Below are 44615 nucleotides of genomic sequence, written 5' to 3' on the forward strand. Positions count from 1 at the left end.
CCACGTTTCCCCCAGACCCCCTTCAAAGACTTTTAATTCCCTGCGGATCATCCCGATTTTGCAGGCAAAATCGGGATGATCCGCAGGGCGTTAAAAGTTTTTGGAGGGAGTCTGAGGGAACCTTTTTACAAAAAGGTTCCCTCAGGGTAATTAATCAGAGTTTCCTTAGCTTTCTTTCAGGGGCGGCCCCGGGGTGACGCGCAGTGTCCGGTATTCCATGGCGGTCACTGTGCCCGGCGGAGCGCCCTTTGGTTTTTTCACCTTTTCCGCCGGTGCGCAAATGACCTCGGCCCCGGCCTGGTCCGGGAGTCTGCTGAAGCGGGCCGCCAGGGAGGCGGCTTCGATGATCGAGCGCTCGATGGTTTCGATGGGGCGGCCCGCGCACTTGAGCACCACGTGCGAGCCCGGCGCGTCCTTTGCGTGGAACCAGAGGTCACCGGCCGAGGCGTGGCGGCGCAGGAGAAGGTCGTTTCCGGCGTCGTCTTTTCCGCAGAGTATGGTGAGGCCTTCGGAGCTTTCGAACCTTCGAAACGGCGCGGCCTGTGTCTGCCGTCCTTGCGGCCCTCTTCCCTTGGGCAGGCGCGGCGCGGCGCTCCGGCCCGCGGCGGCTTCGAGTTCGCGGCGAAGCGCCGGGAGTTCTTCCTCGGAGACGGCGGCGTCGATGCGGCGCAGGAGGCCGTCGAGGCGCTCGATCTCGGCCGCCGTCTCCGGTATGCGGCTTTTCAGCAGTTCGAGGGCCCTTTGGGCCTTGCGGGCCCGCCTGAAGAGGCGCTCCACGTTGGCCTGGGGGGAGAGGGCCGGGTCGAGCGCGACGGTCACGGGGCGGGGCGGCTCCTCGAACCAGTCGGTCACCTCCACCGACGCCGCCCCTTTCCTCAGCAGCCCGTAATTGGCGGCCAGGAGCTCGGCGAGCCTGCGGCAGCGCAGCTCGCTTTCGGCCCTCGTCCTGTCGCCCTCGAGGTTTCGGAGTTTTCTCGCCGCCTTCTTTCTCGCCGCCGCCGCGGCCCTGCGAAGCGCCGCCCTCCCGGCGCGGAAGGCGTCGGCGTCGTCGAGCTCCCCGTAATAGCGCTCGGCGGCCTCGTTCCACGTCCCCTCTCCCCTGTCCAACGGCGGCCCTTCACGCCTGCCGCCCGGGGGAAGCGGCGCGAGCCTCTCGCCCGGCCACACGGCCCGCGGCGACCGGCCGGGCGCGTAGAGGCGCAGGGCGTCCACGACCACACCATCGCCGTCGACGAGTATGATGTTGCTCGACTTGCCGGTGAGCTCGCAGACGAGGCACATGGGCCGCGGCCCTTCTTCGCCGCGCACCGTGAGCCTCAGGCGCGCTATGCGCTCTCCCTCAACGGCCTCGACCCCTTCTATGCGGGCGCCCGTTATCCTGCTGCGCAGAAGGGCGCACAGGCGCAGCGGCGCCGGAGGGCTCGGAGGCCGCCGCGTGGTGAGATACATGGCCGGATGGACCCGGTGGGCCGAGACGAGGAGGCGCTTTTCGCCGCCGCGCGCGAAGACCTTGACTATGATGCGGTGATCGTCGGGCTGGTAGACCTTTGAAACGATCCCGCCCCGCAGGGCCCGGTCGAGCTCCGAAGTTATGGCGGCGAGAAGGATTGGGTCCATGAAGTGAATATACCACGAATCCGGGGGCCTTTTGCAAGAGAGCGCGGGTGTTGACTCGACGGGGCCGGGCGGTTATAGTGTCGGGTGGAGACGCCTTGCGGAGGGCCTGCGCCGGGTCCGCTTGCGCGGCGCGCCTTCGAGCCCCCGGAGGGTTCGGGCCGCAAAGGCGTAACAGTCCCGCCTGGCGCGGCCCGAACCTTCCGGGGGGCTCGAAGGGGGCTGAAGTTCGGCTGCCTTCGGGAAGCTCTGAAGTCTTTAGAAGGGGGGGGGGCGGATGGAGCATAGGGTGCCCTTATGGAAAAAAGAGAGGGATTCATGAAGGACGTGCTCGAGAGGATATTCACCGTCAACCTCGGGGTGAGGCCGCACGAGCGGGCGCTCGTCTTTACGGACCTGCCGGCCGCGGGCGAAACGGCGCGTCCTGGCGGCGAGGGGGCGGATGCGCAGCTTCGCGGGATTGCGAGACTGACGGCCGAGGCGGGCCGGGCCTTATGCAGGGTCGACTACGTGGAGTTCCCTTCCACGGGCGGCCACGGCAAGGAGCCGCCCGAGCCGCTGTGGGAGGCCGCCTTCGGCTCCGAAGTCGTCTCGGAGCTCAGGGAGGCGGGGCTTCTGGGCCGCCTGCTCGCCAAGGAGGCGGATGCGGCCGATCTTGCGCGCGTGGAGGAGGTAGTCAGGGGCTCGGCCGCCGGGGGGCCTGACGCCGTGGTGGCGCTCTCCCGCTACTCGACGAGCCATACGAGGTTCCGGGACCTCCTTACAAGGTGTCTGGGCGCGCGCTACGCCTCAATGCCGCTCTTCGAGAAGTCCATGATATACGGCCCCATGGCGGCCGACTGGCGCGAGGTCGAGGCCAGGACGCTGCGCCTTTGCAGGCTCGCCGACGGCGGGGCGGAGGTCCATATAAAGGCTCCCAACGGCACGGACATACGCTTCTCCATCGAGGGCCGCTCCTTCATCGCCGACACGGGCATACTGACCGAGCCAGGCTCGTTCGGCAACCTGCCGGCCGGAGAGGCCTTCCTCGCCCCCGTGGAGGAGACGGCCGAGGGGGTGCTGGTGCTCGAGTGGGGACCGACCGGCAGGTTCGTCGAGCCCGTCGTCCTGAGGTTCGAGGGCGGTTTCGTTGCGGAGGTCTCCGGCGGCGACCCCTTCGCGGCAGAACTCGGCGGGAAGATAGCGGCCGAGCCGCTTGTCGGCAATCTCGCTGAGCTCGGCATAGGCACCAACGACAGGGCCGCAAGGCCCGACAACATCCTCGAGACCGAGAAGATACTGGGCACGGTACACATGGCCATAGGCGACAACTCTTCGTTCGGCGGGCGCGTGAGCGTGCCCTACCACCAGGACTTCGTCCTCTACCGGCCCACGGTGGTCGTCACGAAGAGGGGAGGCGAAACAGTGAGGCTTTTGATCGATGGAAAACCGGCCTTTTGATTACCCTGAGGGAACCTTTTTGTAAAAGGGTCACAGACCCACGGTTCCCTCAGACTCCCTCCAAAAACTTTAACGCCCTGCGGCCCATCCCGATTTTGCTTGCAAAATCGGGATGAGCCGCAGGGAATTAAAAGTCTTTGAAGGGGGTCTGGGGGAAACTTTCTACAGAAAGTTTCCCCCGGTGAAATAAATCGGAGCTTCATTAAAATACTGTTGCCTGAATCATGGAAGTTTGTTAATGTAAATTCTCTCGACCACCCCGTGGTATGACAAATGTCATGGTATGGCAACAAATCGCATCCGCGGTGGCGGCTTCGGGTGCACGGGGCCGAGGGGATGCGCAACAATAAAAGAGACAGGGGGACTTGAACTATGGAAAACGAGAGGCGAAGACCCGACGAGGCCGCAGCGTTGCGGGAGCTTCGGGAGGCCGTTGCGGCCGAGAGGAAAAAGAACGAGCTCTCGACAAGGCGCTCCATGCTCAAGAGCGCTGCTCTGGGCGCCCTTGCGCTTGTCACCACCGGGACTCTTGCCAAGAAGGTGGCCGACAAGGCGGTCGGCACCGACGCCCAGAGGGCGTACCTGGCCGACATAGTGCCGGGAGACGCCGTCTGGAAGGCGCGCAGGTTCGTCCTCATGACCGACGGCGAGAAGAGGGCCCTGGTCAGGAAGTTCGAGGACGACTACCGCAAAAGGCGCGCCTGAGGGGCCGGGACGTCCCGAGATCCCGCTGCGCGGCAGAGGGCGCTCGCTTCGCAGCGCAGGCGGGACCGCTTCACTCCCTGGTCGTTCATCATGAGAGGGGGCATTCTCGAAGGTTCCCAATAAACATTCCTGGAGGACAGAAGTGGCCGAGGATAAGAATAAAGAAAAAAGATTGGACGGCAGTGTCACGCGCCGGGATTTCATGAAGAAGTCGGCGCAGGTCGGCGCGGCCTCCGTTGCCGGGGCCGCGGCTCTTCTCACGGGGTCGGACGACGCCGAGGCCAAGGCCACATGGGCCGAGTGGTTCCAGACCAACTACAGGCTCATGACCGACGACGAGAAGAAAGAGGCCATAGCGAGGCTCGAAAAACGCTACTCCGAGGAGTACGGCAAGCGCGTAACCGTAGACGGCTCTCCGCCCATGGAGGGCGTGCTCTTCGGCTACGCCCTCAACATACAGAAGTGCATAGGCTGCCGGCGCTGCGTGCACGCCTGCGTGCGCGAGAACAACCAGTCGCGCCACGACCCCGAGATCCAGTGGATAAGGGTCATAAAACTCGAAAAGGGCAACTTCTCCGCCGACGACATGAACAGCGGCTACCCCGAGGGCCACGGCATACAGGTCGGCGGCAACGCCTACAAGAACGCCGGCGTCGTGCTCGAGGGCCAGCACTACTACGAGCCCGAGAAGGTGCCGGAAAAAGATCATTTCTACCTGCCCATCCAGTGCATGCAGTGCGAAAAGCCGCCGTGTGTTAAGGTCTGCCCCGTGCGGACCACCTATCGAGACCCCGACGGCGTGGTCGTCATCGACTACAACTGGTGCATAGGCTGCAGGATGTGCATGGGCGCCTGTCCCTACTGGGCGAGGCGCTTCAACTGGGCCGAGCCCAACCTGCCGCCCGACGAGATGAACCCGAGGACCCACTACCTGGGCAACAGGCCCCGCATGGTCGGCGTCGTCGAGAAGTGCACCTTCTGCCTGCAGCGCTCGCGCAAGGGCCGCTACACGGCCTGCGTCGAGGTCTGCCCCGTGGGGGCGCGCAAGTTCGGCAACCTCCTCGACCCCGAAAGCGAGGTGCGCAAGATACTGGACCGCAAGCGGGTCTTCAGGCTCAGGGCCGACCTCAACACCTATCCGAAGTTCTTCTATTTCATAGATTGATAAGGGGATATCGCCATGGTCAGTTTTGTCTTCGATTACGTAGGGTACATCCTCAAGGGCGGAAAGAAATACTACGCCTGGATGCTCTCGCTCCTGTTCTTCATGTTCATAATGGCCTTCTGCCTCGTCCACCAGTGGACGCACGGCATGATAGTGACGGGCCTCACCGATCAGGTGACCTGGGGCATCTACCTGGCTAACTTCGTCTTCCTCGTCGGCGTGGCCGCCGGAGCCGTGACCGTCGTCTTTCCGTCCTACGTATACCACAACAAGGACCTCAAGAAGGTGGCCGTGCTCGGCGAGATGGTGGCCATCTCGGCCGTCATCATGTGCCTGCTCTTCGTCGTGGCCCACATGGGGCGCCCCGACAGGGCCTGGCACATGATACCGGGCATAGGCATCTACAACTGGCCCAACTCCATGCTGAGCTGGGACGTGCTCGTCCTAAACGGCTACCTGCTGCTGAACCTCATATGCGGCTTCTACTACCTCTACAAGAAGTACAGGGGCGACGAGCTCAACAAGAGCTTCTACATGCCGCTCATCTACATCTCCATCGTCTGGGCCCTGAGCATCCACACGGTGACGGCCTTCCTCATCAACACCATGCCGGCCCGTCCCATGTGGTTCCACGCCATAATGCCCATACGGTTCATCTCCACGGCCTTCGCCGCCGGACCGGCCCTCATCATCGTGGCCTTCATGATAATACGCAAGAACACGAACCTGGAGATCTCGGACAAGGCGATCGAGTTCCTTGCCCAGGTAATCGTCTGGTGTCTCGGCATCGGGCTCTTCCTCACGCTCTCCGAGGTCGTCACCGAGCTCTATCCGAGCACCGAGCACTCCTTCTCGCTCAAGTATCTCATGTTCGGCAAACACGGCCTCTACAAGCTCGTCCCATGGTTCTGGGCTTCGCTCCTCTTCCTCATCGTGCCCTTCGTCATGCTCATGAGCCCCAAGGTGCGCCGTGACCACAAAAAGCTCGTCACGCTCTGCGTCATCGCCTTCCTCGGCGTGTGGATCGAGAAGGGCATGGCGCTCGTGCTGCCCGGCTTCATCCCAAGCCCCATAGGCGAGTTCAGCGAGTACTCTCCGTCGTGGATCGAGATATTCAACTCCATCGGTTTCTGGGCCACGGGATTCTTCGTGCTCACCATCCTGCTCAAGGGCGCGGTGGGCATACTGACCGGCGAGATAAAGTACTCCCACCTGCCCCGCTGATGCGGCCCGGCCCGCGTATGCGCAGGGGCCTGGAGGGATCTTCAAGAAACGCATAAAAGGAGTGTTCCTGTGAAAAAGATCGATATCACCACAGCCGTTTTCGTGGTCCTCTTCACGGCGTCTGCGGCCCTCGCCGCCGAGGAGGGGCACGGCGCCCACGGCCTCGGCACCTCGGGCGAGGACACGACACCGCTCACCGAGTGCTTCGAGAGCAGGGAGAAGTACACCACCGTAGAGATAACGGAGATCGAGCCGGGCTGGCCCAACGTCAAGTGCTCGAGGCGCACGGGAGGGGTGCTATGGTGGGGAGACCCCTTCTACGGCACCGAACCCATGGGGGAGATGCCCATAGAGGCCGACTACAGCCACGAGGAGGCCGTCGTGAGGCCGCGCACCGAGAAGCTCCAGTACTTCATGCCCTGCTCGGTCTGCCACAACGGCGAGACCGTGCCGTTCCCCAAGGACAAGAAGCCCAGGCTGCTGCAGATGCACCAGGATATAGTGCCCAACTCGCTGGAGCTCAAGCACGGACGCGGCGCCATATGGTGCCTCGACTGCCATAACGCCAAGAACCGCGACACCCTCGTCGACCACTTCGGCGGCGAGATAAGCTTCAACCAGCCCCAGCGCCTGTGCGGCAAGTGCCACGGCGAGGTCTACAAGGACTGGCGCGACGGCATACACGGAAAACGCATAGGCATGTGGGTGAAGGGGGGAAAGAAGCGCTGGTGGGTCTGCACCGAGTGTCACAACCCCCATACGGTCCAGACCAGGCGCTTCGACAGGCTCCGCCCCGAGCCGGCACCGGCCCTTCCCAAGGGCATGAAGAACGCCGACCATGAGCGCCACCACGGCGGAGGTCACGGCGGCGGCCATTGACGGGCCGGGGCCGGCTCGGCCTTAACGGCCGCGTCTGCTCCGGGGCCGGCTTCGAGGCTCCAGGCCCGGCACAGCTTCAAGCTGTGCCGGGTTTTTTTCGCCGGAGGACCTTGCCGCCGCCCCGGGGCTTGACATGGGGCGGCGGCGTTCCTACATTAATATTTGGGAAAACTCTGACTGATTACCCTGATGGAACCTTTAACGCCCTGCGGATCATCCCGATTGTGCTTGCACAATCGGGATGATCCGCAGGGAATTAAAAGTCTTTGAAGGGGGGCTGGGGGAAACTTTCTACAGAAAGTTTCCCCCGGAACTGCTTTGGGGGAGACTTTCTGTAGAAGGGCCATAGGCCCGCGTTCCCCCGTACCCTCTCGTATGTTATCCGGATCTTCGGCGGCGGCGGATGCGGGCGGGAGCCCCCCTTCAGACTTGAAAAAGTTTTCCCCGGGGTGATTGATCAGAGCTTATGGCGCGCGGAAGCGTTTGCGAGGCTGCGGATAGGCCGGCTGCGGCGTTGTCTTCGCCGGCCGGTGTTGTATGCCGCAGGGAGGTGCTGTCAAGTCGCGGCGGTGCGGGAGGCGGAGGGTGCCCATCCTGTAAAGCGGTTTGACAAGGCCTGAAAAAAAATATATAGTACAGACTCAAGGAGGCGCAGATGGGCAAGATCATAGGAATAGACCTGGGCACCACCAACTCGGTCGTCGCCGTCATGGAGGCGGGCGAGCCCAAGGTGATAGTGAACGAGGAGGGCCACAGGATAACCCCCTCGGTCGTGGCCTTCACCAAGGACAAGGAGATACTGGTCGGTCAGGTGGCCAAGCGTCAGGCCGTCACCAACCCGGAGAACACCATATTCTCCATCAAGAGGTTCATGGGCCGCACCTACGACGAGGTCACCGAGGAGATGAAGATGGTGCCCTACAAGGTCCGCAAGGACGCCCAGGGCAGGGCCGTCGTACACTCGGACAACATGGGCAGGGACTATCTTCCGCCCGAGATATCGGCCATGATACTGCAGAAGCTCAAGCGCTCGGCCGAGGCCTACCTGGGCGAGTCGGTGACCGAGGCCGTCATAACGGTGCCGGCCTACTTCAACGACAGCCAGCGCCAGGCCACAAAGGACGCTGGCAAGATAGCGGGCCTCGAAGTCAAGCGCATCATAAACGAGCCCACCGCCTCGAGCCTCGCCTACGGGCTGGACAAGAAGAAGGACGAGATCATCGCCGTCTACGACTTCGGCGGCGGCACGTTCGACATATCGATCCTCGAGGTCGGCGAGGGTGTCTTCGAGGTGAAGAGCACCAACGGCGACACCCATCTCGGCGGCGACAACTTCGACCAGAGGATTATCGACTGGCTCGTCTCGGAGTTCAAGAAGGATCAGGGCATCGATCTCTCCAAGGACAGGATGGCGCTGCAGAGGCTCAAGGAGGCGGCCGAGAAGGCGAAGATAGAGCTCTCCAGCGTGGCGGAGACCGAGATAAACCTCCCCTTCATAACGGCCGACTCGACGGGACCCAAGCACCTTGTCATAAGGCTTTCGCGCTCCAAGCTCGAACAGCTCGTAAACGATCTCGTCGAGCGCAGCCGCAAGCCCTGCGAACTCGCGCTCAGCGACGCCGGGCTCAAGGCGTCGGACATAGACGAGGTCGTGCTCGTGGGCGGCATGACGCGGATGCCGCTCATCCAGCAGATGGTCAAGGAGTTCTTCGGCCGCGAGCCCCACAAGGGCGTCAATCCCGACGAGGTCGTCGCCGTCGGCGCGGCCATACAGGGCGGCGTGCTCGCCGGAGACGTGCGTGACGTGGTGCTCCTCGACGTAACGCCGCTTTCGCTGGGCGTGGAGACGCTGGGCGGTGTTATGACGACCCTCATCCCACGCAACACGACCATACCGACCAAGAAGAAGGAGACCTTCACCACGGCGGCCGACAACCAGTCGCAGGTGGAGATACACGTGCTCCAGGGCGAGCGCCCCATGGCGCGCGACAACCGCACGCTCGGAAGGTTCCATCTCATGGGCATACCTCCGGCTCCCCGCGGAGTGCCGCAGATAGAGGTGACCTTCGACATTGACGCCAACGGCATCCTCAACGTCTCGGCCAGGGATACGGCCACGGGCAAGGAGCAGAAGATCACCATCACGGCCTCGAGCGGCCTCGACAAGGAAGAGGTCGAAAAAATGATCAAGGACGCCGAGGGACATGCCGAAGAGGATAGGAAGAGAAAGGAGCTCATCGAGCAGCGAAACCAGCTCGACTCGCTCATCTACTCCACCGAAAAGCTCCTCAAGGAGAACCGTGAAAAACTGCCCGAGGCCGAGCGCACCGAGATGGAGGAGGCCGTAAACTCCGCCAAGTCCACGCTCGAAAAGGAGGACATGGATGAGATAAAGGCGGCCGTGGAGAAGCTCAACTCGGTATCGCACAAGGTGGCCGAGCTCCTCTACAAGCAGGCGGCCGGGACCCCGGGAGCCGGCGCCCAGGCCGAGCAGCCGCGGGAAGAGGAAAAGCCCGCGGACGTGGTGGATGCGGAAGTGGTGGACGACGACAAGAAGGAGTCCGCATAGCGTTGCGCGGCCCGGCCGCCCCGGCGGCGGGGCGGCCGGGCCGACCGCATCGCCCCTTCCTTCCACCCGTCCGCAAGCCCTCCCTGCCCGGCGCAACACCACGAGCCCGGTTGAACAAGAGCCCTTCAAGGAGGAAAGCCGTCCCTTGGGGAGGCCATCTGACAGAGGACCGCATGCCCCCTTTCCCCGTCCTTTCCGGGCCCCTCCGGTGTCGGCCGCGGTGACCCGGAGCTTTCTCTTCTCCCCGCGATCCTCACGGCAAGGGCTGCCTGGATCGACGGTTCGGGGAAACGTTAAAGGGGTGCCTGCCGGCGGACGCCGCACAGGGCAGTGACGTCATGGTTCAGGGCAAGGATTATTACAAGATACTCGGCGTTTCAAAGGACGCGAGCGACGAGACCATAAAGAAGGCCTATCGCAGGCTTGCGCGCAAGTACCACCCCGACCTCCATCCCGGCGACAAGGAGATGGAGAGGAAGTTCAAGGAGATAAACGAGGCCTACGGCGTGCTGGGCAATCCCGACAGGCGCAAGGAGTACGATCTGTCGGGCAAGGTCTCCTTCGAGGGCATGGGGCCGGCCTACAGCGGCTTCGACTTCAAGGACTTCGGCTTCAACTTCGGCGGCTTCGAGGACATATTCAGCGAGGTCTTCGGCGCCAGGGCGCGGCGCAAGGGACCGGTGCGCGGCAAGGACGTGGAGCACGCGCTCCACATCGACTTCGTCGACGCCTGTCTCGGAACGGAGGTCGAGGTCGTCACCCCCAAGAGCGGTTTTCTGCGCGGCGGCGAGAAGGTGAAGGTCAAGATACCTCCGGGGGTGAGGAGCGGCACGAGGGTGCGCGTGGCGGGCCGGGGCGAGCCCGGTGTGATGGGGGGGCAGCCGGGTGACCTCTACCTGCGCATATTCGTCAACCCCCATCCCTACTTCAGGCGGGTCGACAACGACATATACCTCGATGTGCCCATAACCATCGGCGAGGCCATCACGGGCCGCGAGATCAGGGTGCCCACGCTGGACGGCATGGCCACCGTCAAGATACCGCCGGGCACGCAGGGCGGCCAGAAGCTGCGGCTCAAGGGCAAGGGCGTGCCCACCCCGGGCGGCAGGCGCGGCGACCAGTACCTCATCATAAAGGTCGCCATTCCGAAGAACATCGACGCCAAGTCCAGGCGGCTCATAGAGGAGTTCGAGAGTATAAATTCCTATGACCCGCGAAGAGGATTGTGGTAAAATAAATCAAGGCCTTCCACTGCGGACAGGATGCGGCATGTGACCAGGCGGCTTCGGCGGCTGCGAATTTTCCCGAGGGGTTCACTATGACTGAGCTCGAGGCCCTGAAAGAGAAACTCGGTCCCAGGGCCCAGGCGGTCCTGGACAGGGCGATAGAAGAGAGCAAGAACCGCAACCACTTCTACCTCGGTGTGGAGCACATCTTCCTCGCCTTCGCCAGGGTGGAGGAGACCTTCTTCAGCGAGGTCATGGAGGACCTCAATCTCGACGCCTACCACGTGCTCAACTTCCTCAACGAGCACCTCAACGTCTCGCGCCAGTACATAGGCGTGGGGCTCAAGGTCCCGCCCGCCACCAAGAACATCTTCAAGCTCGCCTGGGAAGAGGCCCAGCGCTGGGGCCGCGACGAGCTCGACCCGACGGACCTGCTCATGGCCATCTTCCAGGAGAACCAGAGCCTGCCGGCCAGGATATTCCGAAGCTTCGGGCTCGACCCCGACTACGTGATGCGCAAGATCGCGCTTCGCGTAAGGAGCAAGGAAGAGATGGAAGAGGAGATCAAGAAGAAGTACGAGCTCCCGCCAAACCTCAAGCACTTCGCCGTCAACCTCAACAAGCTGGCAAGGTTCGACAAGATACCGCCCATCATAGGCCGTGACGCCGAGCTCGAGCAGCTCATCGAGGTCCTCTGTCACATCGACCGCAGCAACTCGGTCATGGTCGTCGGCGAGCCCGGCGTGGGCAAGACGGCCGTCGTCGAGGGGCTTGCGCGTCTCATCGAGCTCAACCCCTCGCGCGTGCCCCGCAGGCTGCGCGACAAGCACATCGTGAACCTGCAGATGAACTCCGTCGTGGCCGGCACCATCTTCCGCGGCATGTTCGAGGACAGGGTCGAGAAGATCATAAAGGAACTCAAGGAGCGCAAGAACATCATCCTCTTCGTCGACGAGGCCCACACCCTCATCGGAGCGGGCAGCGCCATGGGCGTGCCCTCCGACGCGGCCAACATCTTCAAGTCCACGCTCACCCGCGGCGAGGTCCAGATAATAGGCGCCACCACGCTCGCCGAGTACAAGGAGTTCATCGCCGAGGACGAGGCCCTGGCGCGCCGCTTCCGCACGGTGCAGATCGAGGAGCCCTCAATCGACGACACCCGCTCCATACTGATGGGCATAAAAGGCAGGCTCGAGAGGAACTACTCGGTCACCATCCTCGACGAAACCATAGAGACGGCCCTTGAGATGAGCTCGCGCTACATGCGCAGCCTCAGGCTTCCCGACAAGGTCATAGGCTGGCTCAACACGGCCTGCGTCAAGGTGGAGATAAACCGGCCCGACGAGCCCGTCCGCCCCGACGACGTCATCGAGGTCATAAGCCAGGAGACGAAGATACCGCGGGACATGATCTTCCGCGACACGACGGCCCGCTTCCGCGACATGGAGAAGGCGCTTTCCAGGAGGCTCGTTGGCCAGCGCGAGGCCATAGACTCCCTTGCAAGGAGGCTGCGCCTCAACAAGGGGCCGCTCAAGGAGAATTTTTCCCGCCCCGACGGCGTGCTCCTCTTCCTCGGCCCCACGGGCGTGGGCAAGACCGAGCTTGCAAGGGCCCTTGCCGAGTTCCTCTTCGGCGACGAGAAGAAGATGATCCGCATCGACATGAGCGAGTACAAGGACTCGGCTGTGTCGGTGGACAAGCTCATCGGCATGCCCCGCGGCATAGTGGGCTCCGAGCGCGGCGGGATACTCACCAACCAGGTCCGCGAGAACCCCTACTCCGTGGTCCTCCTCGACGAGGTGGAGAAGGCCCATCCCTTCGTGCTCAACCTCTTCCTCCAGGTATTCGACGAGGGATGGCTCACCGACGGCCGCGGAAAGCGCGTCTACTTCAGCGACACGGTCATCATCATGACGAGCAACCTCGGCGCCGACGAGTTCAAGAGGTTCGTCAAGCCCCTCGGTTTCATGGGCGAGGACTCGAGTGTGGACAACCTCAAGAAGTCCATAATGAAGGAGGTGGAGAACGCCTTCACGCCCGAGTTCCTCAACCGCATCGACGACATAATCATCTTCTCGCCCCTGACGCGCAAGGAGGTCTCCCGCGTGACCCACATGTACCTGGACAAGATAAAGGAGCACATGGCGAGGCACGGAAAGCACCTCGTCGTCACCGAGGCCGCCGTTGACAGGCTCGTCGAGACGGGCTACAGCGCCAAGTACGGCGCCAGGTTCCTGAAGCGCAACATAGATGACAAGGTAAAGATACCCCTGACCCTCAAGTGGAAAGAGGGCGACGTGTTCCGTGTGGACGCCTCGAGCGGCGACGACGTCGTGACCGTCGAGGTCGAGGAACTGCCCGAACCGGTCCTCGTCTGAAGGGGAGGCCGGGGCGGCGTCCGGGGGCGCGGCGGGCCGGTGTGGAGGGCGCCCCCGCCTGAGGCGACATGTCCCCGCGCCGGGGGCTTTGGGAGAGGCGGGCCCTCCGCACGAAGATGCGGCGGGCCGGGCGGGAGGGCGCCCCGCCTGAGACGAAATATCCCCAGCCCCGGAGGGCCTTGGGGAGAGCGCGGGCCCTCCGCACGAAGATGCGGCGGGAAATCCTACGGAGGTCTTCTCTTGATAAAGAACATACTCGTTGCTCTCGACGGCTCCGACCACTCCACGGCCGCAGCCGACTGGGCCCTGTGGCTCGCCCGTCGCCTGGGGGCCGACCTCTCGGCTCTCCACGTCGTCGACATCGTGGCGCTCGAGGGGCCTTTCTTCCATGACCTCTCCGGTTCGCTGGGGTTCGAGCCCTTCCTCAACTTCTCTTCCAGCATGAAAGAGATAATGGAGTCCAACGGCCGCGAGATACTGGCCTCCTTCAAGGAGAGCTGCGGCGAGGCGGGTGTGGAGGCCCACGACCACATGGCCTACGGCGTTGTGACTACCGAGATATGCGAGCGCGCCACGGTGGCCGACCTCGTCATACTGGGCCGCCGCGGCGTCAACGCCAGGTTCGAGTACGGCATGCTCGGCTCGGTGACCGAGGGGGTCATCCGCAAGTCTCCCAAGCCGGTGCTCGTCGTGCCCGAGAAGTTCAAGCCCCCATGCAGGCCGCTTCTCGCTTACGACGGCGGCCACAGCGCCAGCAAGACCATGCACTCGGCCGCCGAGTTCGCAAAGGCCCTCGACCTCGCCCTCACGGTCGTCGCCGTCGGCGGGGAAGAGGCCGAATCGCTGCTCAGGGACGCCGAACACTACCTCGCCTCCTACGAGGTGGAGGCCGATTTCGTGAAGCTCGAGGGCGACCCTCCGACGGCCATAGCCGAGTATGCGCGAGGCGAGGGGAAGGACCTCCTCTTCATGGGGGCCTCCCACCACGCAAGGCTCGTGGAGATGGTGCTCGGCTCGACGACCGAGTACGTCATGAGGGCCGTGGAGCGGGCCTTCTTCATCGAAAGGTAGGGCGGCGGAGCGGGGAAGGCCCGGCCGACGCCGCCGCGAAGGGCCGGATAGTCCTTGACTTGCCGGGACAAAAGACGTACTATATATATGTAGAAAAGGAGTCTTTAATGGATCTCGAGACGTTTCGCAGGCTTGAGGAGGCTCTTGAGAAGCTGCTGCAAAGTCACGGTGCGTTAAAGGAGGAGAAGAGGTTACTTACTGAAAGGCTTAGGGAGAAGGAATCCGAGATCGAAGGGCTCAAGGAGAGGCTCGAAAAGCTCGATTCGGAGAAGGAGCTTATCAGGGACAAGGTAGACGGACTTCTTAACAAGCTCGAGGGCTTCATCTAAACTTCCGGGGGTCTCGTCTTGGAAGGCGTCGTTGAAGTCAAGATACTGGGCCAGACGCTCATCGTCAAAAGCGATGGAGACGAAACCTATGTGCGCGCCGTCGAGGAGCACTTGAGAGAGCAGATAGAAGAGGTCAAGCGCTATACAAAGGCCGTATCCACACTCGATGTCGTACTGCTTACGGCGCTTAATATCACCGGAGAGCTTGTAAAGACGAAGAAGCAACTGGACAGCTTACTTGCAAGGTCGGAGGAACTTACGCGCCAGATTGAACAGAGGAGATGACGGGCTTCTCCCCTGCGGTGTTCGTGATCGATTGGTGATTTTTAGAACCAACACAAACGGTCAGGGAGCCTGCTCTGTCCGTGGCCGGCGTATCCCCCTGCGGGAAGGCCGAAAGCGGTTACCGGGCGCCCACCTATGAACCACGGGTTCATAAATACTTTCGACACGGCACAGGCGGGGGAGAACTTTATACGGCCCTTCCAAACCCTCCCGACCAGCCCGCAAGTCCCTGCCCGCCTTCCTTCAGGCCGATCCGCCCATGCGGAGCCGCGCCTGTAGATTCCCACACTGCCGGTCCCTGGCCGTCCATCGGCCGTCCTTACCCGAAAGCCGAAGCATACACGGACGGACAGAGGTCTCCACTACCATGGCGGCAGCCGCGGCCAAGAAACGGCTTAGAAGCGAGATGCTCGCAAGGCGTCACGCCCTTGCGCCCCGGTCGGTGAGCTCACTGGGCGAGGCGGTGCGGCTCAGGCTCGCATCGACGCCGGAATACGCGGCCGCCCGTACCGTGGCGCTCTACTGGGCCGTGGACAACGAGGTCCCCACGGCCGCCATAGTGGCCGACGCCCTGGCGGCGGGCAAGTCGGTCTGTCTGCCGAGGGTGAATGGGCGGAGCCTGAGCTTCCACAGGGTTCTCGACACGGCAACACTCCGTCCCGGCAGCTACGGCGTGCCCGAGCCCCCCGACGACGGCCAGCCCCTGCGGGCCTGCGACTTCGACCTCGTCGTCGTGCCCGGCGTGGCCTTCGACATGCGCGGCGCGAGGCTCGGCTACGGCATGGGCTACTACGACCGGTGGCTCGCCGGTGTGAGCGCGCCGGTGGCAGCGCTCGCCTACGACTTCCAGGTGGTGGAAGAGATGGAGACCGACGGTCACGACGTGCCCGTGACCGTCATAGTCACCGACAGGAGAGTACTCAGGCCGCGGCCGCGGGACCGCGGCCATCACATATAGAAAGGGGTGTTGCGGAGATGGGAATATCGATGGCGTTCACCGTCACGGCCGTGGCCGTGCTGGCCATGCTGGCCGGCGTGGCCCTGGGGTACGTATTCAGGAAGAGCTTTCTGGAGAAGAGCCTCGAAGGGGCCAAGAACTCTGCCGAGAACATCATAGCCGATGCCAGGAAAGAGGCCGATAACATACTCAAGGAAGCGAGCCTTCAGGCCAAGGACAGGATATACCAGAGCAAGCTCGACCTCGAGCGGGAACTGAAGGAGAGCCGAAAGGAGATAAGCAACCTCGAAAAGAGGCTCGTGGCCAAGGAGGAGAGCCTCGACAAGAAGTTCGAGTCCCTGGACCGCCGCGACGCCGAGCTCAAAAAGCGCGAGAGGAACCTGGACAACCAGGAGCGCAGGCTCGCCGACAGGGAAAAACAGATCGAGAAGGTGCTTGCCGAGCAGAGGAGCAGGCTTGAGGGCATGGCCGGCATGACGGCCGAAGAGGCCAAGCGCATGCTGCTCGAGTCCATGGAGGAGGAGGCGAAGCTCGATGCCGCCAAGATGCTAAAACGCATCGAGGAGGAGACCCGCGCCGAGGCCGACCGCAGGGCCAAGGACATCATAAGCCTCGCCATCCAGCGCTACGCGGGCGACTACGTCTCCGAGCGCACCGTCTCGGTCCTTGCCCTTCCGAGCGACGAGATGAAGGGCAGGATCATAGGACGCGAGGGCCGGAACATCAGGGCCATCGAGGCCGCAACGGGCATAGACATCATCATCGACGACACCCCGGAGGCCGTCATCCTCTCGGGCCACAACCCCGTGCGCCGCGAGATCGCGCGGCTCGCCATCGAGCGCCTCGTCACCGACGGCAGGATTCACCCGGCCCGCATCGAGGAGATCGTCGGCAAGGTCGAAAAGGAGATCAACCAGGCCATAATGGAGGCCGGCGAGCGCGCCGTCTTCGACGCCGGGCTCCACGGCATACACCCGGAGATCCAGAAGCTCATCGGCCGGCTCAAGTTCAGGACCAGCTACGCCCAGAACGTCTACGCCCACTCCCTGGAAGTCGCCTTCATATGCGGCGTCATGGCCGCCGAGCTGGGCCTCTCGGTCAAGCAGGCCCGCAGGGCCGGCCTGCTTCATGACATAGGCAAGGCCGTCGATCACGAGGTCGAGGGCCCACACGCCGCCATAGGGGCCGATATAGCCAGAAAGTACAACGAGAGCCCCAGGATCGTCGCCGCCATCGCCTCCCATCACGACGACGAGCCGGGCTCGGTGCTCGGCGTGCTCGTCCAGGCGGCCGACACCCTCTCGGCCGCCCGTCCCGGGGCGCGCCGCGAGATGATAGAGACCTACGTGAAGCGTCTTGAAGACCTGGAGAAGATAGCAAAGAGCTTCAAGGGGGTCGAAAAGAGCTACGCCCTCCAGGCGGGCCGCGAGCTGAGGGTCATCGTCGAGAACAAGGCCACGACCGATGAGGGCGCCGTCGTGCTCTCGAAGGACATAGCCAAGAAGATAGAGAAGGAGCTGAGCTACCCCGGCCAGATCAAGGTCACCGTCATAAGGGAGACGAGGGCCGTGAACTACGCCAGGTAAGGGAAAGTCCGATTTGCTTCGCCGGGGGGAACCGCGGGCCCGTGGCCCTTCTTCGGAAGTCTCCCCCGGTTAAAGGGGGCCGGGGCGACGATGGCCGACAAGGTGGGCATACTCTTTTTGGGAGACGTGATAGGGCGTCCCGGCAGAAAGGCCCTCAGGAGCGTTCTGCCGGCGCTGCTTGACCGTTACGACCCCGACGTGCTCGTGGCCAACGGCGAGAACGCCGCCGGAGGCTTCGGCATCACCCCTCAGGTGGCCGAAGAGCTCTTCGGTCTCGGCGTCCACGTCATCACCTCGGGAAACCACATCTGGGACAAGCGCGAGGTGCTCGACTACATCGACGGGTGCGAGCGGCTCATCAGGCCGGCCAACTACCCCGAGGGGACGCCGGGCAGGGGCTCCGCGCTCTACCGCTGCCGCACCGGCGCCCTCGTCGCCGTCGCCAATCTTGCAGGCACGGTCTTCATGGACCCCCTCGAGTGTCCCTTCCGGGTGGGCAAGGCGCTGGTGGAGAGGCTCAGGCGCGCCACACCGGTGGTGGTGGTGGACTGCCACTGCGAGACCACATCCGAGAAGGGGGCGCTGGGATGGCATCTCGACGGGCTTGCAAGCGCCGTCGTGGGCACCCATACCCATGTGCAGACCTCGGACGAGCGCATCCTGCCGGGCGGGACGGCCTACATAACCGACGCCGGCATGACGGGCTCCATGGACTCGGTCATAGGCGTAAAGAAAGAGGCGGCCCTTGCGAGGTTCCTCACCAGGATGCCCTCGAGGTTCGACCCCGCCACAAAAGACCTCGAGGTCCAGGGCCTGTGGATGGAGATCGACGGCGGCAGCGGCCGGGCCCTCTCGGTGGAGAGGGTGAAGGAGAAGGCATGAGCCGCCGGAGAGTCCCCCCCCGGTTCCTCGCCCCATCGTATGTTATTCGGATCTTCGGCTGTACCGGGGAGTTCGGCCCGCGCCAGGCGGGATTTTTACGCCTTTGCGGCCCGAACTCCCCGGCACAGCCCCCCGAGGCAGCCGGCGTGGGCAGGACACCCCCTTCAAAGACTTTCAATACGAGTTGGTTTCCCCCTGTCTTGCGGAGCAAGACAGGGGGAAACCAACTCGCGTTAAAAGTTTTTGGAGGGAGTCTGAGGGAACCGGGGGTCTGTGACCCTTTTACAAAAAGGTTCCCTCAGTGCAATAAATCAGAGTTTCCTTAGCGTCAAAAGACTTTTAACGCTGCGCCGTTTGTGCGATAATCGTGCGCCGATATCACTTTTCGAGGTGGGCGGGAGATGACTGGCGAGGTGAGGAGGCAGCTTGAGCTCATTAAGCGGGGCGCCGAGGGGGTGGTGAGCGATCAAGAGCTCGCCGCAAGGATCGAGGAGTCGGTGAATACGGGCAGACCCCTTCGTGTGAAGGCCGGTTTCGACCCCACGGCGCCGGACCTCCATCTCGGCCACACGGTGCTCATCCAGAAGCTCAAGCACTTCCAGGAGCTTGGCCACTGCGTCCATCTCATAATCGGCGACTTCACGGCCCGCATAGGCGATCCCACGGGCAAGAGCGAGACGCGCAAGCCCCTTACGCGCGAGGAGGTGCTCCGCAACGCCGGGACCTACCGCGACCAGGTCTTCAAGATACTGGACGAGTCGAAGACGGAAGTGGTCTTCAACGGCGAGTGGATGGACCGGCTCACGGCGGGCGAGCTCATAGGGCTCGCCGCCCGCTACACGGTGGCGCGCATGCTCGAGCGCGACGACTTCAAGAAGCGCTACGCCTCGGGCCGTCCCATCGCCATACACGAGTTCCTCTATCCGCTCATCCAGGGCTACGACTCGGTCATGCTCAAGGCCGACGTGGAGCTCGGCGGCACGGACCAGCTCTTCAACATGCTCGTGGGGAGAGAGCTGCAGCGCGACTACGGCCAGCGTCCCCAGGTGGTCATCACCATGCCCATACTGGAGGGCACCGACGGCGTGCAGAAGATGAGCAAGTCCCTGGGCAACTACATAGGCATAACCGAGCCGCCCTCGGAGATCTTCGGCAAGGTCATGAGCATATCCGACGAGCTCATGGTGCGCTACTACGAGCTTCTAAGCGACGTCGAGCCGGGCCGCCTCGAGGAGATCAGAACAGGCGCCGTCCATCCCAAGGAGGCCAAGGAGGCCCTGGCCCTGGAGCTCACGGCCCGCTTCCACGGCGAGGAAGAGGCCCGCAAGGCGCTCGAGGCCTTCAGGGCGCTCTTTGCAAGGAAGCAGACGCCCGACGACGTGGAGGAGACGGGGATCAGGGCCGACGGCGAAGAGATGTGGCTTGCGCGGGTCATGGTGGAGGCGGGCCTTGTGTCGAGCACTTCCGAGGCGGCGCGCCTCATGACCCAGGGCGGCGTCAGGGTCGACGGACGGAGAGTGACCGATCGCAAGACCCGCGTTCCCACCAATAAGCCCATACTCATCCAGGTAGGAAAACGCCGTTTCCGAAGGGTCGTCTTCCGTTGAGGGAATCGGAAGTCTTTGAAGGGGGCATCTTCCCGCCGTCCACGGCCCGCCCGGTGTCCCCGGCGTCGCGTGGGAGGTTCGGACCGCAAAGGCGTAAAAAAACCCCGCCTGGCGCGGTCCGAACCTCCCACGCGACGCCGGGCGGCTATGAACAACACATGGAACACATGGGGGTGAAAGGCGGACCTGCGGCCCTTATGCAGAAGGCTTCTCCCCCATGAGATCATCGAGGGCGGCGATCCTGAAGCTGCCTTCTTCGTATACGAGGCAGGTCGGCTCCGTGGAGGCGCAGCTTCCGGGGTTGGCGTAGATGCCCCTGCGGTGCGCGCCTCTTTCTTCGCCGACGCAGGGGCGGTGTGTGTGGCCCGTGATCACCACATCGGCGCCCGCCGCTATCTTTCTTCTTGCGAAGGCCCGCATGGCGCGTTCCAGCGCGGCGGCCCCGCCTCCGCGCTTCCTGCGGCTTCTTCGGGAGAGGCGGGCCGCCGTGTGGAAGAAGAGGGCCGGCGGGAGGACGGTCTTCAGGAACCTGAAGACCGGACTGCGCAGGAAGGCCCTCCACAGGCTGTAGCCTGGTGTGCACCCTATGGTGTCGCCGTGGATTGCGATGACCCTGCGGCCGTCGAGCGTGACGGTGCAGGCGTGGTCGTGGACACGGGCGCCGAGCACATCGGTGAAGAAGCGGCCCATGTGAAAGTCGTGGTTGCCCTCCACGTATACGATCTCCACGCCCTTTGCCCGCGCCTCCATGAGCGCCGCGAGAACGGGCAGGTAGCGAAGCGGGACCATCTCGCCGAAGCCGGTCCAGAACTCGAAGAAGTCGCCCACTATGACGAGCCGGCGCACTCCCGCGTCGTGGAAACTTTCCAGGAAGCGGACGAGGCGTTTCTGGGCGGGGTCGTCGAGGCCCCCGAGGTGGGCGTCGGCGATGAAGACGGTCTTCACTTGCGCGGCTCCTTCAGGGCCCCTTCGAGGGCGGCGCGCATGGTCTCCACAGGCGCCTTGCGGCCCGTCCAGAGCTCGAAGGCCAGGGCCCCCTGGTAGAGCAGCATGCCCAGCCCCCTGTGGACCCTGAGGCCCCGCCGGGCTGCGGCCTTCAGGAAGTCCGTATCGAGGGGCCTGTAGACGATGTCGCTGGCCACCGCGCCGGGACGCATGGCCTCCACCGGCAGATCGGGGGCGCCTCGGCCCATCATGCCGAGCGACGTCGTGTTCACCACAAGGTCGGCCTCTCTCGCGTTCTCGACGAGCAGCCCCTTGGAGAGGACCATGGCCGTCATCCGGGCGTCCGGGAAGAGCTCGCTCAAGTCGTCGATGAGGGCCTCGGCCCTCTCCAGCGTCCTGTTGGCCACGGTTACGGACCCTATCCCCTCGCGCAGCAAGGTGTGGAGCACGGCCCTTGCCGAGCCGCCGGCCCCGGCCACAAGGCACGTCTTTCCCCTCGGATCAAAGCCCGTCTCCTCGACGAGGCTTGCAAGCCAGCCTCGGCCGTCGGTGTTGTGCCCCCTGAGCCGTCCGCCGTCGTTGACCACTGTGTTGACGGCCCCGATTGCGCGGGCCTCGTCGCTCACTTCGTCGAGAAGCCCCATGACCCGTTCCTTGTGGGGGATCGTGATGTTCACGCCCGGCATCTCAAGGCCCCTGACGGCCGTGACGGCGTTCACCAGCGACCCGGGCGCAACGCGAAAGGGCAGGTAGACCATGTCGATACCGGTCGCCTCGAATGCGGCGTTGTGCATGACCGGCGAGAGCGACTGTTCCACCGGATCGCCGAATATGCCGGCAAGCCTCGTCCTGTTCGTTATCCTTACCTTGCCCAACCGTCCCCGCACTCCTTTTCATCAGTCTCTTCGGCCGCCGCCTCTTCGTCGAATACCCGTCTGGCGGCGGCGCAGTCATCCCTTATGCGCGCCGCGAGCTCTTCCAGCGAGTCGAAACGCCGCTCGTCGCGCAGCCTCCTCAGGAAGCCCACGGCGACCCTGGAGCCGTAGAGGTCGCCGTCGAAGTCGAGGATGTGGACCTCCACGCCGAGGTCCTTTCCTCCCGCCGTGGGGGCGGTGCCCACGTTGGCCACGCCGCGGCGCGCCGTCGGGCCGCACTCCACCGCCGCGGCGTATACGCCGCGGCGCGGCAGGAGCTCGGTCTCGACCGCGATGTTGGCTGTGGGGAAGCCGAGCCTTGCGCCGAGCCCCTTGCCCCTCACCACCTCGCCGTAGACGGTGAAGGGCCTTGTCAGAAGGCGGGCGGCCTCGCCGACGCGCCCGTCGCCGATGAGACGCCGTATGCGCGAGCTGCTCACCACCTCGCCGTCCACGGTGAGCGCCCCTATGACGGTGACGGCAAAGCCCAGTTCGCGGCCCAGTTCGGCGAGCTGCTCCACCGTACCGCCCTTTCCCTTGCCGAAGGAGAAGTCGTGGCCCACCATGACCTCGCGCACGGCGAGCCTCTCGACGAGCTCGTCCACCACGAACCGGCGCGGCTTCTGGGAGGCGAACTCCTTGGTGAAGTCGGCGAGCACGAGGTAGTCGATGCCGAGCCCGCCGATGAGCCGTATCTTCTCCTCCAGCGGCAGGATGAGCGGCGGACTCTTCTCCGGGGCCACCACCTTGAGCGGGTGGGGCTCGAAGGTGTAGACCGTGGACGGCGCGCCGAGCTCGCGGGCCCTCGTCCGCACCCGCTCCAGTATGCGGCGATGACCGAGGTGTATGCCGTCGAAGTTGCCGAGCGTCACGACAGAACCCCTGGCCGCCGCAGACTCCTCTCTCTTCAGTACCTCCATGAAAATCCGTCCTTACAGAGAGGAAGTTCCCACTCTCCGCTTCCGATTTGTTGCGCCGAGGGAACCTTTTTACAAAGAGGAAACGGCCCTCGGCTGTCGGGCCGCGCCAGGCGGGATCTTTTTACGCCTTTGCGGCCCGACAGCCCGCGGGCCGTAAAGGATTGAGAAGGGCTTCCCAGCCCCCACGGTTCCCTCAGACTCCCTCCAAAAACTTTTAACGCCCTGCGGTTCATCCCGATTTTGCTTGTAAAATCGGGATGAACCGCAGGGAATTAAAAGTCTTTGAAGGGGTCTGGGGGGAACGTGGGCCTATGGCCCTTCTGCAGAAAGTTTCCCCCAGGGTAAATAAGCGGAGCTTCCTTAGAGGTTCCCTAATACTTCCCCGATCTTATTATGAGGAAAGCGAGCCACAGTCCCAGCACGGCGGCTATGGAGAAGCCCACCATGCCGAGCACGGGGTAGCCCATGAATGTGGGCCCGCTCTCCGACGCCGTTATCATCGACGAGCCCACCACCATGGCCGCCACGATGAGGCCGAAGGTGAGCCTGTTGGACGAGCGGTCCATCTCGCCCATGAACTCTTCCAGGCCCCTGTGGACGAACTGGACGCGCATCTTGTCGCTCAGGACCTTTTTCAGGAGCTGCCCCGAGAGCGCCGGGAATCTTTCGATGAACTCCTTGTACTCCCTCATCGTCTCCAGCCCCTCGCGGGCGAGCGTTTCGGGGCTCAGGCGTCTTTTCACCAGGCTCTTCACATAGGGCTCGCTCTCGGCCACGATGTTCTGGTGGGGATTCAGGAGCCGGCCCAGGCCCTCGAGCTCCATGAGGCACTTGTCGAAGAGGAGCAGGTCCCGCGGCATCCTTATGTTGTAACGGGCCGAGAGCTTCGCGTACTCCCTGAGGAAGTCGTCGAGCCTTGCGGCGCCGAGGGGGCGGCCGAAGTAGTGGAGGAGTATGTCCTGGTAGTCGCGCCTGAAGGCGGCCTCGTCGATCTCTTCGGGCAGGATGCCGAGCCTGAGGTAGACGTCGGTGAGCCTCTCGTAGTCCTCCTTCACTATGCCGATGAATATGTCGGCCAGGTTCTCCTGCATCTGCCTGTCGATGCGGCCCACTATGCCGAAGTCGACGAGCGCTATCCTCTCCTCGCTCAGGACGAAGATGTTGCCCGAGTGGAGGTCGCCGTGGAAGAGTCCGAACTCGAAGACCTGCCGGAAGAAGACGTCGGCCAGAAGCCTTGCGAGCTTTCTGGTGTCCATGCCCGCCTCGCGCAGCCGCTCGACCTGGTCGATCTTGATGCCCGTCACCGGGTCCATGGTGAGGACCTTGCGTCCCGTGCGGCTCCAGCAGACCTTCGGTATGATCACCCTCGGGTCGTCGGCGAAGTTGCGCCGGAAGCGCTCCATGAAGCTTGCCTCCATGGAGAAGTCCATCTCGCGGCGCACGGTCACGTCGAACTCGTCGACTATGGCCACCGGGTCGTAGAGCCTGCTCTCCGGCACGTAGCGGTGGAGCAGACCGGCCATGTACCTCAGTATGGCCACGTCCGTTGTTATCTTTTCTTCGAGGCCCGGGCGCTGGACCTTTATGACCACATCGCGCCCCCCGGTCGTCACGGCCCGGTGGACCTGGGCTATGGAGGCGGCGGCCAGGGGCGTTTCGTCGATGCTCTCGAAGAGCTCCCCGGCGGGCCTCGAGAACTCCTCTTCTATTACGGCCCTCACCTCTTCGAAGGGTATGGGCGCCACCTCGTCCTGGAGCTTGAGGAACTCCGCGACGAACTCCTCGGGCACTATGTCCGGTCTCGTTGAGAGTATCTGGCCGAACTTTATGAAGGTGGGCCCCAGCTGCTCGAAGGCCATGCGCGCCCTGGCCGGAAGGGTGAAGGCGTCGCGCTCCCTGGCCCGTTTGCGCCCGAGCAGCCGCTCGGGCAGGGAGACGAGTCCGCCGAGGCGGAGGCGCTCCATTACGGGGTAAAAACCGTGTCTGGCGAGGGTCGTCACGATGGTGCGCAGCCTTCGCACGTTGCGGTAGGCGAGATGTATGCCCAGGGGACTCACGGCGAGCGTCTCCTCCCCCCGCGCCTTCCCCTGCGCCGCCCCTTTGCGCCGGCTTGCGCCGCGCCCTCGACGAGCCTCATCTCTATGCGCCTTCGCTCGAGATCCACGGCCTCGATCCTCACCTTCACCTCGTCGCCGGGACGGAAGCTCCTCTTGGTGTGCTCGCCCCTGAGCGTATGGCGCTTGTCGTCGAATATGTAGTAGTCGTCGCCCAGGCTCGTCACATGGACGAGCCCCTCGACGAAGTACTCCCTGAGCTCGACGAAGAAGCCGAAGGAGGTCACGCCGGAGACGAAGCCCTCGTACTCCATGCCCACCTTGTCCTTCATGAACTGGGCCTTCTTGAGGTCCGCTATCTCCCTTTCGGCCTCCATGGCCTTGCGCTCCCTCGCCGACGCGTGGGCCGCCACGGCGGCGAGCCTCTCTTCGGCCTCCTCGCCCCTGGGCCTGCGGCGGCGAAGCGCCGCCTTGACGAGCCTGTGGACCACGAGGTCGGGATAGCGCCGGATTGGAGAGGTGAAGTGTGTATAGTTCCTGAAGGCCAGGCCGTAGTGGCCGATGTTCTCCACCGAGTAGACGGCCTGTTTCATGGAGCGGAGCAGGAGGTGGTTTACGAGTCTTTCCTCGGGGCGTCCCTCGGCGGCGCTCAGTATGCGCTGCATGGCCTTGGGTCCCGTGCCCTTCTTCCCCGGCGGGTAGCCGAAGCAGGAGACGATCTCGAGGAAGTCGCGCAGCTTATCCTCGTCCGGTTCCTCGTGGACCCTGAATATGAAGGGTTTCGTGCGGCCGAAGCGTTCGGCCACGGCCCGGTTGGCGGCGAGCATGAACTCCTCGATGAGCCGGTGCGAGGCGAGGCGCTCGGAGCGCACGATGTCCTCGATGCGCCCTTCCATGTCGATTATTATCTGAGGCTCGGGCAGGTCGAAGTCGATGGAGCCGCTGCGCATCCGCCGTCCGGTCAGGGTCTGCGCCAGTGCGGCCATGGTCTTAAGGTCCGATACGACGGCCCTTCCCACTCCTTTCGCCGCCCGCCTGTCGCCGTCGAGCACCTGCTGGACCTGCCGGTAGGTGAGGCGCTTTACGCTCCTTATGACGCTTTCGTAAAAGCTCTTCTTCACCGCCCGTCCGCCGGCGTCGAACTCGATCTCCGCGGTGAGCGTGAGCCTGTCCACGCCGGGGTTGAGGCTGCATATGCCGTTTGAGAGCGGCTCGGGAAGCATCGGTATGCAGCGGTCCGGGAAGTAGACGCTCGTGGAGCGCGAGCGGGCCTCGGCGTCGAGGAGCGAGCCCTCCTTGACGTAGTGTGCCACGTCGGCTATGGAGACGTAGAGGCGCAGCCCCCCGCCGCCGGTCTCCTCCACGGCCACGGCGTCGTCGAAGTCCTTGGCCGTCTCGCCGTCTATGGTGAAGACCCTCTTTTTTCGCAGGTCCACCCGGCCCTCGGTCTCGGCGTCCGTCACCTCCTGTGGGACGGCCTCGGCCTCCTCCATAACTTCGGCCGGAAAGCGGTGGGGCAGCTCGTATTTCCTGACTATGACCTCTATCTCCACGTCCGGGTCGTCGGGGTCGCCGAGCACGGCGGTGACGCGGCCCGCGGGGGCCATGTGCTTTGCCGGCCAGCGGGTGATCTCGCACTCCACCATACGGCCCGCGCCGGCGCCCATGGAGCGCCCGGACGGTATGATGATCTCGTAGAGGAGCCGCTCGTCGGCGGGCACCACAACGCCGAAGCCCTTGCCCCGCTCGAAGCGGCCCACCACCGTGCGGTGGGCCCTCTTCAGTATCCGTATGATGCGTCCTTCCCGCTTGCCGCCGGGCTTGATCCCCTCCACCCGGCTTACCACCTGGTCGCCGTGCATGGCGCCGCCGAGCTTCCTCGGCCCGATGAAGACGTCCTCGCCGCCCTCCTCGGGACGGACGAAGCCGTAACCGTCGGGATGGCACTCGAGGGTGCCGCGCACGAGGTTCATCTTCGAGGGAAGACCGAGACGGCCGCCCCTTATCTTCACCAGCAGCCCCTCGGCCACGAGCCCCTTTATCATGCGCTTGAAACCCTCGCGCCGGTCCCTGGGCACCTCGAAACGGCGGACCAGCTCCTTCAGTCCCACGGGGCCCTCCGCCTCGCTCTCCATGAAGGAGAGCACGGCCTTTGAGTCGATCTTCATCAGCGTCCTTTCACATTTTTTGGTTCCCTATTATAACCCCAAAAGTCCCTTATTTCACGCATATTTTTAACCCTCGCCGCCCCGCCCCTTGAAAAGACCCCCGCCCTTGTGTTAGCCTCAATGGTCTTGGGGGGGAGCTTTTCGCAGAAGGGTCATGGACCCGTCCTTTCCCGCTCCCCCTTTCGTATGCTGCCCGTCTAATGCGGCGGTCCATGGGAGGTTCGGCCCGCAAGGGCGTAAAAAAAAACCGCCTGGCGCGGGCCGAACCGCCGCCGCGGCCGGATTGACGCAGAAGAGGGGCCGGGGCGGCCGCGGTACTTTTACGGAGGGCTCCTTCAGGCCCGTAAGCAAGGAGGAAGGTGATGGCCATAAGTGTCGAAGACGTCGAGCACGTAGCCGAGCTTGCGAGGCTTGAGCTTACCGACGGGGAGAAGCGTCTTTATGCGAGCCAGTTGCAGCGCATCCTCGAGTACGTGGAGAAGCTCTCGGCCGTGGAGACGGACGGCGTGGAGCCCACGTTTTCCACGGTGCCGGGGCCGCAGCGGCTGCGCGAGGACCGCGTCGAGCCCTCGCTCGAGCGCGCGAAGGCGCTGGAGAACGGCCCCGACTGCGAGGGCGGCACCTTCAGGGTTCCGAGGATAATAGAGTAGGGGCCCTTTTGATGGAGTCGATGAGAAAGGGACGGTCCCGATGGATATAAGGGGAAGGAAGGTAGGCGAGCTTTCGTCGCTTCTCGCCTCCGGCGAGGTGAGGAGCGTGGAGCTTACGCGCTCTTATCTCGAACGTATAGATGAGCTCGACGGCAGGCTCGGCGCGTACGTGACCGTGACGGCCGGCGAGGCGCTCGAGGCCGCCGCCCGCGCCGACGAGCGTATAAGGGAGGGCCGCGACGTAACGGCCCTTACGGGCGTGCCCATATCGGTGAAGGACATATTCTGCACCGAGGGCGTGGAGACGACCTGTTCGTCGAGGATACTCAAGGGGTTCAGGCCGCCCTACGACGCCACCGTCGTAAAGAGGCTCAAGGACGCCGGGGCGGTCATCCTCGGCAAGAACAACATGGACGAGTTCGCCATGGGGTCGTCCACCGAGACATCGGCCTTCGGGCTGACGCGAAACCCCTGGGACCTCGAGCGCGTGCCGGGAGGCAGCAGCGGGGGCTCGGCCGCCGCCGTCGCCGCCTCGCTCTGCGCCGCCTCGGTGGGCACCGACACGGGCGGCTCCATCCGCCAGCCCGCGGCATGCTGCGGCGTCGTGGGTCTCAAGCCCACATACGGCAGGGTCTCGCGCTACGGCATGGTCGCCTTCGCCTCGTCGCTCGACCAGGCGGGCCCCCTCACCGCCGACGTCACCGACGCCGCCATTATGCTCTCCGTGCTCGCCGGTCACGATCCCCTCGACTCGACCTCCATGGACGCGCCGGTGCCCGACTACACGGCGGCGCTCGACCGCGGCGTCAAGGGCCTGCGGCTCGGTATGCCCAGGGAGTACTTCGTCGAGGGGCTCGACGCCGAGGTGGATGCCGCCGTGCGCCGCGCCGTCGGGGCCCTCGAGAAAGAAGGCGCCGAGGTGGTGGAGGTGAGCCTGCCCCACACGGAATACGCCGTGGCCGTCTACTATCTCGTGGCCACGGCCGAGGCGTCGAGCAACCTGGCGCGCTACGACGGCGTAAAATACGGCCTCCGGGTAGACGACGGCGGGGGACTGCGCCGCATGTACTGCAGGACCCGCGACAGGGGCTTCGGGGCCGAGGTGAAGCGCCGCATCATGCTCGGTACCTACGCGCTCTCGGCGGGCTACTACGACGCCTATTACAAGAAGGCCGCGCAGGTGAGGACCCTCATAAGGCGCGACTTCGAGGAGGCCTTCGCCAGATGCGACGTGGTAGTCACGCCCACGGCGCCGGGGCCCGCCTTCGGCATCGGCGAGAGGACCGAGGACCCGCTCACCATGTACCTCTCCGACATCTTCACCATCTCCTGCAACCTGGCGGGACTGCCGGGGCTCTCCATGCCCTGCGGCCTCACGGGCGGAGGACTGCCCATCGGCTTGCAGATCATAGGCCGTCCCCTCGACGAGGAGACGGTGCTCGCCGCGGCGCGGGCATACGAAAAGGTCTCGGACTGGAACGATAAAAGACCGGCGCTTTGATTGCTTGCCCTGAGGGAACCTTTTTGTAAAGGGTCACAGACCCACGGTTCCCTCAGACTCCCTCCAAAAACTTTTTGTTTGCTCTTCGAGCCGCGTTGGTTCTCATGATCGCTGAGGAAACGAGGTTCTTCAGCCCAAGTTAAAAGTCTTTGAAGGGGGTCTGGGGGAAACGTGGGCCTATGGCCCTTCTACAGAAATTTCCCCCAGAGTATCGGGGGGCTGTGCCGGGGGTTCGGGCCGCAAAGGCGTAAAAAAATCCCGCCTGGCGCGGCCCGAACCCCCGGTACGGCCGAAGATACGAATAACATACGATGGGGCAGGGGGGGAGACGCGGGCCTGTGGCCCTTCTTCAGAAATTTTTCCCCGGGGAGGAAGTCTTCATGGGATACGAAGCTGTCATAGGTCTCGAGGTTCACGCCCAGCTCCTGACGGAGTCCAAGCTTTTTTGCCGGTGTTCGACCCGTTTCGGCTCGGAGCCGAACACCCAGGTCTGTCCCGTCTGTCTCGGCATGCCGGGGTCGCTTCCCGTGCTCAACGCAAGGGCCGTGGAGTACGCCTTGCGCATGGCCCTGGCAGTCGGTTGCCGGATCAACCCCGCGAGCGTCTTCGCCCGCAAGAACTACTTCTACCCCGACCTGCCCAAGGGCTATCAGATATCGCAGTACGAGCAGCCGCTGGCCGAGGCCGGCCATGTGGAGATCGAGGCCGAGGGCGGGGGGCTCAAAAAGGTGGGCATCACCCGCATCCACATGGAGGAGGACGCGGGAAAGCTCCTCCACGGAGAGGCCGCCGGCTCCGACACGTCGAGCTTCGTGGACCTCAACCGCACGGGCGTGCCGCTCATAGAGATCGTCAGCGAGCCCGACATATCGAGTCCCGCCGAGGCCGCCGCCTACCTCAAGGAGCTGCGCGACATACTGGTCTATCTCGAGATATGCGACGGCAACATGGAGGAAGGGAGCTTCCGCTGCGACGCCAATGTCTCCGTAAGGCCAGAGGGCTCGGCAGGGCTCGGCACCAAGACGGAGCTCAAGAACCTCAACTCCTTCAAGTTTATAAAGGACGCCGTGGCCTACGAGATAGAGCGCCAGATCGAGGTCATCGAGGACGGCGGCCGGGTGGTGCAGGAGACAAGGCTCTTCGACGTCTCCAGAGGCGTTACCGTCTCCATGCGCAGCAAGGAGCAGGCCCACGACTACCGCTACTTTCCCGACCCCGACCTCCTGCCCCTCGCAGTCGGCGACGCCATGGTCGACGAGGTGCGCTCCTCGCTTCCCGAGCTGCCCGCCGACAAGCGCAGGAGGTTCGTCGAGCAGTACAGCCTGCCCGCCTACGACGCCTCGGTGCTCGCCTCGCAGCGTCAGCTCGCCGACTGGTACGAGGCGTGCGTAAAGCTATGCGGCGAGCCCAAGCTCGCCTCCAACTGGGTGATGGGCGAGCTCCTGCGGCTCCTGAAGGAAGAAAACCTCTCCATCACCGACGCGCCGGCGACCCCGCGGATGCTCGCCGAGCTCATAGGGCTCGTGAAGAACGGCACCATAAGCGGCAAGATCGCCAAGGGTGTTTTCGAGGAGGCCTTCAGGACCGGCAGATCGCCCAAGGCCATAGTCGAGAGCAGGGGGCTTACCCAGATATCGGACGAGGCGGACCTTGAAAGGATCGTCGACGAGGCCGTAAAGGCCGACCCCGAGAGCGCCGCCCGCTACAGGGCCGGCAAGACCAAGCTCCTCGGCTACTTCGTGGGACAGGTGATGAAGGCCACCAGGGGCCGCGCAAACCCGCAGGTAGTCAATAGACTCGTCAAAAGACGCCTCGAAGAGGATTGACTCGGCCGAGGGAACTCTTTTGATGATCCTGGGGGAAACGTGGGTCTGTGACCCTTTTACAAAAAGGTTCCCTCAGGGTAATGAATCAGAGTTTCCTTTGCCTGGGGGCGCTCCACCTGGAGGTTCGGGCCGCAAGGGTGTAAAACGATCCCGCCCGGCGCGGGCCGAACCTCCAGGTGGAGCGCCCCCACATGCGCACAACAGGCAAAGGGGGGCCGGGGGAACGCGGCCCCGTGAACCTTCTGCAGGAAGTCTCCCCCCGGAGCAGTCAGTCAGAGCTTTCCCGGTTCCTCACGGAGCGAGGCCGAAGGCGGAGAAGCCGGTGCGGCGCCATTTGAAGTAGTCTTCGAGGATCCTGCGGTGGTCGAAGGCTATTGTTTCGGGCAGGGTCGATTCGGTGAAGACGGCGGCCCTTGCGGCGTCGTCTGCGCCTTTCGGTTCCCCCTGCGCCTCGGCGACGAAGACGACGGAGATGGTGTGGAAGCGGGGGTCGCGGTCGGGGTCGGAGTAGGCGTGCATCTGGGCGAGGAGCCTTACGTCCAGCCCCGTCTCTTCTCTCGCCTCCCGCCGGGCCGCGTCCTCGAGGCTTTCGCCGTAGTCGACGAAGCCTCCCGGTATGGCCCATCCAGGCGGAGGGTTCCGGCGCTCGATGAGGACGATGCCGCGCCGCGGCAGCTCGATGATGATGTCTACGGTGGGAATGGGATTGCGGTAGCGGGCGGACATGGCGAAGAGATCGGACGCCGGCCCTACACCGACTCGGCGAGAGCGTCGAGCAGGGCCTTGAGCCTGCGGGCGTGGCCCCGTTCCTCCTCGGCCAGGTCGAGCCATATGGAGCGGGCCGCCTCGCTTCCGCTCTTCTCGGCCATGGAGGTGAAGTACTCGGCCGCGTAGCGCTCGGCGTCGAGGGCTATAATGACGGCCTGGCGCGGATTGTCTATGGTCTCGACGAGGCGTTCCATGCTTATGCGGCGCGTGAAGATGTCGGGGCTCGCCTTCTTGACGTACTCTTCCATGTCCAGCTCCTCGTCGGTCACGGCGTCGCCGAGACCGGCCCTGGGATAATAGGAACTCTCGATATTGGCGAGGTGTCCCTTCTCTTCGCTTGCCAGGGCGGAGAAGACTTCGCTTATGCGGGGGTCGTCGATCCTCTCCTTGAGGAGCGAGTAGAAGGCCATTCCGTTGTTTTCTATGAGTGCGGCCGTCTTGACGGCCTCGAGCTCCTCGGTATGCTCGAAGGGCATGGCGTCCTCCTTGGGGGCTTTTGAACGTCCCGGCCCGCGGGACGGGACGATGTTACAATTTATCAGAACTCCGGCGGCGCTGCAACCCAAAAGCTGTGAGGGAGGTGCGCGGCGGCGTCCGCTTCGGGCGGCGGCCCCTCAAGGAGGGGAAACCCTCGAAGCGGAGAAAGAAGAGTTTGTCTGGATTTTTCTGAATCCATGGGTTAAATTTTTCGTGATCCGTGTCGATTAATAATGATGAAGCCCGGTTCGGTGGAGCCTGAGAGGTAGAGGAGATGGCGACCATAAGGGAGTATCTTGTAGAGATGTTCAACAAGGTCCTGGCCAAGACCATCACCCGGGAAGAAGGGACCATGCTCTTGAACGACCTCGTCAAGCGCGACAAGGTGACGACCCTCAAGGAGATTGCTTCGCTCATACGGACCCCGCCGCCCGGCGTCTTTCCCAAGACCATACTCCATACGGTGGTCCTTGCAAACAACAAGGTCTTCAACGATCTGCTCATCGCCAGTCTCGATCACAGGGACGAAAGCGTCACCATACTCGCCGCCGAGGGGCTGGCCAAGCTGCGCACCGACGACGCCAAGGAGGTGCTCAAGGGCCACATCGACAGCGACATCTACCACGTGCGCAAGGCCTCTGCCGCGGCGCTCGTCATGGGCTTCGGCAAGGAGGGGGTCGAGATACTGAAAAAGCACGTGCTCACCCACCCCGAGCCCTTCTACCGGCTCACCTCGGTCATGGCCATCATAGGCGCGGGCGCCATGGGCAAGCAGGCCCTCCTCGAGATACTGGCTACCGGCGACGTGCCAGCCATAGAGAGCGTTGCCGAGGGGCTCGCCGACGCCCCGGTGGACTTCGACGAAGAGGAGATACCGACGCTTATCGAGGCCATGGTGGCGGCGGCGGACAACGAGAAGTTCGAGGCCGTCGAGAGGCTGCTCGGCGTGCTCGGTTCGCTCGGCTCCAAGGCGGCAAGGTACGAGCAGTACCTAAGTGTCTTCCTCGAAAGCCCGTCTCCCGCGGTAAGAGAGGCCGCCACGACGGCGGTGAGGCGCATAAGATACTCCTGAGGGGAGCGGCGCTCCGGCCGCGGGCGGCGGAGCGCCGAGGCGGGAAGGCGGTTTTTTCAGGTGGACGGGCTTCGACGCTTCTTCGAGACGAACAGGGCCGCCGCGGCCCTCATCCCCTTCGTCCTGTCGGCGCTCGCAGTCCTTGCCCTCTACTCCCATGTCCTCCATGGCCCGTTCCTCTACGACGACCTCATCTACATCGTAAGAAACGGCAGGATCCGCGACCTCGGCGCGCTCACCGACTTCACGAGCTCGCGCTACGTGACCTTCGCCACCTTCGCCCTCAACTACGCCGTCGGCGGGCTCTCCACCTTCGGCTACCACCTGGTGAACGTGGCCGTCCACGTCTTCAACGGCTGGCTCGTCTACGCGCTCGTAAGGCTTACGTGGAGGACGCCCGTGGTGGCGAGGGCCGCCGCCGGCGCGAGCGCGAGGGGCCTCGCCCTGACGGCGTCCCTGCTCTTCGCCGTCCACCCCCTCCAGACCCAGGCCGTAACGTACATAACCCAGCGCTTTGCTTCGCTTGCAACCTTCTTCTACCTCGCTTCCCTCGTCTGCTACGCCGCGGCGAGGCTCGACGTGGAGCGCAGCGACGGCGGCCTTCTCCGGCGCCACGGTCTCTACGTCCTCTCGGTAGCCGCGGCCCTGGCCGCCCAGAAGACGAAGGAGATAGCCTTTACGCTCCCCTTCGTGATCGCTCTCTACGAGCTCGCCTTCTTCAGCGGCTCCGTGGCGTCCGCCCGCCGCCGGGCGGCGCTGCTCGTTCCGTACGGCCTTGCGGCGCTCGTCATTCCGCTGTCGTTTCTTCTCGTCAGCCCCGGCGCCGTCTCCTACGCATCGGGCATAGAGAACTGGATAACGGAGCTCCAGAAGGCCGAGCTCGGCACGCTCTCCAAGTACGTCTATTTCCTCACCGAGACGAGGGTGCTCGTCACCTACCTGAGGCTTCTGGTGCTGCCGGTGAACCAGATGCTCCTCTACGACTTCCCGGCCTCCCACTCGATCCTCGAGCCCGCGGTCCTCGCTTCGCTGGCCTTTCTCTCTCTTCTCCTCTTCGGCGCCCTCTATCTCTTCTTCCGCGCGAAGAGGCTCGGCGAGCCCTACCTTCTCGTCGCCTCGGCCGGCGTGATCTGGTTCTTCGTCACCTCGTCGGTGGAGTCGTCGGTCATACCCATAATGGACCTCATCTACGAGCACAGGGTCTATCTGCCCTCGGTCGGGGCGCTCACGGCCCTTGCGGCCCTCGGCGCCGCGGCCCTTGAGCGGCTCGGCGCGCGGCCCCGGACCGGTGTAGCCCTGACGGCGGCGGCCGTCGTCCTGTTGTCGGTGCTGACTTACCAGCGTAACCTCGTCTGGACCGACGCGCTCGCCTTCTGGGCCGACGGGGCGGCCAGGGCCCCTGCTCTCGCAAAGCCCCGTATAAACCTCGCCATCGAGCTCATGCGCCTGGGCCGCTACGACGAGGCCGTCGTCGAACTCGAGAAGGCCAAGCGCTCGGAGCCCCGCTACCTCGACATATACTATAACCTCGGCATAAGCCACGTTAACCGCCGGGACTACAGGAGCGCGCTGCGGGAGTTCAACCGCGCCCTCGAGGTCCTGGAGGTCCTCAAAGAGGGTCACTACTTCGCCGCCGCCTCGCTCGAATACGAGATGATCATCAACTCCTACCTCGGCAACCTCTACGTAAGACTCGGCGAGCCCGAGCGGGCGCTCGCGCACTTCGAGCGGGCCCTGGCCATAAAGGCCGACAACAACGCGGCCCGCTACAACTACGCCGTGGCCCTCGATATGCTCGGCCGCTACGAGGATGCGGCGGCCCAGCTCCGGATACTCCTCGGCTCAGACCCGTCGGACAGCGGGGCGAGAGCCTACCTCGACGCCCTGCTCTCCCGCATCGGACGGGACCGCTGAGGGAGCGGAGGACCCCGACTTTGGGGAAGCTCCGATTGACTACCCTGGGGGAAACTTTCTGAAGAAGGGGCACAGGCCCGAGGGCCATAGGCCCACGTTTCCCCCCTGCCCCTATGTTATTCGGATCTTCGGCCGTACCGGGGGTTCGGCCCGCGCCAGGCGGGGTTTTTTTTACGCCTTTGCGGCCCGAACCCCCGGTACGGCCCCCACGAGGCAGCCGGCGCGGACAGGACGTCCCCTTCAAAGACTCTTAACTTGGGCTTAAGGAGCTCGTTGCCTCGGCGATCATGAGAGCCAACGCGGCTCGAAGAGCAAACAAAAAGTTTTTGGAGGGAGTCTGAGGGAACCTCGGGGGCTGGGAAACCTCTGTCAATCCTTTACGGCCCGCGGGCTGTCGGGCCGCAAAGGCGTAAAAAATCCCGCCTGGCGCGGGCCGACAGCCAAGGGCCGTTTCCCCTTCGTAAAAAGGTTCCCTCGGCGCGATAAATCAGAGTCTCCTCGGTTCTTTTCTGTGGTATCATCCTCTTCATGGAAGTCATCACCTCCCACGTCAACGCCGATTTCGACACCCTGGCGTCCATGGTGGCCGCCAAGAAGCTCTACCCCCGTGCGGTGCCCGTCTTTTCCGGGTCCCTCGAGAAGCCGCTTCGCGACGCCCTGCCCGCCCTCGAGCTGCCCTGCGTCATAGAGCGCGCGAGGAACGTGGACCTCGACGCCGTGACCCGTCTCATACTCGTCGACATAAGGAGCGCTGCGCGCCTCGGTCCTTTCGCGGCCGTGGCCGGACGTCCGGGCGTGGACATACACATATACGACCACCATCCCGGCGGCGACGCGGACCTCCACGGCTCGGTCGAGGTCATAGAATCCTGCGGCTCGACAACGACGATCCTCACGCTCATCCTGAAAGAGCGGGGCATGGGGCTCACGGCCGCCGAGGCGACGATCCTCATGGCGGGCGTATACGAGGACACGGGTTTTTTGAGCTACCCCACGACGACGACCCGCGACTACGAGGCCGCCGCCTTCCTGCTCGCCGCCGGCGCTGACCTGTCGAGGGTGTCGGATCTTCTGAGAAACGAGCTCACCACGGCCGAGATATCGACGCTCAACGAGCTCATCCAGAGCGAGACGGTCTACACGATAGGCGGCGTGGACATCTCCGTTGCGAGCGCCGACGTGGAGAAGTATCCGGCCGACGTTGCGTCGCTTGCCCACAGGCTGCGCGACATAAGGGGCATGGAGTGTCTCTTCCTGCTCGGCGACATGGGGGACAGGGTCCATATCGTGGCCCGCAGCCGCACCCCGGCCGTCAATGTCGGCGAGGTGATGCGCAGGCTCGGCGGCGGAGGGCATCCGAGCGCCGCGTCGGCCACGCTCAAGTCGACGACGCTCGTCGAGGCCCGCGAGAGGCTCCTTGCGGCGGTGCGGGAGGTCGTGAGTCCGGTGCGCACGGCCTCGGAGGTGATGAGCTCGCCGGCCATAACGGTGGGCGTGGAGACCACGCTCGCCGACGCGGAGCGCACGCTCATGCGCTACAACATAAACGCCGCGCCCGTGGTGGACGACGGGGGGGCGCTCATGGGGGTCGTCACCAGGCAGGTGGTGGACAAGGCCGTCTATCACGGCCTCGGAGAGGCGCCGGTGCGCGACTACATGACGACCGACTGCCAGCACGTCAGCGTCAGCTCGGGGCTCGACGAGGTGAGGGAGAAGGTCATCGTCCACGGCCAGAGGCTTCTTCCCGTGCTCGGCGACGCAAGGGTGGAGGGGGTCATAACGAGGACGGATCTCTTGAAGCTCCTCCACGAGGAGCTGGTCGAAGAGCCGAGGGGGCCGAAAAAACGCAAGAACCTCAGGAGCCTGATGGAGGAGATGCTGCCGCGCTGGGCGCTCCGGATCCTCAGGGACGCGGGCGAGGTCTCCGAAGAGCTCGGCTACCGGGCCTACGTGGTGGGCGGTTTCGTGCGCGACCTGCTTCTGCGGCGCGAAAACCTCGACATAGACATCGTCATCGAGGGCGACGGCATCAGGTTCGCAAAGGTCATGGCCGAGCGTCACAGGCTGCGCGTGCGCAGCCACGAGCGCTTCAAGACGGCCGTGCTCGTCTATCCCGACGGCTACAAGGTCGACGTGGCCACGGCGAGGCTCGAGTACTACGAGAGGCCGGGGGCGCTTCCCACGGTGGAGCACTCGTCGCTCAAGCTCGACCTCTACCGCCGCGACTTCACCATCAACACGCTGGCCGTCTCGCTCGAACCGTCGCGCTTCGGCCAGCTCATAGACTTTTTCGGGGCCAGGCGCGACATCAAGGAACGCACCATAAAGGTGATCCACAACCTGAGCTTCGTCGAGGACCCCACCCGCGTGCTCCGGGCCGTGCGTTTTTCCCGGCGATTCGGCTTCCGCATAGCCAGGCACACGGCCAACCTCATGAAGAACACCATGAAGCTCGACCTCATGGGAAAGGTCTCGGGCTCGCGGCTCCTCGAGGAGCTCAAGAACATACTCTGCGAGGAGGACATCGCCGTCGAGGCGCTGAAGACGCTCTCCGAGCTGGGGCTGACCGGCCTGCTGCATCCGCAGATGAGACTCGACGAGGCGGCCTTCGATCTCCTCGAAAGGGCCCGCTCCACGCTCCAGTGGCACAGGCTCCTCTACCTGGACGACCGCATCGAGCCGTGGCTCGTCCTCTTCCTGGCGCTCACCGACGGGCTCGGCGAGGAGGAGCTCGACGAGTACGCCCGCCGGTTGACCATCTCGGGAAAGCACAGGCTCGAGGTGTTGCGGGCAAGGGGGGCCGGCCTGCGGGCCCTCTCGGCCATGGAGACCGCCGCCGCCTCCGACACCCCCCTTCTCGGGAGCACCATATACAGCCTGCTGAGGCCCCTGCCGCTGGAGGTGACGCTCTATCTCATGGCCAAGACCGCCTCGGAGAAGGCGCAAAAGGCCGTCTCCCTTTACGTAACGAGGCTGCGCTTCGTGAAGACGGAGCTCCGGGGCCGCGACGTCATGGCCCTCGGCGTACCCCATGGCCCGGCCGTTGGCGAGGTCCTGAACCTCCTGCTCAAGATGCGCCTGGACGGCCAGCTCCGCTCGCGCGGAGACGAAGAGGCCTTTGTGAGGGACTTCCTGCTGAGGGAGCCTTAATCATAGCTTCCTTAATGGATTAATGGATTAATCCTAAGGAAACTCTGATTAATTACCCTGAGGGAACCTTTTTGTAAAAAGGTTCCCTCAGACTCCCTCCAAAAACTTTTAACGCCCTGCGGATCACCCCGATTTTGCTTGCAAAATCGGGGTGATCCGCAGGGAATTAAAAGTCTTTGAAGGGGGGCTGGGGGAAACTTTCTACAGAAAGTTTCCCCCAGTGTAATAAATCAAAGCTTCCCTAAGACTCAGATGCTATATTGAAGTGTACCTATAATATAGAGGGGATGTCCGGCTATGGCAAAGCCTGATTATAATAAGATAAGCCCCAAGAGGACCGGCCGTTACGTGAGCCAGGTCACGGGATATCGGGCGTTTTATCCGGCACCGCTTCCACCCGATCCTCCTGTAAAGATTGAAGGGGACTTGCAGGCTCTGCTATCGCAGGCCGACCGAGCCTTGGGACGGCTCGACGGTTCGATTACCACGCTCCCAAACTCCGACCTCTTCGTGATGATGTACGTCCGCAAGGAGGCCGTGCTATCCAGCCAGATCGAGGGTACCCAGAGCTCACTGCAAGACCTGCTTGCGGCCGAGGCCAAAGTGTTTTCCGATACTACGCCCCGAGATGTTGACGAAGTGATCAACTACGTGCGGGCCATGAATCACGGCCTTGCAAGGTTGCGGGAACTGCCGGTATCTGTTCGCCTGATTCGAGAGATCCATGCGATATTGCTTGAGAACGTTCGGGGCCGTCATGCAGTGCCTGGCGAGTTGAGGCGGAGCCAGAACTGGATTGGTCCTTCTGGATGCACGCTTGCTGAAGCGACCTTCGTGCCGCCCCCGCCCGATGTTGTGCCGGAGACGCTCGGTCAATTGGAAAGGTTCCTGCACAGGAAGGACGATTTGCCGGTCTTGATCAAGATAGGTCTGGCCCACGCTCAGTTCGAGACGATTCACCCCTTTCTCGACGGCAATGGACGCATTGGTCGATTGCTCATCGCTTTTCTTCTCACCGAGCGTGGTGCACTCCAAAAGCCGGTTCTCTATATATCCCATTATTTCAAGCGCCACCGCCAGGCCTACTATGACCACCTTCAGAACATCCGTGACACCGGCGATTGGGAGTCATGGCTCGAATTTTTTCTTAGGGGCGTGGCGGAGGTCAGCAACGAAGCCGCCAAAACCGCCCGGAGAATCCTGCAACTTCGAGAATCCCACCGCCTCGCCATAACCGAGCGCTTGGGACGGGCGGCCGGCAACGGTCACAAGGTGCTGGAAGACCTCTATAAACACCCTCTCGTTACCGTGAAGAATGTTCAAACTATTACCGGAACCACGTATGCCGCAGCCAACCAGCTCATCGGACGGTTCGTTGAGCTGGGCATCCTGGAGGAGATTACAGGGTATGCCCGCAATCGGCGATTCCTGTACGCGCCGTACATTGCGCTTTTCCGGGACGATGAGGGGGATATGCCATGAGCGTTGGACTCAGGCCCTATTCAGAATACAGAACACCGGCGCCTTGACCAGACCTGACTGCCGCGAGATCGCTTGCGCGATGAGCTTCAAGTTTGAAAAGAGGACCGTAGAGAGACGGCCGCCCTTGTATGCCGGTCCGCCCTTGGAGCGGCGACGGTTGAGGACGCCCGCAAGGGCGTAACAGCCCCGCCTGACGCGGCCCGGCGCCCCCCGGCCCCGCCGCTACTCCTCCTCGCCCACGCCCGCTATCCTCCTCTCCGGGTCGGCCCGGCGGCCGACCCAGCCCTCGCTCTTTCCGCTCCTGAAGGAGTTTCTGCCGATTATGATGTGGTCGAGGACCGCGAGCCCCACGCCCTCGGCGGCCCGTTCGAGCGAGCGGGTGAGGAGCTTGTCGTTGCGTGAGGGGGCGGGGTCGCCGCTGGGGTGGTTGTGGACGAATATTACGGATCGGGCGTTGTGCTTGAAGGCCCGCTCCACCACGGTGCGGGGGTAGACGGCCGTCTCGTTGAGCGTGCCTTCGTGGAGGGTCTCGACCTCGATGATCTCGTTCTTCGTGTTCAGGTATACGGCCAGGAACTTCTCGTTGCGCTCGCCTGCAAGGCGCACCGAGAGGTAGTCGACGAGGTCCTTGGGGGTGCCGACGCAGGTGGAGCCCATGACCTTGTCGTAGAGGTAGAGGGCGCAGCACTCCTTTACGAGGGTTGCAAGGAGCGCGGCGTTCTCGCCCATGCCCCTGACCGCGGCGAGCTCGTCAATGGGGGCGTCGAGCACGCCGCGGAAGCCCTTGAAGCGGCGGATGAGCTCCTTTGCCAGCGGCTTTACGTCGCGGCGCGGTATGGCGTAGGTGAGGAGCAGCTCGAGGACCTCGTAGTCGTGCAAGGCCCTCAGGCCGCCCTTTTTGAAGCGCTCGCGCAGCCTGCGCCTGTGTCCGGCGTTGGGGTTCCTGCCCTCGCTCATGGCGGTTTGCGGCTCTCAGGCGGTGCGTTCCGGCGGCGTCTTTTCCCTTGCTTCCCCGCCCCCGCCGCCGTCCGTTGCGGCCTTGAACTCGAGGAAGGGCCGTATGAGGTCCATGGGCACCGGGAATATGGTGGTCGAGTTCTGCTCGGCCGCTATCTCGGTGAGGGTCTGGAGGTAGCGAAGCTGAAGGGAGACGGGGTTGCGGCTCAGCACGTTGGCGGCCTCGAATATGCGTTGCGATGCGCTGAACTCGCCGTCGGCGTGTATGATCTTGGCCCTCTTCTCGCGCTCGGCCTCGGCCTGCTTGGCCATGGCGCGCTTCATCTCCTCGGGCAGGTCTATGGCCTTTATCTCCACGACCGTCACCTTGACGCCCCAGGGGTCGGTCTGGCGGTCCAGTATCTCCTGGAGCTTCTTGTTGAGCTTTTCGCGCTCGGCGAGGAGCTCGTCGAGCTCGGCCTGGCCGCAGACGCTGCGAAGGGTGGTCTGGGCGAGCTGGCTCGTGGCGTAGAGGTAGTTCTCCACCATGATGATCGCCTTCTCCGGCACTATGACGCGGAAATAGACTACGGCGTTGACGCGCACCGATACGTTGTCCTTGGTGATGACCTCCTGGGGCGGCACGTCCATGGTGATGGTCCTCAGGCTCACCCGCACCATGCGCTGGAGGCCGGGGATGATGATCACCAGCCCCGGGCCCTTTACGGTCTGGTAGCGGCCGAGGAAGAAGACGACCCCCCGTTCGTACTCGGGCAGTATCTTTATGGCCGCCCAGAGAAGCATGACGACGGCTACGACGAGAAACAGGATTCCGGGACCGACGCCGACAGTCATAGTCAACCTCCTTGTCTGTTGGGGGTGGACGCAGGGACGCCTCTTTCAGAGGCGTCTCACCTTCAAGGTCATGGAATCGACGGACGTGACCTCGATCTTCGAGCCCTTTTCTATGAACTCGTCGCTCACGGCGTTCCAGTACTCGCCGACGACGAAGACCTTGCCCTCGCGTCCTGGCGCGAGGTCCTCCACGGCCGCGCCCCGCTCGCCCACGATGGCGCCGTCTCCGCTGACGGGGCGGCGGCGGTGGATCATGACGGCGTAGTACATGGCCGCCAGGAAGAAGAGCGCCGTCACGGCCACGGTGGGGAGCATGACCCACAGCGAGAGCCGCATGAAGGGCAGCGGCGACTCGAAGAGCATGAGCGAGCCGAGGGTGAGCGCCACCACGCCGGCCACGGCGAGAAGCCCGAAGCTCGTCACCTTCACCTCGGCTATGAAGAAGACGACGGCGAGCGCGATGAGTATGAGCCCGGCGTAGTTGACCGAGAGGGTCTGGAAGGCGTAGAAGGCGAGCACCAGGCAGATGGCCCCTATGACGCCGGGCAGCACGGCCCCTGGGTTGGAGAGCTCGAAGTACAGTCCCACGAGCCCTATCATCATGAGGATGTAGGCCACGTTGGGGTTGGAGATGGCGTCGAGGATCCTCAGCCTCACGCCCATCTCTATCTCCTTCACCTCGGCCCCCTCGGTCCTGAGGGTCCGCCTGCCGGTGACGGTCTCCACCGCCCGCCCGTCGATGGCCGTGAGCAGGTCGTCCCTGCCGTCGACGAGCAGGTCGATGATGTTGAGCTCCAGGGCCTCGTCGGCCGTGACGTTGACGCTTTCGCGCACGGCCTCTTCGGCCCATTGCGCGTTGCGGCCCCGTTTCGCCGCAATGCCGCGCAGGTAGGCGACGGCGTCGTTTTCGACCTTCCTGCTCATGGTCTCGTCCATCTCCTCGCCGCCCATGGCCACGGGGTGGGCCGAGCCTATGTTGGTGCCCGGGGCCATGGCCGCTATGTGGGCCGCGTAGGTGATGAAGACGCCGGCGGAGGCGGCCCGCGCGCCCGAGGGCGCCACGTAGACCACCACCGGCACCTCGGAGGCGAGCACGGCCTTTACTATGCGGCGCATGGAGAGGTCGAGGCCGCCCGGCGTGTCGAGCTCGAAGACCACGGCCTCGGCGCCGTCGTCGGCGGCGTCCTCGATGCAGCGGGTGACGAACTCGGCCATCACGGGGTTTACGATGCCCTCGACCTTGACGTAGTGGACGGGTCCCGCCGCATCCTCCGCGCCGCTTTGCGGCGCGGCCGGGACCGCAAGGAGGGCGGCGGCCGCGAGGGCCGCCCATGCGGCGATGGCGCGAAGGCGCTTCATGATGGAATTCTATCAGGAATCGGCCGCGAAGGCAATACGGACCGGTCCCGGGTCAGCGGCCCCTGAGCCCGAGGGCGGCCATGACGGCCTGAACGTCGCTCCACGTCTCTTTCTTGAGCTCCTTTCGGGCGAGCAGCGTCTCGGGGTCGTGGGTCGCAACGGCCGGGACGCCGGCGAGCAGCCTGACCTCTCCGCGCAGCTCCCCGACGCTCGAACCGACAAGGGCCGCGGCCTCGTCCCCCATGAGAAGCACCATGGCGGGGCGCACCGCCCTCACTTCCTCCTCCACGTGGACGCGGCAGGAGGATATCTCGGCCTCTTCGGCGCGCCTTCCGTCCGGCGGCGGGCACTTTACGGAGCTTGTCACGTAGAGCGCCTTCCCGTCGAGGCCCATGGAGGCCACTATCCTGTCGAGCAGCCCTTCGGCTTCCGCGCCGAGGCGGCTCGTCCCGCCTCCGTCGACGGCCCTGGCCGCCGGTCCCACTATCATGAGAGCCGCGCCCTCGGCTCCACGCCCCCCGGCCCTGTCGGCCGCCGCCAGCGGGCAGCGGGTGCAGGCCGCCACCGCGTCGTGCACGGTCCGGAGACTCGGCGGAGCCTCCAGAGCCGTGTCCACGAAGCCCTGGCCTCTCAGGAAATCGATCCTTTCGGCCGTATCCTTCACCAGCGCGAGGTAGCGTCCGAGCACGTCCAAAATCATTCTCCTTTACAAGAGGGCGCAATTTCTGTATCCTGTGATTATATAATGTTTGCAGTCGCGGTCATAGCTTTTTTGACGGTGCTCCTTTCGGCCGACGAGGCCCTCGCCTGGGGGCCGGCCACCCACCTCGAGCTCGGAAGAGAGGTGCTCGGCAACCTCGGGCTCATCGCGGCCCCGGTGCGCCCGCTTCTCGAACGCTTTCCCTACGACTTTCTATACGGCAACATAAGCGCCGACATAGTGGTTGGCAAGAACCTCGTCGAGGAGCTCAAGCACTGCCACAACTGGCGCATCGGCTTCAGACTCCTCAAGAAGACCCACTCCGACTCCCAGCGGGCCTTCGCCTACGGCTACCTCTGCCACCTGGCGGCCGACACGGTGGCCCACAACCTCTTCATCCCGGAGATGATGATCCGCTCCTTCAAGACCAGGATGCTCAGGCACATCTACTGGGAGCTTCGCTTCGACGCCCTGGCCGACAAGCGCGTCTGGAGGCTGCCGGAGAAGATAGGGCGCTCCATGAACGGCGACAACGACCGCCTCCTCGAATCCCTCTTCGAGGACACACCCTTTTCCTTCAAGACCAACAAGCGCATCTTCTCGGGTATGATCAACCTCCACAAGATAGAGCGCTGGCACAGGATGATGGGGCTCATCTCGAAGACCTCGAAGTGGACGATAGACGGCGCCGACAAGCGCCGCTACTTCGACCTCGCCATGGACGCCGTCCAGGCCGTGCTCCGTGACGGCGAACATGCCTGCTGCACGGCGGTAGATCCCACGGGCAGGCTCTCCATCCACTCAGCCAAAACGGCCAGAAGGCGGCTCAAGGCCATGCGCCGCTACGGCCTCGACTGGGAGAAGGAGATGGACCGGGCCCTCGCCGAACTCTCGCCTCCCCCGGCCAGGACCGTCAACGAGTAGTTCTTTTGCCCAAGCTCACCTTGGGAAGCTCTGATTTATTGCACTGAGGGAACCTTTTTGTAAAAAGGTTCCCTCAGACTCC

At 63.9% G+C, this 44615-nt stretch carries 35 protein-coding genes and 1 other RNA gene; 24 read left to right on the forward strand and 12 right to left on the reverse strand.

From position 1 onward, the window contains the following. Positions 1 to 165: 165 nt before the first annotated feature. Complete coding sequence (locus ENJ37_02900) at positions 166 to 1617, reverse strand: fibronectin-binding domain-containing protein (protein HHL39434.1); 1452 nt, start codon at positions 1615 to 1617, stop codon at positions 166 to 168. A gap of 294 nt (positions 1618 to 1911) precedes the next feature. Between ENJ37_02900 and ENJ37_02905 the strand changes: the two genes are divergently transcribed. The 16 genes from ENJ37_02905 to ENJ37_02980 all read left to right on the forward strand — a co-directional run bounded on the left by ENJ37_02905 (position 1912) and on the right by ENJ37_02980 (position 19918). After that, positions 1912 to 3054 (forward strand): peptidase, encoded by a 1143-nt coding sequence (locus ENJ37_02905; GenBank protein ID HHL39435.1) that lies wholly within the window; start codon positions 1912 to 1914, stop codon positions 3052 to 3054. Positions 3055 to 3426: 372 nt separating this feature from the next. Further along, positions 3427 to 3759 carry a hypothetical protein gene (locus tag ENJ37_02910; GenBank protein HHL39436.1) on the forward strand — a complete coding sequence of 111 codons (333 nt, stop codon included), beginning with the start codon at positions 3427 to 3429 and terminating at the stop codon, positions 3757 to 3759. Positions 3760 to 3931: 172 nt separating this feature from the next. Continuing rightward, entirely contained in the window at positions 3932 to 4924 is a 993-nt protein-coding gene (locus tag ENJ37_02915) for a 4Fe-4S dicluster domain-containing protein (protein HHL39437.1), read from the forward strand. A gap of 15 nt (positions 4925 to 4939) precedes the next feature. Continuing rightward, positions 4940 to 6148, forward strand: coding sequence for a polysulfide reductase (locus ENJ37_02920; GenBank protein HHL39438.1), 1209 nt, complete (start codon positions 4940 to 4942; stop codon positions 6146 to 6148). A gap of 69 nt (positions 6149 to 6217) precedes the next feature. After that, positions 6218 to 7027 carry a hypothetical protein gene (locus tag ENJ37_02925; GenBank protein ID HHL39439.1) on the forward strand — a complete coding sequence of 270 codons (810 nt, stop codon included), beginning with the start codon at positions 6218 to 6220 and terminating at the stop codon, positions 7025 to 7027. A 655-nt stretch (positions 7028 to 7682) separates the two neighbouring features. Then, positions 7683 to 9596 (forward strand): molecular chaperone DnaK, encoded by a 1914-nt coding sequence (gene dnaK / locus ENJ37_02930; GenBank protein HHL39440.1) that lies wholly within the window; start codon positions 7683 to 7685, stop codon positions 9594 to 9596. 338 nt (positions 9597 to 9934) lie between these two features. Next, on the forward strand, positions 9935 to 10828 hold the full coding sequence (locus tag ENJ37_02935; GenBank protein ID HHL39441.1) for a J domain-containing protein: 894 nt from the start codon (positions 9935 to 9937) through the stop codon (positions 10826 to 10828). Between the two features lie 86 nt (positions 10829 to 10914). Next, positions 10915 to 13200: an ATP-dependent Clp protease ATP-binding subunit gene (locus ENJ37_02940; protein HHL39442.1), complete on the forward strand. Its 2286-nt coding sequence runs from the start codon at positions 10915 to 10917 to the stop codon at positions 13198 to 13200. 39 nt (positions 13201 to 13239) lie between these two features. Further along, positions 13240 to 14271, forward strand: coding sequence for a universal stress protein (locus ENJ37_02945; protein HHL39443.1), 1032 nt, complete (start codon positions 13240 to 13242; stop codon positions 14269 to 14271). 107 nt (positions 14272 to 14378) lie between these two features. Then, a complete protein-coding gene (locus tag ENJ37_02950) occupies positions 14379 to 14600 on the forward strand; it encodes a hypothetical protein (protein ID HHL39444.1) in 222 nt (73 codons plus the stop codon). 18 nt (positions 14601 to 14618) lie between these two features. Further along, a complete protein-coding gene (locus tag ENJ37_02955) occupies positions 14619 to 14885 on the forward strand; it encodes a cell division protein ZapA (protein HHL39445.1) in 267 nt (88 codons plus the stop codon). 6 nt (positions 14886 to 14891) lie between these two features. Then, positions 14892 to 15070: non-coding RNA, 6S RNA (gene ssrS, locus ENJ37_02960), on the forward strand. Between the two features lie 74 nt (positions 15071 to 15144). Then, on the forward strand, positions 15145 to 15843 hold the full coding sequence (locus ENJ37_02965) for a 5-formyltetrahydrofolate cyclo-ligase (GenBank protein HHL39446.1): 699 nt from the start codon (positions 15145 to 15147) through the stop codon (positions 15841 to 15843). Positions 15844 to 15872: 29 nt separating this feature from the next. Further along, positions 15873 to 17429 (forward strand): ribonuclease Y, encoded by a 1557-nt coding sequence (gene rny / locus ENJ37_02970; protein HHL39447.1) that lies wholly within the window; start codon positions 15873 to 15875, stop codon positions 17427 to 17429. Positions 17430 to 17519: 90 nt separating this feature from the next. Next, the gene (locus ENJ37_02975) at positions 17520 to 18311 is read left to right on the forward strand and encodes a TIGR00282 family metallophosphoesterase (protein HHL39448.1); all 792 of its coding nucleotides are present in this window, start codon (positions 17520 to 17522) and stop codon (positions 18309 to 18311) included. Positions 18312 to 18712: 401 nt separating this feature from the next. Beyond that, complete coding sequence (locus ENJ37_02980) at positions 18713 to 19918, forward strand: tyrosine--tRNA ligase (GenBank protein HHL39449.1); 1206 nt, start codon at positions 18713 to 18715, stop codon at positions 19916 to 19918. A gap of 195 nt (positions 19919 to 20113) precedes the next feature. Here ENJ37_02980 and ENJ37_02985 read toward each other — a convergent pair whose 3' ends face one another. From ENJ37_02985 to rnr, 5 genes are all read right to left on the reverse strand, one after another. After that, positions 20114 to 20935 carry a UDP-2,3-diacylglucosamine diphosphatase gene (locus ENJ37_02985; protein ID HHL39450.1) on the reverse strand — a complete coding sequence of 274 codons (822 nt, stop codon included), beginning with the start codon at positions 20933 to 20935 and terminating at the stop codon, positions 20114 to 20116. Then, a complete protein-coding gene (locus ENJ37_02990; GenBank protein HHL39451.1) occupies positions 20860 to 21738 on the reverse strand; it encodes a shikimate dehydrogenase in 879 nt (292 codons plus the stop codon). The genes ENJ37_02985 and ENJ37_02990 overlap by 76 nt, the downstream gene beginning before the upstream one ends. Continuing rightward, complete coding sequence (locus tag ENJ37_02995) at positions 21726 to 22697, reverse strand: bifunctional riboflavin kinase/FAD synthetase (GenBank protein ID HHL39452.1); 972 nt, start codon at positions 22695 to 22697, stop codon at positions 21726 to 21728. Before ENJ37_02995 ends, ENJ37_02990 begins: the two co-directional genes overlap by 13 nt. 371 nt (positions 22698 to 23068) lie before the next feature. Beyond that, entirely contained in the window at positions 23069 to 24754 is a 1686-nt protein-coding gene (locus ENJ37_03000) for an AarF/ABC1/UbiB kinase family protein (GenBank protein ID HHL39453.1), read from the reverse strand. Beyond that, on the reverse strand, positions 24751 to 26919 hold the full coding sequence (gene rnr, locus ENJ37_03005) for a ribonuclease R (protein HHL39454.1): 2169 nt from the start codon (positions 26917 to 26919) through the stop codon (positions 24751 to 24753). The genes ENJ37_03000 and rnr overlap by 4 nt, the downstream gene beginning before the upstream one ends. 362 nt (positions 26920 to 27281) lie before the next feature. On the opposite strand from rnr, the gene gatC reads away from it, so the two are divergent. The 3 genes from gatC (at position 27282) to gatB (ending at position 30896) form a co-directional block, all read left to right on the forward strand. Then, on the forward strand, positions 27282 to 27569 hold the full coding sequence (gatC, locus tag ENJ37_03010) for an Asp-tRNA(Asn)/Glu-tRNA(Gln) amidotransferase subunit GatC (GenBank protein ID HHL39455.1): 288 nt from the start codon (positions 27282 to 27284) through the stop codon (positions 27567 to 27569). Positions 27570 to 27609: 40 nt separating this feature from the next. Further along, a complete protein-coding gene (gene gatA / locus ENJ37_03015; GenBank protein ID HHL39456.1) occupies positions 27610 to 29070 on the forward strand; it encodes an Asp-tRNA(Asn)/Glu-tRNA(Gln) amidotransferase subunit GatA in 1461 nt (486 codons plus the stop codon). A 380-nt stretch (positions 29071 to 29450) separates the two neighbouring features. Then, positions 29451 to 30896 (forward strand): Asp-tRNA(Asn)/Glu-tRNA(Gln) amidotransferase subunit GatB, encoded by a 1446-nt coding sequence (gatB, locus tag ENJ37_03020; protein HHL39457.1) that lies wholly within the window; start codon positions 29451 to 29453, stop codon positions 30894 to 30896. 291 nt (positions 30897 to 31187) lie between these two features. Here the strand turns inward: gatB and ENJ37_03025 are convergent, their stop codons facing one another. Both ENJ37_03025 and ENJ37_03030 read right to left on the reverse strand, forming a co-directional pair. Next, entirely contained in the window at positions 31188 to 31622 is a 435-nt protein-coding gene (locus ENJ37_03025; GenBank protein ID HHL39458.1) for an NUDIX hydrolase, read from the reverse strand. Positions 31623 to 31645: 23 nt separating this feature from the next. Beyond that, a complete protein-coding gene (locus ENJ37_03030) occupies positions 31646 to 32140 on the reverse strand; it encodes a hypothetical protein (GenBank protein ID HHL39459.1) in 495 nt (164 codons plus the stop codon). Positions 32141 to 32415: 275 nt separating this feature from the next. On the opposite strand from ENJ37_03030, the gene ENJ37_03035 reads away from it, so the two are divergent. From ENJ37_03035 to ENJ37_03050, 4 genes are all read left to right on the forward strand, one after another. Beyond that, positions 32416 to 33213, forward strand: a complete 798-nt coding sequence (locus tag ENJ37_03035) for a HEAT repeat domain-containing protein (protein ID HHL39460.1) — start codon at positions 32416 to 32418, stop codon at positions 33211 to 33213. 60 nt (positions 33214 to 33273) lie between these two features. Next, entirely contained in the window at positions 33274 to 35127 is a 1854-nt protein-coding gene (locus ENJ37_03040) for a tetratricopeptide repeat protein (protein HHL39461.1), read from the forward strand. Positions 35128 to 35655: 528 nt separating this feature from the next. Further along, entirely contained in the window at positions 35656 to 38277 is a 2622-nt protein-coding gene (locus tag ENJ37_03045) for a CBS domain-containing protein (GenBank protein ID HHL39462.1), read from the forward strand. A 297-nt stretch (positions 38278 to 38574) separates the two neighbouring features. Further along, complete coding sequence (locus ENJ37_03050) at positions 38575 to 39759, forward strand: Fic family protein (protein HHL39463.1); 1185 nt, start codon at positions 38575 to 38577, stop codon at positions 39757 to 39759. Positions 39760 to 39981: 222 nt separating this feature from the next. Here the strand turns inward: ENJ37_03050 and radC are convergent, their stop codons facing one another. Genes radC through ENJ37_03070 form a run of 4 tightly spaced genes read right to left on the reverse strand, consistent with a single transcriptional unit; the run spans position 39982 to position 43603 of the window. Then, entirely contained in the window at positions 39982 to 40716 is a 735-nt protein-coding gene (gene radC, locus ENJ37_03055; GenBank protein ID HHL39464.1) for a DNA repair protein RadC, read from the reverse strand. Positions 40717 to 40731: 15 nt separating this feature from the next. After that, entirely contained in the window at positions 40732 to 41550 is an 819-nt protein-coding gene (locus ENJ37_03060) for a slipin family protein (protein HHL39465.1), read from the reverse strand. Positions 41551 to 41595: 45 nt separating this feature from the next. Next, on the reverse strand, positions 41596 to 42909 hold the full coding sequence (locus tag ENJ37_03065) for a nodulation protein NfeD (GenBank protein HHL39466.1): 1314 nt from the start codon (positions 42907 to 42909) through the stop codon (positions 41596 to 41598). 52 nt (positions 42910 to 42961) lie between these two features. Then, positions 42962 to 43603 (reverse strand): hypothetical protein, encoded by a 642-nt coding sequence (locus tag ENJ37_03070; protein ID HHL39467.1) that lies wholly within the window; start codon positions 43601 to 43603, stop codon positions 42962 to 42964. 51 nt (positions 43604 to 43654) lie between these two features. Here ENJ37_03070 and ENJ37_03075 point away from each other — a divergent pair, with 51 nt between their 5' ends. Next, a complete protein-coding gene (locus ENJ37_03075) occupies positions 43655 to 44533 on the forward strand; it encodes a hypothetical protein (GenBank protein HHL39468.1) in 879 nt (292 codons plus the stop codon). The last annotated feature ends 82 nt before the right edge of the window (positions 44534 to 44615 follow it).

Source organism: Deltaproteobacteria bacterium, from assembly GCA_011375175.1.
Lineage (GTDB): Bacteria > Desulfobacterota > GWC2-55-46 > GWC2-55-46 > DRME01 > DRME01.

Coding starts and splice junctions, on each gene's coding strand:
- ENJ37_03060 (HHL39465.1), bottom strand. CDS start 41,550: ATGACTGTCGGCGTCGGTCCCGGAATCCTGTTTCTCGTCGTAGCCGTC.
- ENJ37_02905 (HHL39435.1), top strand. CDS start 1,912: ATGGAAAAAAGAGAGGGATTCATGAAGGACGTGCTCGAGAGGATATTC.
- ENJ37_02935 (HHL39441.1), top strand. CDS start 9,935: ATGGTTCAGGGCAAGGATTATTACAAGATACTCGGCGTTTCAAAGGAC.
- ENJ37_03075 (HHL39468.1), top strand. CDS start 43,655: ATGTTTGCAGTCGCGGTCATAGCTTTTTTGACGGTGCTCCTTTCGGCC.
- ENJ37_02920 (HHL39438.1), top strand. CDS start 4,940: ATGGTCAGTTTTGTCTTCGATTACGTAGGGTACATCCTCAAGGGCGGA.
- gatC (HHL39455.1), top strand. CDS start 27,282: ATGGCCATAAGTGTCGAAGACGTCGAGCACGTAGCCGAGCTTGCGAGG.
- ENJ37_02950 (HHL39444.1), top strand. CDS start 14,379: ATGGATCTCGAGACGTTTCGCAGGCTTGAGGAGGCTCTTGAGAAGCTG.
- radC (HHL39464.1), bottom strand. CDS start 40,716: ATGAGCGAGGGCAGGAACCCCAACGCCGGACACAGGCGCAGGCTGCGC.
- gatA (HHL39456.1), top strand. CDS start 27,610: ATGGATATAAGGGGAAGGAAGGTAGGCGAGCTTTCGTCGCTTCTCGCC.
- ENJ37_02965 (HHL39446.1), top strand. CDS start 15,145: ATGCGGAGCCGCGCCTGTAGATTCCCACACTGCCGGTCCCTGGCCGTC.
- ENJ37_03030 (HHL39459.1), bottom strand. CDS start 32,140: ATGCCCTTCGAGCATACCGAGGAGCTCGAGGCCGTCAAGACGGCCGCA.
- ENJ37_03050 (HHL39463.1), top strand. CDS start 38,575: ATGGCAAAGCCTGATTATAATAAGATAAGCCCCAAGAGGACCGGCCGT.
- gatB (HHL39457.1), top strand. CDS start 29,451: ATGGGATACGAAGCTGTCATAGGTCTCGAGGTTCACGCCCAGCTCCTG.
- rnr (HHL39454.1), bottom strand. CDS start 26,919: ATGAAGATCGACTCAAAGGCCGTGCTCTCCTTCATGGAGAGCGAGGCG.
- ENJ37_03035 (HHL39460.1), top strand. CDS start 32,416: ATGGCGACCATAAGGGAGTATCTTGTAGAGATGTTCAACAAGGTCCTG.
- ENJ37_03065 (HHL39466.1), bottom strand. CDS start 42,909: ATGAAGCGCCTTCGCGCCATCGCCGCATGGGCGGCCCTCGCGGCCGCC.
- rny (HHL39447.1), top strand. CDS start 15,873: ATGGCGTTCACCGTCACGGCCGTGGCCGTGCTGGCCATGCTGGCCGGC.
- ENJ37_03025 (HHL39458.1), bottom strand. CDS start 31,622: ATGTCCGCCCGCTACCGCAATCCCATTCCCACCGTAGACATCATCATC.
- dnaK (HHL39440.1), top strand. CDS start 7,683: ATGGGCAAGATCATAGGAATAGACCTGGGCACCACCAACTCGGTCGTC.
- ENJ37_03045 (HHL39462.1), top strand. CDS start 35,656: ATGGAAGTCATCACCTCCCACGTCAACGCCGATTTCGACACCCTGGCG.
- ENJ37_02900 (HHL39434.1), bottom strand. CDS start 1,617: ATGGACCCAATCCTTCTCGCCGCCATAACTTCGGAGCTCGACCGGGCC.
- ENJ37_02980 (HHL39449.1), top strand. CDS start 18,713: ATGACTGGCGAGGTGAGGAGGCAGCTTGAGCTCATTAAGCGGGGCGCC.
- ENJ37_02975 (HHL39448.1), top strand. CDS start 17,520: ATGGCCGACAAGGTGGGCATACTCTTTTTGGGAGACGTGATAGGGCGT.
- ENJ37_02940 (HHL39442.1), top strand. CDS start 10,915: ATGACTGAGCTCGAGGCCCTGAAAGAGAAACTCGGTCCCAGGGCCCAG.
- ENJ37_02910 (HHL39436.1), top strand. CDS start 3,427: ATGGAAAACGAGAGGCGAAGACCCGACGAGGCCGCAGCGTTGCGGGAG.
- ENJ37_02995 (HHL39452.1), bottom strand. CDS start 22,697: ATGGAGGTACTGAAGAGAGAGGAGTCTGCGGCGGCCAGGGGTTCTGTC.